This window comes from Roseospira marina, from assembly GCF_014197855.1.
GTDB lineage: Bacteria > Pseudomonadota > Alphaproteobacteria > Rhodospirillales > Rhodospirillaceae > Rhodospira > Rhodospira marina.
The window spans coordinates 115,344-173,014 of record NZ_JACIGJ010000005.1 but is presented as its reverse complement, the minus strand read 5'-3'; the positions used below and the strand labels follow the sequence as shown (position 1 = coordinate 173,014).

At 68.0% G+C, this 57,671-nt stretch carries 48 protein-coding genes and 1 tRNA gene (2 of these 49 cut by a window edge); 26 read left to right on the top strand and 23 right to left on the bottom strand.

Translation table 11 applies throughout. The features are described 5' to 3' along the window. A protein-coding gene (locus GGD82_RS08780; RefSeq protein WP_221240748.1) for a hypothetical protein crosses the window boundary here: on the bottom strand, positions 1–356 show its 5' portion. 40 nt of this gene lie to the left of the window's left edge; 356 of the gene's 396 nt are visible here — the first part of the coding sequence; the start codon lies at positions 354–356; its stop codon lies beyond the left edge, outside the window. A 624-nt stretch (positions 357–980) separates the two neighbouring features. Beyond that, positions 981–2,081 (bottom strand): hypothetical protein, encoded by a 1,101-nt coding sequence (locus tag GGD82_RS08775; RefSeq protein WP_150061296.1) that lies wholly within the window; start codon positions 2,079–2,081, stop codon positions 981–983. Between the two features lie 338 nt (positions 2,082–2,419). Between GGD82_RS08775 and GGD82_RS08770 the strand changes: the two genes are divergently transcribed. Together GGD82_RS08770 and GGD82_RS08765 are read left to right on the top strand one after the other, a co-directional pair. Next, positions 2,420–3,634, top strand: coding sequence for an MFS transporter (locus tag GGD82_RS08770; protein WP_150061297.1), 1,215 nt, complete (start codon positions 2,420–2,422; stop codon positions 3,632–3,634). Beyond that, positions 3,631–4,404 (top strand): sulfite exporter TauE/SafE family protein, encoded by a 774-nt coding sequence (locus GGD82_RS08765; protein ID WP_150061298.1) that lies wholly within the window; start codon positions 3,631–3,633, stop codon positions 4,402–4,404. Before GGD82_RS08770 ends, GGD82_RS08765 begins: the two co-directional genes overlap by 4 nt. On the opposite strand, the gene GGD82_RS08760 is transcribed toward GGD82_RS08765, so the two are convergent. Beyond that, complete coding sequence (locus GGD82_RS08760; RefSeq protein ID WP_150061299.1) at positions 4,405–6,936, bottom strand: glycogen/starch/alpha-glucan phosphorylase; 2,532 nt, start codon at positions 6,934–6,936, stop codon at positions 4,405–4,407. It lies immediately after the preceding gene. A gap of 176 nt (positions 6,937–7,112) precedes the next feature. Beyond that, entirely contained in the window at positions 7,113–7,604 is a 492-nt protein-coding gene (locus tag GGD82_RS08755; protein WP_170284172.1) for an acyl-CoA thioesterase, read from the bottom strand. 149 nt (positions 7,605–7,753) lie between these two features. On the opposite strand from GGD82_RS08755, the gene GGD82_RS08750 reads away from it, so the two are divergent. The 7 genes from GGD82_RS08750 (at position 7,754) to GGD82_RS08720 (ending at position 13,369) form a co-directional block, all read left to right on the top strand. Beyond that, positions 7,754–8,500: a creatininase family protein gene (locus GGD82_RS08750; RefSeq protein WP_150061301.1), complete on the top strand. Its 747-nt coding sequence runs from the start codon at positions 7,754–7,756 to the stop codon at positions 8,498–8,500. Then, positions 8,497–9,300, top strand: a complete 804-nt coding sequence (locus GGD82_RS08745) for an AzlC family ABC transporter permease (protein WP_150061302.1) — start codon at positions 8,497–8,499, stop codon at positions 9,298–9,300. The genes GGD82_RS08750 and GGD82_RS08745 overlap by 4 nt, the downstream gene beginning before the upstream one ends. After that, the gene (locus tag GGD82_RS08740) at positions 9,293–9,634 is read left to right on the top strand and encodes a branched-chain amino acid transport AzlD family protein (protein ID WP_150061303.1); all 342 of its coding nucleotides are present in this window, start codon (positions 9,293–9,295) and stop codon (positions 9,632–9,634) included. The genes GGD82_RS08745 and GGD82_RS08740 overlap by 8 nt, the downstream gene beginning before the upstream one ends. A gap of 57 nt (positions 9,635–9,691) precedes the next feature. Further along, positions 9,692–10,123, top strand: a complete 432-nt coding sequence (locus tag GGD82_RS08735; protein WP_170284173.1) for a thiol-disulfide oxidoreductase DCC family protein — start codon at positions 9,692–9,694, stop codon at positions 10,121–10,123. Between the two features lie 153 nt (positions 10,124–10,276). After that, entirely contained in the window at positions 10,277–11,563 is a 1,287-nt protein-coding gene (locus GGD82_RS08730) for an O-acetylhomoserine aminocarboxypropyltransferase/cysteine synthase family protein (RefSeq protein ID WP_375782121.1), read from the top strand. After that, entirely contained in the window at positions 11,560–12,576 is a 1,017-nt protein-coding gene (gene hemB / locus GGD82_RS08725; RefSeq protein WP_150061306.1) for a porphobilinogen synthase, read from the top strand. The genes GGD82_RS08730 and hemB overlap by 4 nt, the downstream gene beginning before the upstream one ends. Before the next feature lie 139 nt (positions 12,577–12,715). Continuing rightward, positions 12,716–13,369: a DsbA family oxidoreductase gene (locus GGD82_RS08720; protein ID WP_150061307.1), complete on the top strand. Its 654-nt coding sequence runs from the start codon at positions 12,716–12,718 to the stop codon at positions 13,367–13,369. Here GGD82_RS08720 and folK read toward each other — a convergent pair. Beyond that, positions 13,356–13,880, bottom strand: coding sequence for a 2-amino-4-hydroxy-6-hydroxymethyldihydropteridine diphosphokinase (gene folK, locus GGD82_RS08715; RefSeq protein ID WP_150061308.1), 525 nt, complete (start codon positions 13,878–13,880; stop codon positions 13,356–13,358). The genes GGD82_RS08720 and folK overlap by 14 nt on opposite strands. Positions 13,881–14,054: 174 nt before the next feature. Between folK and GGD82_RS08710 the strand changes: the two genes are divergently transcribed. Both GGD82_RS08710 and GGD82_RS08705 read left to right on the top strand, forming a co-directional pair. Continuing rightward, positions 14,055–14,726, top strand: a complete 672-nt coding sequence (locus tag GGD82_RS08710; protein ID WP_246163725.1) for a LabA-like NYN domain-containing protein — start codon at positions 14,055–14,057, stop codon at positions 14,724–14,726. 29 nt (positions 14,727–14,755) lie between these two features. Continuing rightward, positions 14,756–15,409, top strand: a complete 654-nt coding sequence (locus GGD82_RS08705) for a uracil-DNA glycosylase (protein WP_150061309.1) — start codon at positions 14,756–14,758, stop codon at positions 15,407–15,409. A gap of 43 nt (positions 15,410–15,452) precedes the next feature. Here the strand turns inward: GGD82_RS08705 and GGD82_RS08700 are convergent, their stop codons facing one another. The 3 genes from GGD82_RS08700 to dapA all read right to left on the bottom strand — a co-directional run bounded on the left by GGD82_RS08700 (position 15,453) and on the right by dapA (position 17,575). Further along, positions 15,453–16,040, bottom strand: a complete 588-nt coding sequence (locus GGD82_RS08700; RefSeq protein WP_150061310.1) for a glutathione peroxidase — start codon at positions 16,038–16,040, stop codon at positions 15,453–15,455. Between the two features lie 78 nt (positions 16,041–16,118). Beyond that, entirely contained in the window at positions 16,119–16,610 is a 492-nt protein-coding gene (gene smpB, locus GGD82_RS08695; protein ID WP_150061311.1) for an SsrA-binding protein SmpB, read from the bottom strand. An 86-nt stretch (positions 16,611–16,696) separates the two neighbouring features. Continuing rightward, entirely contained in the window at positions 16,697–17,575 is an 879-nt protein-coding gene (dapA, locus tag GGD82_RS08690) for a 4-hydroxy-tetrahydrodipicolinate synthase (RefSeq protein ID WP_150061411.1), read from the bottom strand. A 320-nt stretch (positions 17,576–17,895) separates the two neighbouring features. Between dapA and GGD82_RS08685 the strand changes: the two genes are divergently transcribed. The 3 genes from GGD82_RS08685 to GGD82_RS08675 are packed head-to-tail and all read left to right on the top strand — an operon-like array spanning position 17,896 to position 21,278. After that, positions 17,896–19,932: a lytic transglycosylase domain-containing protein gene (locus tag GGD82_RS08685; protein WP_150061312.1), complete on the top strand. Its 2,037-nt coding sequence runs from the start codon at positions 17,896–17,898 to the stop codon at positions 19,930–19,932. A gap of 39 nt (positions 19,933–19,971) precedes the next feature. Beyond that, complete coding sequence (locus tag GGD82_RS08680; RefSeq protein WP_150061313.1) at positions 19,972–20,688, top strand: haloacid dehalogenase type II; 717 nt, start codon at positions 19,972–19,974, stop codon at positions 20,686–20,688. Between the two features lie 29 nt (positions 20,689–20,717). Then, positions 20,718–21,278 (top strand): lipocalin family protein, encoded by a 561-nt coding sequence (locus tag GGD82_RS08675; protein WP_150061314.1) that lies wholly within the window; start codon positions 20,718–20,720, stop codon positions 21,276–21,278. A 25-nt stretch (positions 21,279–21,303) separates the two neighbouring features. On the opposite strand, the gene GGD82_RS08670 is transcribed toward GGD82_RS08675, so the two are convergent. Then, positions 21,304–22,542 carry a YeeE/YedE family protein gene (locus GGD82_RS08670; protein ID WP_150061315.1) on the bottom strand — a complete coding sequence of 413 codons (1,239 nt, stop codon included), beginning with the start codon at positions 22,540–22,542 and terminating at the stop codon, positions 21,304–21,306. Positions 22,543–22,749: 207 nt separating this feature from the next. Continuing rightward, the gene (locus GGD82_RS08665; RefSeq protein WP_150061316.1) at positions 22,750–25,101 is read right to left on the bottom strand and encodes a methyl-accepting chemotaxis protein; all 2,352 of its coding nucleotides are present in this window, start codon (positions 25,099–25,101) and stop codon (positions 22,750–22,752) included. A 446-nt stretch (positions 25,102–25,547) separates the two neighbouring features. Here GGD82_RS08665 and GGD82_RS08660 point away from each other — a divergent pair, with 446 nt between their 5' ends. From GGD82_RS08660 to GGD82_RS21400, 7 genes are all read left to right on the top strand, one after another. Then, positions 25,548–26,813, top strand: coding sequence for a glycosyltransferase (locus GGD82_RS08660; protein ID WP_211364707.1), 1,266 nt, complete (start codon positions 25,548–25,550; stop codon positions 26,811–26,813). Beyond that, positions 26,810–27,817: a lysylphosphatidylglycerol synthase transmembrane domain-containing protein gene (locus GGD82_RS08655; protein ID WP_150061318.1), complete on the top strand. Its 1,008-nt coding sequence runs from the start codon at positions 26,810–26,812 to the stop codon at positions 27,815–27,817. Before GGD82_RS08660 ends, GGD82_RS08655 begins: the two co-directional genes overlap by 4 nt. A 75-nt stretch (positions 27,818–27,892) precedes the next feature. After that, positions 27,893–30,223, top strand: coding sequence for a penicillin acylase family protein (locus GGD82_RS08650; protein ID WP_150061319.1), 2,331 nt, complete (start codon positions 27,893–27,895; stop codon positions 30,221–30,223). A gap of 13 nt (positions 30,224–30,236) precedes the next feature. Next, a complete protein-coding gene (locus GGD82_RS08645; protein ID WP_150061320.1) occupies positions 30,237–31,766 on the top strand; it encodes a GH3 family acyl-acid amido synthetase in 1,530 nt (509 codons plus the stop codon). A 179-nt stretch (positions 31,767–31,945) separates the two neighbouring features. After that, positions 31,946–32,542 (top strand): hypothetical protein, encoded by a 597-nt coding sequence (locus GGD82_RS08640; RefSeq protein WP_211364708.1) that lies wholly within the window; start codon positions 31,946–31,948, stop codon positions 32,540–32,542. A gap of 157 nt (positions 32,543–32,699) precedes the next feature. Continuing rightward, positions 32,700–35,831 carry a methyl-accepting chemotaxis protein gene (locus GGD82_RS08635; RefSeq protein ID WP_150061321.1) on the top strand — a complete coding sequence of 1,044 codons (3,132 nt, stop codon included), beginning with the start codon at positions 32,700–32,702 and terminating at the stop codon, positions 35,829–35,831. Positions 35,832–36,378: 547 nt separating this feature from the next. Next, on the top strand, positions 36,379–39,507 hold the full coding sequence (locus GGD82_RS21400) for a methyl-accepting chemotaxis protein (RefSeq protein WP_150061322.1): 3,129 nt from the start codon (positions 36,379–36,381) through the stop codon (positions 39,505–39,507). Between the two features lie 76 nt (positions 39,508–39,583). Here the strand turns inward: GGD82_RS21400 and GGD82_RS08625 are convergent, their stop codons facing one another. The 11 genes from GGD82_RS08625 to GGD82_RS08575 all read right to left on the bottom strand — a co-directional run bounded on the left by GGD82_RS08625 (position 39,584) and on the right by GGD82_RS08575 (position 49,767). Further along, positions 39,584–40,927 (bottom strand): HD domain-containing phosphohydrolase, encoded by a 1,344-nt coding sequence (locus tag GGD82_RS08625; RefSeq protein WP_150061323.1) that lies wholly within the window; start codon positions 40,925–40,927, stop codon positions 39,584–39,586. 556 nt (positions 40,928–41,483) lie between these two features. Further along, on the bottom strand, positions 41,484–41,705 hold the full coding sequence (locus GGD82_RS08620) for a DUF1289 domain-containing protein (RefSeq protein WP_150061324.1): 222 nt from the start codon (positions 41,703–41,705) through the stop codon (positions 41,484–41,486). Between the two features lie 5 nt (positions 41,706–41,710). After that, entirely contained in the window at positions 41,711–42,682 is a 972-nt protein-coding gene (locus GGD82_RS08615; RefSeq protein WP_150061325.1) for a cell envelope integrity EipB family protein, read from the bottom strand. 166 nt (positions 42,683–42,848) lie between these two features. Continuing rightward, complete coding sequence (locus GGD82_RS08610; RefSeq protein WP_150061326.1) at positions 42,849–43,502, bottom strand: O-methyltransferase; 654 nt, start codon at positions 43,500–43,502, stop codon at positions 42,849–42,851. Between the two features lie 356 nt (positions 43,503–43,858). Then, the gene (gene bfr / locus GGD82_RS08605; RefSeq protein WP_150061327.1) at positions 43,859–44,347 is read right to left on the bottom strand and encodes a bacterioferritin; all 489 of its coding nucleotides are present in this window, start codon (positions 44,345–44,347) and stop codon (positions 43,859–43,861) included. A gap of 289 nt (positions 44,348–44,636) precedes the next feature. Continuing rightward, positions 44,637–44,834 carry a (2Fe-2S)-binding protein gene (locus GGD82_RS21560; RefSeq protein WP_150061328.1) on the bottom strand — a complete coding sequence of 66 codons (198 nt, stop codon included), beginning with the start codon at positions 44,832–44,834 and terminating at the stop codon, positions 44,637–44,639. Positions 44,835–44,959: 125 nt separating this feature from the next. Further along, positions 44,960–45,577, bottom strand: a complete 618-nt coding sequence (locus GGD82_RS08595) for a class I SAM-dependent methyltransferase (RefSeq protein WP_246163726.1) — start codon at positions 45,575–45,577, stop codon at positions 44,960–44,962. A gap of 53 nt (positions 45,578–45,630) precedes the next feature. Further along, positions 45,631–47,277 carry a lysine--tRNA ligase gene (locus GGD82_RS08590; protein ID WP_150061330.1) on the bottom strand — a complete coding sequence of 549 codons (1,647 nt, stop codon included), beginning with the start codon at positions 47,275–47,277 and terminating at the stop codon, positions 45,631–45,633. 171 nt (positions 47,278–47,448) lie between these two features. Continuing rightward, a complete protein-coding gene (locus tag GGD82_RS08585; protein WP_150061331.1) occupies positions 47,449–47,946 on the bottom strand; it encodes a CarD family transcriptional regulator in 498 nt (165 codons plus the stop codon). A 920-nt stretch (positions 47,947–48,866) separates the two neighbouring features. Further along, positions 48,867–49,205 carry a ferredoxin FdxA gene (gene fdxA, locus GGD82_RS08580; protein WP_150061332.1) on the bottom strand — a complete coding sequence of 113 codons (339 nt, stop codon included), beginning with the start codon at positions 49,203–49,205 and terminating at the stop codon, positions 48,867–48,869. Between the two features lie 103 nt (positions 49,206–49,308). Beyond that, positions 49,309–49,767 carry a tellurite resistance TerB family protein gene (locus GGD82_RS08575; protein WP_150061333.1) on the bottom strand — a complete coding sequence of 153 codons (459 nt, stop codon included), beginning with the start codon at positions 49,765–49,767 and terminating at the stop codon, positions 49,309–49,311. A gap of 160 nt (positions 49,768–49,927) precedes the next feature. Between GGD82_RS08575 and GGD82_RS08570 the strand changes: the two genes are divergently transcribed. After that, positions 49,928–50,593: a DUF938 domain-containing protein gene (locus tag GGD82_RS08570; protein ID WP_150061334.1), complete on the top strand. Its 666-nt coding sequence runs from the start codon at positions 49,928–49,930 to the stop codon at positions 50,591–50,593. Between the two features lie 98 nt (positions 50,594–50,691). Then, positions 50,692–50,778: transfer RNA gene (locus tag GGD82_RS08565), tRNA-Leu, on the top strand. 105 nt (positions 50,779–50,883) lie between these two features. On the opposite strand, the gene GGD82_RS08560 is transcribed toward GGD82_RS08565, so the two are convergent. Continuing rightward, positions 50,884–52,107: a glycerophosphodiester phosphodiesterase family protein gene (locus GGD82_RS08560; RefSeq protein ID WP_150061335.1), complete on the bottom strand. Its 1,224-nt coding sequence runs from the start codon at positions 52,105–52,107 to the stop codon at positions 50,884–50,886. A gap of 306 nt (positions 52,108–52,413) precedes the next feature. After that, positions 52,414–55,269 carry a [protein-PII] uridylyltransferase gene (locus GGD82_RS08555; protein WP_150061336.1) on the bottom strand — a complete coding sequence of 952 codons (2,856 nt, stop codon included), beginning with the start codon at positions 55,267–55,269 and terminating at the stop codon, positions 52,414–52,416. A gap of 424 nt (positions 55,270–55,693) precedes the next feature. Here GGD82_RS08555 and GGD82_RS08550 point away from each other — a divergent pair, with 424 nt between their 5' ends. From GGD82_RS08550 to GGD82_RS08540, 3 genes are all read left to right on the top strand, one after another. Beyond that, positions 55,694–56,617, top strand: a complete 924-nt coding sequence (locus GGD82_RS08550) for a sulfite exporter TauE/SafE family protein (RefSeq protein WP_150061337.1) — start codon at positions 55,694–55,696, stop codon at positions 56,615–56,617. 1 nt (position 56,618) lies between these two features. Further along, entirely contained in the window at positions 56,619–57,434 is an 816-nt protein-coding gene (locus GGD82_RS08545; RefSeq protein ID WP_150061338.1) for a TIGR02186 family protein, read from the top strand. A 96-nt stretch (positions 57,435–57,530) separates the two neighbouring features. After that, a protein-coding gene (locus GGD82_RS08540; protein WP_246163728.1) for a universal stress protein crosses the window boundary here: on the top strand, positions 57,531–57,671 show its 5' portion. Its footprint extends 381 nt past the window's final position; 141 of the gene's 522 nt are visible here — the first part of the coding sequence; the start codon lies at positions 57,531–57,533; its stop codon lies off the right edge, out of view.

The following is a 57,671-nucleotide window of genomic DNA, read 5'->3' as shown; positions in this document are numbered from 1 at the left end:
ACGTCGAGATGGTCGAGCCATTGAGGTATGGACCGTGTGTTCACCTCACCAGACTCGGACACCGCGGCGCGCTCGTTGCGATCCTTCGCCGAGGCCCCGCGCGACGGTCGCACCCCTTCCCCGCCGGCCCCACCCGCCGTCGCATCCGGGTCCGGTGGCACCGGGCTGTAGTAGTTGGGGTCCACGAGCGTCGGTTCGGAGATGGTGCGCACATCGTTCCGACCGTCCGTATCCTCCAACATGAAATGCGTCGGGACACCGGGCGCGCGGATCACGCGCGTCACGACCCATACCGTGGATGACACGGAGTCGGCCTTTCGGAACCGGTCCCCGGGCTTGATGGATGTGGAATGCAAGAGTGACCTCGTAGCGGTTCGATCCAGATCGAGGCCGGGGCGTAACACGCAAGGACCAGCGCATCCGCGCGGCAGGAGCCGGACATCGGCTCTGTCCGCAGGCACGCCCCCCGGCCGCCCCGAACCCATTCCCCTGTCAGGATTTTTTGTCATTCAATGGTTGGGCAAGACGGTATCACCGCCCGCGGCAAGCCCACAAGAGGCACCATGGTAACATCCCGCGTTACCTTTCGGTCACAACTACGTCCGAACGTTGGATTCAATCGCCCCGCGCGCCCGCACGTGCGCATCGAATTCTGCGGTGGCCATGAGCGCCTGGCATCGTTCGAACCGCTCGACGGGGTCCCCCTCAGACGCCTTCCGCCGTCGGTATTGCCGATCCTTCGGCGTGCGACACCCGGGTGATGGACGCCCCACCGCCCCGATAGGTCACCGCACGTCTGAGCGCGGGGGATGCTCCGGTCGGGAGTGCCGCCGAGGGACGCGGCGCCCCCGCACCCATGGACGAAGACCGCCCCGCCGCACTGGAACGCCGACCTCTATAGGCCCGAATCAGACCGGGCCCGGTCTCGCGACCAGGCCCGTCCTTCAGGTGCCGGAGAATCCGCGCGCGCGCGGCGCGGGTCAGCTCATTGTGTTCAGGAACGTCCCGGACGCGGCACCACGCAGGATCGACTGATACCCGCTCAGGGCCTTTGACTGGTTGTTCAGGCTGGATTCGACCGCATTGTACTGAGCGCGGGTGGCATCCTCAATCTCGGCGATCTTCGTGAACTGATCCCGGGCCAGGGCGGAAATCTCGTCGGACAGGTTCTGTTTTTCCGTTTGCAACGAGCGGAGCTTGGGCTGAGCGCGCGCTTTCACGGTTGTTACCGAGAACTCGACCTTGCGCAGATTCGCCTCGGCATCCCGGATCGCCTCTTTCGCCGCCGCGATACCGTCGGTCGTGGACAGCTCCTCGTAGTACCACGCCGGCATCAGTTCGAGACCGCCCTTTTGCAAGGTGCCCGTGAACGTCGTACCGCCGGACCCGCTCGGACCGTCATCCACCTTGAAGGTGATCGTGTCATCGCTGCCCACGGTGACACCGGAGATACGCCCGCCGTCGTGCCCCACAACCGACAGACGCTTGTCGTCCTCGCTCAAGCTCTCGACCTTGTACATCACGTTCGCGGTCGGGTTGTTCTTGTAGTAGAACCCCTCGTCAGCGCCGGTCCCGACGATGTTGAACGACGTGCCGGCGTACAGCGCCTGAACCGTCAAGTTGGTGCCGTTGTCCGAGACCTGAATGCTCTTTTTCTCGGGCAGCAGAGTCGCCCCGTTCGGACGGCCAATCAGGTTGTAATCGCCGGAGTACCGGTTGGCCGTCTGATTGATCTCTTGAATCTTCTCGTTGAATTGCTTGGAGTACAGTTCCGACGCAGCCGGATTGTTTTCGGCCTTGGCGACGATCCGCTTCATGTCGCGCAGGAAACCCTTGATGTCGGTGACCTGCTCCTTGGCGTTTTCCGTCGCCTTCACGACCTTTTCCGCGTCGCGCAAGCGCCCGGAGACCGTGCCGCTGCGCGCGGATACACTATCGATCCGGGCCTGATACGACTCGTCGATCGCATCCGTCCGCTGACGCATGTCGGCATACAAGCGTTCTGCAATACGGGTCATCATCAGCGACGAATTGCTCGTCGACAGAAGCGATGACACATTCGCCGTCAGCGCATTCACCATGGGTCTTCTTCCCTGCTGGTTCCCTGCTGGCCGGGCGCCCGCTTCGTGGCGGTTCGCACCCCAACACTGCGTGACCTTCCGCCACGACACATTGACTAGGGCACCATACCACAGTCGTGCAACCGGAGAAACGGATTCCGACGGGCCAAAGGGCTAGGTTGACGCCGGCCCGCAGTGTCCCCTCGAAAGGCCGCTGGGAGAGGACGGCGGCCGGGAACGACAATGAACGGCGGAGGGGCGGCGGACGGATTGGCCCCGTCGCCAGACGAACCCATCTGTTTTATGACACATGATCCTCGCCCCTAGTTGGATGAGTTCCCGTGCCTGAGTCCTGTCCGATGCCCGCCGCTCCCGAGGCGGCGCGCAGCCTGTTCATCGTCGTCGGCGCCACCACCCTGATCCAGGCGCTGGTGACCCTGAACACCCTGACTGTGGCGACCCTCGGCCCCGAGATCACGGGCGCCCTGGGCGTGCCGCCGGAGACGGTGGGGTATCAGATGAGCCTCGTCTATTTCTGTGGTGCGTTCTCCGCGGTGCTCGCCGGGGGCATGGTCACCCGCCACGGCGCCGGCCGCACCAGCCAGATCGCCCTGGTGCTGGGGGGACTCGGCTGCGCCCTGGGGGCGACCGGCTCGCTATGGGCTTTGGTGCCCGCCTCGGCGTTGATCGGCACCGGCTACGGCATGACCAACCCGGCCTCATCGCACATTCTGTTCCGGTTCACGCCGGCCCGACGGCGCAACCTGATCTTTTCGCTCAAGCAGACCGGGGTTCCGCTGGGCGGCGTGCTGGCCGGCCTGATGCTGCCGGCGGTCGGCCTTACCTTTGGATGGCAGGCCGGGCTTGCGGTTTCGGCGGCGCTGGCGCTGACCATGACCGCGCTGCTCCAGACGGCGCGGCCAGCCTGGGACGACGACCGGCGGCCGGGAGCCCGGTCCGGCGCGAGCCCTCTGTCCGGACTGGCGCTGATCTGGCGTCATGACGGCTTGCGCGCCGTGGCCCTCATGACCTTCTGCTTCGCCGCCGTGCAACTCTGCCTGACCACCTTCATGGTCACCCTCCTGGTGGAAGGGCTCGACCGGTCATTGGTGCTGGCGGGGGCGGTCGCCTCAATGGCCCAGATCGCCGGAGCGCTGGGACGCGTGTTCTGGGGCTGGCTGGCGGACCGGCTCGGTGGCGGCCTGCTGACCCTGGCGATCATCGGCCTTATCTCGCTGGTCTGCGCCGTGGCGACCGGATTCATGACGCCGGCGTGGCCGACCTGGAGCATTGCCGCCCTGCTGACGGCCTTCGGCATCTCCGCGATCGGCTGGAACGGCGTGTTCCTGGCCGAGGTCGCCCGTCTGTGTCCGCCAGGCCAGGTAGGATTGGCGACCGGGGGCGCCCTGTTCTTCACGTTCGGCGGTGTCGCCGTCGGCCCGGCCCTGTTCTCCGCGCTGGTGCCCGTCCTGGGCGGGTACGCCGCGACCTTCCCCGCCATCGGCCTGTTCGCCCTGGCCGGAACCGTCCTGATCGGGCGCGCGCGCCACCATGAGCGGGCGACCGCGGCATGAGCCCGCTCGACCTCCTCCCCCTCCCCGACTACACGCTGGCGCAATGGAGCCTCGTGGTCGCGGCCTTCCTGCTGGCCGGCCTCATCAAGGGCGCCATTGGCTTCGGCGTTCCCATCGTCGTGATTTCGCTGCTGACGCTGGCACTGCCGGTCAAGGACGCCATTGCGCTGGTGGTCGTCCCCGCCTTCGCCGGCAATCTGCTGATGATGCGCGAGGGCGGCCGGGTGCGCGAGATCCTGGCCCGGTTCTGGCCCCTGATGACCGCCAAGGCCATATGCCTGGGCATCGGCGCGGCAATCCTGGCCACGGTCCCCACCCGGGCCATCCTGCTGGTCCTGGGGGTGGTGGTCATCACGTTCTCGCTGTTCGGGGAGCGCCTGCCGCGCCTGCACCTGCGGCCCCGTCAGGAAAAGGTCGCCGGGGCGCTGGTGGGTGCCGTCACCGGCCTGCTGGCCGGGACCACCACGATCTTCGGCCCCCCGGTCGTGATGTACATGACGGCCCTGCGGCTGGACCGCGCGACCTACGTCGCCGCCATCGGCACGCTGTGGTCGCTGACAAACGTGCTGACGCTGGTGGCGTTCGGCGCCACCGCCGTGCTGACCCTGCCGCTGTTCCTGGCCTCGCTGCCGCTGGCGCCGGTGCTGCTGGCGGGTTATCCCGTCGGGCGCTGGGTGCGGCAGAGGGTCGACGACCGGGTGTTCCGGCGCCTCGTCATGGCGGGCCTGCTGGTCTCCGGCGGCCGGCTTTTGGTGGTGGCCCTGATCTGATCAGCCCGTCCGGCCGGGCTCCGTCTGCACCGGCACATGCCAGATGTCTGCCGCGTAGTCGGCCACGGTGACGTCGCTGGAGAAGCGGCCGATGCGCGCCACGTTGAGGATGGCCATGCGGCTCCAGGTGTCGGCATCCTGGTAGGCTCGCCCGACGCGCTCCTGGCACGCCACGTAGTCCGCGTAATCGGCGAGCAGCAGGTAATAATCGCCGTGCCGCGTCAGGGAGTCCACGATCGGCCGGTAGCGGTCCGGCTCGTCCGGGCTGAACGCGCCCTGCCCGATCATGTCCAGCACCATGTGCAGGTCCGGGTCGCCCGTGTAGTACTGCCACGGGTCATGTCCGCCCCGCGTGCGCATCGCGTTGGCCCGTTCGGCCGACAGCCCGAAGAAAAAGATGTTCTCCTCGCCGACCTCGTCGCCGATCTCCACATTGGCGCCGTCGCGGGTGCCGATGGTCAGGGCCCCGTTCAGCGCCAGCTTCATGTTGCCGGTGCCCGAGGCCTCCGTCCCGGCGGTGGAGATCTGCTCCGACAGATCGGCGGCCGGCATGATGTGCTCGGCCACCGATACATTGTAGTCCGGCACGAACACCAACCGCAGCCGCCCCGCCACCAGCGGATCGGCGTTGATGACGCGGGCCACGTCGTGGATCAACCGGATGATGAGCTTCGCCATGTAATAGCCGGGCGCCGCCTTGCCGGCCAGCAGCACCGTGCGCGGCGGCTGGTCCTCAGCCCGGCCGGCCCGAATGCGGTTGTACAGCGTGATGACGTGCAGCACGTTCAGAAGCTGGCGCTTGTACTCGTGGATGCGTTTCACCTGCACGTCGAACAGGGTGTCTGGATCCAACTCCACCCCTAGGCGCGCATCGACGTAGCGGCCCAGCGCCTCTTTGTTCAGGCGCTTGACCGCCCGGAACTCTTCGCGGAAGGCGGCGTCCTCGGCCAGAGGCACCAGGCCGCGCAACTCGTCCAGGTTCGCCACCCAGCGATCGCCGATGTGGCGGGTGATCAGCGCCGACAGCGGCCGGTTCGCCCCCTGAAGCCAGCGGCGCGGCGTGATGCCGTTCGTCTTATTGACGATGCGGTCCGGGAACGTCCGGTGCAAATCCGCAAAGATGCCGCCGCGCATCAGGTCGGTGTGCAGCGCCGCCACTCCGTTGACCCTGTGGCTGCCCACGAAGGCGAGGTGCGCCATGCGGACACGCCGCTCCCCGCCCTCGTCGATCATCGACAGCCGCGCCACGCAGGCGTCGTCGGGTTTCGGCGCGCTCTTCCGCACGCCCTCCAGGAACTGGTGGTTGATCGCGTAGATGATCTCCATATGCCGGGGCAGCATGGAGCCGATCAGATCGACCGGCCACGTCTCCAGCGCCTCCGGCAGCAAGGTGTGGTTGGTGTAGCTGAAGGTGCCATGGCAGATCGACCAAGCCTCGTCCCAGGCCAGCCCGTGCTCATCCATCAGCAGGCGCATCAACTCCGGCACGGCCAGGGCGGGGTGGGTGTCGTTGAGCTGGATGGCGACCTTCTGCGGGAATTTGGTGAAGTCGTCGTGCGCGGTGCGGAAGCGGCGCACGATGTCGGCCAGCGACGCGGCAACGAAAAAGTACTCCTGCTTCAACCGCAGCGCCTTGCCCATCCCGGTTGAGTCATCCGGGTACAGGACGTGCGACAGGCTTTCGGATTGGCTTTGCTCCGCCACCGCGTTGATGTAGTCGCCCTGGTTGAATCGACGCAGGTCGAACGCACGGCTGGCCTGGGCCGACCACAGTCGGATCGCGTTCACGGTCCAGCAGCCGTGCCCCGGCACCAGCAGATCGTGCGCCTCGGCCAGCACCTCCTCGCCGTCCAGCCAGCGCCGCACCCTGCGGCCGCGCAGGTCGAGACCGTCCTCGGTCCGGCCGTAGAACCGCACCGGCGTCAGCACCTCCGGACGGTTGAACGCCCACACATTGCCGTAGCGCAGCCAGCGTTCCGGCATTTCAACCTGCTGGCCAGCATCGATGTACTGCGAGAACATGCCGTAGTCGTAGTAGATGCCGTACCCGCGGGCCGGGATCCCCAGGGTGGCCATGCTTTCCATCAGGCAGGCCGCCAACCGCCCGAGGCCGCCGTTGCCCAGCGCCGCCTCCGGTTCCTGGTCGCACACGGCGTCGAAATCCAGGCCCATCTCGGTCAGAGTCTGGCGGGCCAAGTCGAGCGACCCGGTCGCCAGCAGGCTGGCGGTCAGCGAGCGACCGACCAGAAACTCCATGGAAAGGTAGTACACGCGCTTGGCGTCATTGGCGTAGGCGCGGTGGGAGCTGTCCATCCAGGTCTCGACCATGAGATCCCGGGTCGACAGGGCCAGCGCCATGTACCAGTCGAGCGTCGTGCTGCCGACCGGCCCCTTGCCGAGGGAGTGTCGCAGGTGGCGGTGCAGCCGGCGCTTCAGGGCATCGACCTCGGAACCCTTTGCCTTGGGACCGCGACCATCCAGAACCGAACCCGACACGGCCGTCGCCGCGCCCACCGACCCAGAGTCCACCATGACCGCTCCTTGCCTGTCGGGGCCCCACACCGTGTCGGCATGCCAGACCCGCACGCCGTGTCCACCTCGGCCACAACCATACTCCGGTCATGCACGGGATTCAGCCCAAACTTGCGGCACTCGGCGCTCATGGAAGAGGCACACGTGATCATCATAGGCGCGGCGCGCCGGGGCCGTCACAGGCGCGGCGCATCGGGCACCAGATAGTCCGCGAGGGCGGCGCGAACCGGCTCGGGCATGGGCCTCGATCGGCCGGCGCCGGTGTCGGCCCAGACGCAGACGTTTTCGGCCGCACCGAAACAGCGGTCGCCGATGAACAGGCCCTGGCCGATGACGCAGGAGGTCCGCCCGATGTGCAGCACGCGCGAGCCGATATCGACGTCGGCCGGGTACCGGGCCTCGGCGACGAAATCCAGCACGAGGCGCGCGATGACCCAGCCGATGCCGCTGCCGGCGGTCGATCCCGGATTGAGGGTTTCCAGGAAATCCACCCGCCCCGACTCAAGATAGACCGCGAACGAGACATTGTTGACGTGGCCAAGGCGGTCCAGGTCCTGGAACCGCACGATGTCGCGGGTCCAGTAGCGGTAGGCGGCACGCTCCCGCGCGCCGGGCACGTCCGGCGCGGCGGGGGCGCCATCGGATCCGCGCCCCGGACCCTCCGGCATGCGGAACGGACCCTGGCGTAAGCTCGGCAATCGATGCATGGAAGGCCCTCGGCAGTGCGGGGTTGTTCGAAGCGACGGGTTCGCCCTAGATCAAGGCCTGATCCTTACCCTTTCAGAATCCTTACCCCCTCACTGGGAGTCATCGCAACGTGCGCCTGCACCTGAGCACCTGGCCCGAAGTCGAAACCTACCTCGCCGACCGGCAGTCGATCATCCTGCCCATCGGATCCACGGAACAGCATAGCCCCTGCGGCCTGATCGGCACCGACGCCATCACCGCCGAGACGATCGCCGGCGAGGTCGGCACCCGCACGGGGACCCTGGTCGGCCCCACCATCCCGGTCGGCATGGCCCACCACCACATGGCCTTCCCCGGGAGCATGACCCTTCGGCCGAGCACGCTGATTGCCCTGATCCGCGACTATGTGGTGTCGCTGTCGTCCCATGGCTTCCGCTCCGTGCTGTTCATCAACGGACACGGCGGCAACATTCCCTCGGTACAGTCCGCGTTCTACGAGGTCTATGAAACCCTGCGCGTGCAGCAGGGCGACGCGGCCCCGGCGCTTCGGCTGGCCCTGTGCAACTGGTTCACCCTGCCGTCGGTGGGCGCCCTTGCGAAAGAGCTGTACGGCGATCACGAGGGCTGGCACGCCACGCCGAGCGAGGTCGCCGTGACCTGGGCGGCCTATCCCGATCACATCAAGACGGCGCCGCTGGAGCCGCTCGACCCGGTCGACCCCCGGTTCTACGACAGCCGGGATTTCCGGGCCCGCTTCCCGGACGGCCGCATGGGGTCGGACCCGTCGCTGGCGAAGCCGGAGCACGGCCACCGGTTCATCGACGCCGTCAGCACCGAGATCGTCGCGCGCCACGGCGCGTTTCTGGACGGCGCATGACCGCGAGCCCGAGCGAGCCTACCGCCCCAACAGGCGGCCCGGCCGATGGCTACGGGTCGCGGGGGGCGGCGCTGCGGGCCGGCCTCCGGCTGGCCGTGGGCGCCCCCGCCGTGGTCCTGGCGGCCAGTTACATCGGCTTCGGCGCCCTGGTGCGCTCGGTGGACTGGAGCCTGCCGCTCGGGCTGATGTCCAGCGCCGTGGCCTTCGCGCTGCCGGGGCAGATCGTGGTCGTGGAAATGACGCACACGGGGGCGTCCCTGCTGCTGATCGCCGCCGCCGTGGCGCTGACCAACTTCCGACTCATGCCCATGACGCTGGTGCTGATGGGGCGCATCCGCGACCCGGAGGCGCCGCGCTGGTGGCCCTATGCGGTAGCGCATCTGATCGCGGTCACGAGTTGGCTGGTGGCGTTGCAGCGCATCCCGGACATGCCGGTGCGCGAGCGGACCCCGTTCGTGTTCGGGTTCGGGCTGGCGATCTGGAGCACGACCCTGACGGCCACGGGGGTCGGCTACGCGCTGCACGAGGCGGTGCCGCCGCTGGTCTCGCTCGGGCTTGTGTTCCTGACCCCGCTGTATTTCCTACTGATGATGGTGGCGGATCTGCGCCAGCGCGCGCGCCTGTACGCGGTGATCGCCGGCGCCCTCGTGGGGCCTCCGCTGCACCTGCTGACACCGGACTGGGGCTTGGTGCTCAGCGGCCTGACCGCGGGCACGGTCGCGTTCTCGCTCGACCGCCGCGCGGCCGCGCGCGACAGCGCGCGGGCGGCCTCATCCGGGGAGACTCTGGGCGATGTCTAACGCCGACACATCCTGGTTCCCCGTCGTGGCCATCCTTGTGGGGGCCGTCGTCACCTACGCATGGCGGGCGCTGGGCACGTCCCTGTCCGGGCGACTGCGCGCCGACAGCCCCATCATGGCCTGGTCCGGCTGCGTCGCCCACGCCCTGTTGGCGGCCCTGATCGCCCGCATGATCGTGCTGCCGGTCGGCCCCCTTGAAACCACCCCCATGGCGGCGCGGCTGGCCGGCGTGGCGGTGGGGGTCGCGGTGTTCTTCGGCCTGGGCCGCAACATCCTAATCGCCGTGATCGCCGGTGCGGCCACGATGGCGGGCGGCGTCTGGCTGGTCGCCTGACCGGAGGGACGGCGCCCGGCCCTACCGCCGTCGGGGCCGCGTTCCCATATGCAAGCCATGACGACATTCGGTTCCCCATCCCGTCGCAGCGGCGCCGCCGATACCGACACCGGCCACGGCCTGACGACCTATTACAACGGCGCCTGTCCGGTCTGCCGCACCGAGATCCAGCACTACCAGAAGGTGGATGCGCGCCACGACGTCGGGCTCGGCTGGCACGACGTCAGCCAGGGTAACGGCGGACTCGCCATCTTCGGCATCGCGGGCGACGCCGCCACCCGGCGCCTCTACGCCATCGACGATAAAGGACAGCTGCACGCGGGCGTCGATGCCTTCATCGCGGTCTGGCGCCACCTGCCCGGCTACCGCTGGATCGCCCGCCTCATCGCGCTGCCGGGCCTCCATGCCGTTGCGGTGGCGGTGTACGAAGGGATCCTCGCGCCCCTGCTGTTTCAGTGGAACCGGTGGCGGCGGCGACGCCATCGATAGCCGCCCTCAACAACACAGAACACCTCTGTTTTAATTGACATTTTTCTCGGATCTCGCTGTATTGCGAATTCTCAATGCTCCGGTGGGGACGACCGTCGCGGCGCGACCGTTGCCGGCCCCGCCCGTTCCCCGCTGAGGAGGCGCCCCGTGCCCATTTCGTCCAAGCACCCCGAAACCCTGGCCGTGCATGCCGGCTTCCGTGAAGCCGCCGGAACTCACAGTGTGGCGGTGCCAATCCATCAAACCACGTCCTATCAGTTCGAAAGCACGGAGCATGCCGCCAACCTGTTCGCACTGAAGGAACTGGGGAACATCTACAGCCGCATCATGAACCCGACGAACGATGCGTTCGAGCAGCGGGCCGCGGCACTGGAGGGCGGCGTGGCCGCCCTGGCGGTCGCCTCGGGGCAAGCGGCGAGCACCTATTGTGTGATGAACCTGTGCGAGGCCGGGGACAACTTCATCACCTCCACCGACCTGTACGGCGGCACCTGGAACCTGTTCGCGAACACCCTGCGCCAGATGGGCGTCGAGGCGCGCTTCGTGGACCCGAGCGATCCGGAAGCGTTCCGCAACGCCGTGGACGAGCGCACCCGCCTGATCTACGCCGAGACCCTGCCGAACCCGAAGCTGAACGTCTTTCCCATCGCGGAGGTGGCCGCGATCGGCCGCGAGCTGGGCATTCCCCTGATCGTGGACAACACCGCCGCCCCGGTGATCTGCAAACCGCTGGAGCTGGGCGCGGCCGTGGTGATGTACTCCGCGACCAAGTACATGGGCGGCCACGGCACCAGCATCGGCGGGCTCGTCGTGGACGGCGGCAACTTCGACTGGGAAGCCTGGGGCGACCGCTTCCCCACCTTGAACACCCCGGACCGGAGCTACCACGGCGCGGTCTGGACCGAGGCGGTCAAGCCCCTCGGCCCCATCGCCTATATTCTGCGCATGCGCGTCATCCTGCTGCGCGACCTGGGCGCGGCGCTGAGCCCGTTCAACGCCTTCCAGCTCATCCAGGGCGTGGAGACGCTGCCGCTGCGCATGCGCCAGCACTGCGAGAATGCCATCCTGGTGGCGCGCTTCCTGCGCGACCATCCCAAGGTCACCCGCGTCATCCACCCGAGTCTTCAGGACGGCGAAGCGCGCCGCCGCGCCGACTCGACCCTGCGCGGTGGGTACGGCGCGCTGGTCGGGTTCGAACTGGAGGACGGCGCCGAGGCCGGCCGGCGCTTCATTGAGGCGCTGGAGTTGTTCTACCACGTCGCCAACATCGGCGACGCGCGCAGTCTGGCCATCCATCCTGCGACCACGACGCACTCACAATTGTCGGTGGAGGACCAGCTTGCATCCGGGGTCTCGCCGGGCTATGTCCGACTGTCCATCGGGATCGAGCATCCCGATGACATTATTGCGGACTTGAGCCAGGCATTGGAGAAGGTATGAGCGGACTGACGGTCGTCAATGGCCTCGGACGGTACCCGAGGACCCGGCCCCGGCGCCTGCGGGTCGCCGCGTGGTCGCGCGATCTGGTGGCGGAAACCCATCTGAGCGTCAATGATCTGGTCTGGCCGGTTTTTGTCATCGAGGGCGAAGGGCAGCGCGAGCCGGTGGACTCCATGCCCGGGGTGGAGCGCCTGAGCATCGACCTGCTGGTCGAGGCCGTGGGCGAGGCCAAGGCCCTGGGCGTGAAGGCCATTGACCTGTTCCCGCGCGTGGAGCCGCACCTGAAGACTCCGGATGGCCGGGAGGCCACCAACCCGGACAACCTCGTGTCCCGGGCCACGCGCGCGCTGAAGGCGGCGCATCCGGATGTGGGCATCTTCTGCGATGTCGCTTTGGATCCGTACAACTCGGATGGGCATGACGGCATCGTCAAGGACGGCGTCATCCTCAATGACGAAACCATCAGCGTCCTGATCAAGCAGAGCCTCGTGTTTGCGGCGGCGGGCTGCGACGTCATCTCGCCGTCGGACATGATGGATGGCCGGGTCGGACAGATCCGCGACGCCCTCGACGCCGCCGGGTTCGGCCATGTGCAGATCATGGCCTACGCGGCCAAGTATGCCTCGGCCTTCTACGGCCCGTTCCGCGACGCCATCGGCACCGACGCCGCCCTGAAGGGCGACAAAAAGACCTATCAGATGAATCCGGCCAACACCGACGAGGCCCTGCGCGAAGTCGCCATGGACCTCGACGAGGGTGCCGATTCCGTGATGGTCAAGCCCGGCATGCCCTATCTGGACATCGTGCAGCGCGTGCGGGAGACCTTCGCCGTGCCCACGCTCGTCTATCAGGTCAGCGGCGAGTACGCGATGATCAAAGCGGCCGTCAATAATGGCTGGCTGGACAACGACCGGGCCGTTCTCGAAAGCCTCCTGGCCTTCAAACGGGCCGGGGCCAACGCCATCTTTACCTATGCGGCGGTAGAGGCGGCACGGCTTTTGCGGGACGGATGACGGCCGTGCATCCGTCGCCTCTAGTCACGGCGGGCCGGACCGCTTAGGGTGAATGACAATGGCGCCCGCCGCCTCAGAGTGGTGGACGCCGTTGGCTTCCGCCGGGCGTCCGCCCCGGCCGCGATACGGACGACGGATCATGCGCATCGACGTCATGTTCGACACCGTGTGTCCCTGGTGCTACGTCGGGAAGCGTCGGCTTGCGCTGGCGCTCGCCCAGCGGCCGGGCATCGTCATTGACGTCCGTTACCACCCCTTTCTGCTGAACCCCGATATGCCGGTCGGCGGCATCGACCGCGCGGTGTACCTGGAGCGCAAGTTCGGCGGCGCGCACCGCGCCCGCCGGGTGCTGGAGGCGGTCGCCATGGCCGCGCACGGCACCGCGATCACCTTCAATTTCAGCGCCATCCGCCGCATGCCCAACTCGGTGGACAGTCACCGGCTGCTCGCCGTCGCCGCCCGCTGCGGCCAGACGGAAGACACTCTGGACGCAGTGTTCCAAGCGTTTTTCGGAGAGGGGCGCGACATCGGGACACGCGCCGAGCTGGACGCCATCGCCGCCGAGGTGGGGCTGCCCGAGGATCAAGTCGCGGCGGAATTCGCCCGCCCCGACGGCGTCCACGACATCCTGACCGCCAACGGACGCGCGCACGCCCTGGGCATCAACGGCGTGCCCAGCTTCGTGTTCAATGAGGCCTATTCCATCGCCGGCGCCCAGGAGCCCGATGTGCTCCTGCGCTTGATCGATCTCGCGTTGGAAACCCAGGTGCGCGAGCCGGTCACCGCGACGTAGGTGTCGCCCGATCCTCTTCGGTCTCGTCGCGTTCAATCCCCGCGATCGGCCCGAGCGCGGCGACGAGATCCGCGACGGGCCGACCGTCCACGGGATGACGCCAGTCCGACGCCACATCCGCCAGCGGCAGCAGCACGAACGCCCGGTCCGTCAGGCGCGGGTGCGGCAGAATCGGTCCAGCGTCCGAGATGGCACCGTCGAAGTCGAGCAAATCCAGGTCCAGTGTGCGCGCCGCGTTGCGGGTGCCATCCCGCCGCCGCCCGAACGCGGCCTCCACGGTGTGCAGACGGGCCATAAGGTCCGCAGGCCCGCCCCCATCAAACGCAATACGCGCAACGCCGTTCACGAACCAGGGCTGGTCCGACGGCGGCACTGGCGCCGACCGATACCATGGCGAGCACGCGACGACCGACAGGTCGGCGCGCGACAGAGCCGCAAGCGCGGCCTCAACGGTCGCGCGCGGTGTTCCGCCCGGACCCGGTAAATTCGACCCCAACGCAATCAGAATCATTTCGTCGTCCTTGTTACCGGCCAGCCGTTTCAACCTTGCGCCCGCCGCACAAACTTCTTAAGTTAAAATTTGTGGGACAGGAACTTTGGTTTCCAGCCCGCATTTCATGATCTTATTGTACTTGCATTGTCGGCATTGCTATTGCCGGAGCAGCCTGCTTTAAGGACCTCACCGATGATTTTCTACCCTCAGGAGCGGATCGGCCTGTTCATCGACGGGTCGAACCTGTACGCCGCCGCCCGCGGCCTTGGTTTTGACATCGACTACAAGCGACTTCTGGAACTGTTTGCGGCCAAGGGCCGACTGATTCGGGCCTTTTACTACACCGCGCTGGTCGAGGACCAGGAGTATTCCCCGATTCGCCCCCTGGTCGACTGGCTCGACTACAACGGCTACACGATGGTCACCAAGCCGGCGAAGGAATTCACCGACGCCATGGGCCGGCTGAAGCGCAAGGGAAACATGGACATCGAACTGGCCATCGATGTCATGGAAATGGCCCCGCATCTGGATCATATCGTGCTGTTCTCCGGCGACGGTGACTTCCGCCGCCTGGTCGAGGCGGTGCAGCGCAAGGGTCTGCGGGTGACCGTGGTCAGCACCGTGAAATCACAACCGCCGATGGTCGCGGACGAACTGCGACGTCAGGCCGACAACTTCCAGGAACTGCTGGACCTGGAGGCGAGCATCTCCCGCAGCCCGGTGCAGCGCGAGCCGCGGGAACCGAGGGAGACGCGAGAGCCCCGGGGCGAGTATCGGGAGACGTCGCGGGATCGGGAGTCGCGCAGCAGCACCGACACCGGGTCGGTTCTGAGCAGTCAGGATGTGGACACCACCCCGCGCTGAGCCGCCCCCGATAAAGTGCTATTGAGATCATGAGCCTCCCTGATCTGGTCCCCCCGCGCCAGCCCGCGCCGGACTGCGCGCTCTGCCCCAGGCTGGCCGCGTATCGGGCCAGCAACGCGGCCGCGCATCCGGACTGGTTCAACGCGCCCGTGCCGCCCTTTGGCCCGACGGATGCGCGCCTGCTGGTGGTCGGGCTGGCCCCGGGTGTGCGCGGCGCCAACCGGACCGGTCGGCCGTTCACCGGCGACTTCGCCGGCGACCTCCTGTACGAGACGTTGTCGGCGGAGGGCTTGGCGGCCGGCACCTACGCGGCCCGGCCGGACGATGGTTTCACGCTGCGCGGGGCACGGATCGTCAACGCGGTCCGCTGCGTACCACCGGAGAACAAGCCCACCCCGGCCGAGATCAACACCTGCCGCCCGTTCCTGATCGATGAACTGGACGGCCTGTCAAACGTCCGGGTGATCCTGGCCCTCGGCAAGATCGCGCATGATTCGGTGGTGCGGGCGTTCGGTCAGCGGCTGGCCGCGATGCCCTTCGCGCATGGCGCTGTCCATGCGCTCCCCGAGGGCCGGCACCTGTTCGACACCTACCATTGCTCCCGCTACAACCAGAACACTCGACGCCTGACACCCGAGATGTTCCGCACGGTGGTCGCGGCCTGCGCCGAGGCGGCGCGCTAAGCCCGCGCACGCCCCTTTCGGAGCATCTTCTTTCCGGGCGGGTTCACTGCGTCGCGTCGGGCAAGACTTTTTCCACGGCCGCCACCAGCCGGTCGGACTGTGGCTTGGTCACGGACGAAAACCAGTCCACCAGCGTGCCGTCAGGCGCGATCAGGTACTTGTGGAAGTTCCACTTGGGTGATCCGACAAATCCAACCTGCTCACGGGCCCAGGCATAGAACGGATGCGCCCCGTCCCCGGACACGACTTCCTTTTCCGTCATCGGGAAGTTGATGTTGAAGTTCACGGTGCAGAACGACTTGATCTCCTCCTCGGAGCCCGGTTCCTGGCCACCGAAGTCATTGGAGGGCACGCCCAACACCACCAGCCCCCGATCGCGGTAGGCCTCCCACAGCGCCTGGAGCCCCTCGTATTGCGGTGTGAAGCCGCACTTGGACGCCGTGTTCACGATCAGCACCGCCTTGCCCGCGAACTGGTCGAGCGGCACCGGCGCCCCGTCGATGGATGTGAACTGAAAGGCGTGGGCGGTCTGTCCGTTCCCGGTCGCGGCCGGAGCCGCAGACGACAGACCGGTGGCGGTCAGGGCGGCGGCGGCCGCGCCGCCCAGGGTTTTGCGAAGCGAACGTGCCATGCGTCGGGTCCCTCCTGCTCGAAAGCTTTGGATCTGCGACGTATACGGGCCGGCGCGTCCCCCGGATCGCCCGCCCGGCTATCCCTTGTCGCGCAGCAGGCGTTGTTTCTGGCGGTTCCAGTCGCGCTGCTTGGCGGTCTCGCGCTTGTCGACCGTCCGCTTGCCCTGCCCCAGGCCGATCTGCACCTTGGCCAGCCCGCGCGCGTTGAAATACAGGGTCAGCGGCACCAAGGTCATGCCCTTGCGGCTGACCGCGCCCATGAGCTTCTGGATTTCGCGCTTACGCATCAGCAGTTTGCGCGGCCGACGGGGTTCGTGGGTGAAGTGCTTGGCGTTGCCGTATTCGGGAATGTGCAGGTTGAACAGGTAGAGTTCATCCTCCTTGCCGCCGGCATAGGAGTCCGACAGGTTCGCCCGCCCCTGGCGCAGCGATTTGACCTCGGTGCCATACAGCACGATCCCAGCCTCGAACGTCTCGTCGATGGCGTAGTCGTGCCGCGCCCGCCGGTTCTCCGCCACGCGGCCCGTCGAGATCAGCGTCCCGCCTCGTCTGTCCTTCGGTTTGGCCATGATCGCGTCCATATGGGCCGGAGCCCCCACTCGCCGCAAGGGAGCAGGGGCACCGGGTCCTCATTCATCTCGCCGTGTGCGCGGGGTCAGGCCAGCAGGCCCGCCGTGCGCATCGCCGCTTCGACCAGCACGCGGGACGATTCCGCGATCGGCACCATCGGCAGGCGCATGGCGGCCGAGCCCCGACCCAGCAACGACACGGCGTATTTCACCGGTCCCGGGCTCGTTTCGACAAACATCGCGGCGTGCAGCGGCATCAGCCGGTCGCGCACCGCGGCGAACGTCGCGAGGTCCCCGTCACGCCACGCCTTGTGCAACTGCGCACACAGCGCGGGCGCCACGTTGGCCGTGACCGAAATGCAGCCGTGTCCACCCTGCCCCAGGAACGCGGCAATGGTCGCGTCCTCGCCCGACAGCAGGCAGAAGTCCGGCCCGATGGCCAACCGGGTCGCCAGCGGACGGGCCAGATCGTTGGTGGCATCCTTCACGCCGACGATGTTCGGCAGCGCCGCCAGCCGGGTCATCGTGTCGATCGACATGTCCACGACGCTGCGGCCGGGGATGTTGTAGATCACGATCGGCAGGTCGGCGGCGTCGTGAATCGCCTTGAAGTGCTGGTACAGACCCTCTTGCGTGGGCTTGTTGTAGTACGGCGTGACCACCAGCGCGGCATCGGCACCGCTGGCTTTGGCGTGACGGGTGAAGTCGATGGCCTCATGCGTCGAATTCGAACCGGTCCCGGCGATCACGGGCGCACGACCGGCGGCGGCTTCCACGCACAGTTCGACGACCCGTTTGTGTTCGTCATGCGTCAGGGTCGGGGATTCCCCGGTGGTCCCGACGGGAATGACACCCTCGGTGCCTTGGGTGATCTGCCAGTCCACGAAATCCTGAAACGCACGCTCGTCGACGGCCCCGGAGGCCGCAAACGGCGTAACGAGGGCTGTCAGGGAGCCCTGAAACATGACCATGACACGCTGTCTCTCGCCAAAAGTATCATGTCGCCGGACGCGGATGCGCCCGGCGGCGGATGGGGTAGTCCCGCCGCGGGACGAGGCGGTGCGCGGCCGAACGGTCCGAACACCCCCGCAGCGAGACCCTTCCTTGTAGCATAGACATTTGCATGAACAAGGGGATCCCAGCCCCGGAGAGCTCTTGCCCTCGCGCAACGACGGCCTCAGGATGGCGAACCGGAGCCGCGTGGCTCCCGTTTCCGAACGAAGCGGGGCCCACGCGCTGAAAGGGTGCACCACCGTCCGACTCGATTCCCTGGAGGAGCCGCGCCATGGCCTCGCGCTGGACCATCGCCGCCACTCGCCCCGCGCGGCGGCGCGGGACGCCTGCGATCCTGTTCGCCGCCTGCGTTGCCGTCTCGCTGGCTGCCGTCGGCCCGCTCCGGCCGGGGCCGGCACTCGCCCAGATCCCGCCGTACTCCGGGCCGTTCGGGGCCGCGCTGGAGGCGTTGCAGGACCGGGACTATGACACCGCCCTGGCCCTGGCCGGGCGCCTGGGCGATCCGGTCGCCCGCAAGGTGGTGGAATGGGCGCGCCTGAAAGATGGGCTCGGTAGCTTCGCGGCGATTTCCGGCTTCCTGGAGGCCAACCCCGGCTGGCCGCACAGCTATGCCCTGCGGCGGTCGGCGGAACGGGCGCTGACCGGGCTGGAGGATCCGCGCCGCGTTATCGCCTGGTTCAAGCGCTACCCACCGCTGACGACCGACGGTCGGGTGGCCCACGCCCGCGCGCTGAGCGCCGCCGGCCAGCATGACGCCGCCCGCGATGCCGCCCGCGACGCCTGGATCCACGGTCATTTCACCCATACCGAGGCGGTCGCGTTCCTGGACGTGTTTCGCGGATCGCTGCGCCCCCGCGACCACAACGAGCGCCTGTCGGAACTGCTGTGGGACCAGTCGGTCGACGAGGCCCGGCGCCTGATGCCGCTGGTCGACGACGGACACCAGCGCCTGGCCGAGGCCCGCATCCGTCTGATGACAAACGCCGCCGGTGTCGATGCCGCCATCGACCGGGTGCCGCGCAGCCTGCGCGACGATCCGGGTCTTGTGTACGACCGGCTGGTCTGGCGGCGGAAGCGGGACCTGTACGACCGTGCCGTGGAACTGCTGTCGCACCCGTCGGCGAACCTGGGCCGGCCGGACGCCTGGGCCTATGAGCGGGCGTATCTGGGACGGGAGGCTTTGCAGCGCGGCCACGTGACGCGCGCCTATGAGATCTTCGCCAACCATGGCCAGGACCGGGGCGTCGGCTTCGCCACCGGGGAGTGGATGGCCGGCTGGATCCTGCTGCGGTTCCTGCGCGAGCCGGCCAAGGCCCTGCCCCACTTCGAGACCATGCACGCCGGGGTCTCCTACCCCCAGAGCCTGTCCCGCGCCGCCTACTGGGCCGGACGCGCCGCCAGCGCGTTGGGTCAGCGCGACCGCGCGCGCGACTGGTACCGCAAGGCCGCGCAGCACGCCGAGACCTTCTATGGCCAACTCGCCGTCGAGGCGCTAGGGGAACGGCTGGGGGACCATCTGGACGCCCGCCCGCCGGTCACGGACGCCGACCGCGCCCGCTTCGCCGCCGACGAGCGTGTTCATGTGATCGAACTGATGGATCAGGCCGGGTTCATCGACGCGGCGCTGCCGTTCATTCTGGCGCTGAACGATGACGACGCGACGCCCGGCTTCCGCCTTCTGGCCGCCGACGCCGTCGCCCGCACCGACCGGCCGGACATGGCGGTGTTTTTCGCCCGACGCGCCGCCCTGGCCGGCACGATGCTGCCCCAGGCCGGCTATCCGCTGCCCCCCGATGTCCTGACCGGCGTGAAGCAGGCGCCGGTGGCCGGCGACCGGCCGGAGCCGGCGCTGCTGTTGGGGTTGATCCGCCAGGAGAGCAACTTCAACGCCGAGGCCGTGAGCCGTGCCGGCGCGCGCGGCCTCATGCAACTCATGCCCTCTACCGCGCAGCGCATGGCGCAGCGCCTGGGCGAGTCCTCGTCTCCGCTGCGGCTGGTTACCGACCCGGGGCATAACGCGCGGCTGGGCACGGCCTACTTCGCCTCGCTGCTGGATGACTTTCGCGGGTCCTATGTGCTGGCGATCGCCGGCTACAACGCCGGCCCGCAACGGTCCGTGCAATGGATGCGCGAGAACGGAGACCCGCGCCGGATGGACGTGGAGCAGGTGATCGACTGGATCGAGATGATTCCCTTCTCGGAAACCCGCAACTACGTGCAGCGCGTCCTGGAAGGGGCGCAGGTGTACCGCCACCGCCTGGGCGAGGCGAGCGCCGACGCCACGCTGGCCCGCGACCTGCAACGCTGAGCCTGACTCTGGCCCGCCGTGCTCGAAAGGAGAGGTCTCGTGTCCACGCCCCCCTGGCCCGCCGCGCCGCCCGGCCCGATCGTCGCCTGCCTGTTCGACGCCTATGGCACGCTGTTCGACATAACCTCGGCGGCCCGTCGCCTGAAAGACGAGATCGGCCCCGCCTGGGAAAGCGTGGCCGAGATCTGGCGCACGCGGCAACTGGAATACACCTGGCTCCGCAGCCTGATGGACCGCTACACGGACTTTCGCGTGATTACGGCGGAAGCGCTGGACTACGCCTTCGCCGCTGTTGGGCAGGTCCCAGCCCCCGGGCTGACCGACCGGCTGATGGACGTGTACATGACCCTGGACGCCTATCCCGAGGTGCCGGGCATGCTCGCGACCCTGCGGGACAAGGGCGTCGGCACGGCTATTCTGTCCAACGGCGCCCCGGACATGCTGCAAGCGGCCACTGACAGCGCGGGTTTGGCGGGAGTGCTCGACGACCTGTTATCGGTGGACACGGTCGGGGTGTTCAAGCCCGCCCCGGCCGCCTACGAACTGGGATGCGTCCGCTTCGGCTGCGAGGCCGGCCGGCTGATGTTCGTGTCGTCCAATGGCTGGGATGTGGCCGGCGCGGCGACGTTCGGATTCCGCACCGTCTGGGTAAACCGGCGCAACGCCCCGGCCGAACGCCTGCCCGGTGTCCCCATGGCGGAGCTGGACTCTCTTGACGGGTTGCCCGACCTGGTGTCCGATCCGGCCTTTCGGTAATCCTGTCGCCTCCTGTGGAGCCCCGTACGATGCGCGAATGGACCTGGACCGGCTGGAGAAACGCGGTGTTGGCCGCTGCGGCCCTGGCGGTCTCCGGCTGCACCGGGGTGCCCGAAGGTGTGGCGCCGGTCACCGGCTTCGACCCGACGCGGTTTTCCGGCACATGGTACGAAATCATGCGCCTGGACCACACGTTTGAAAGCGGCCTGACCAATGTGCGGGCGACCTACCAGCCGCGTCCGGACGGCACGGTGGCGGTGTTCAACCGCGCCTGGAACCCGACCGCCTGCGCCTGGGAAACCGTGGAAGGCTCGGCCCGCCTGCGCGCTGGCCCGGACGTGGGCAGCTTCGCCGTAACTCTGACGTCGCCCTTCCCGGGCGGTCTGCATGTCCTGGCCCTGGACCATGCCGACTATCAGTGGGCCCTGGCCGGCGGGCCGACGCGGGACTTCCTGTGGATTTTGTCGCGCACGCCTACCCTGGATCCGGAGATCCGCAAGGCCCTCATGCGGCAGGCCCGAGACATGGGCTATCCGGTCGCGGACTTGGTGCGGGTCGACCAGTCCGGACCGGTTTGCGAAAGCCGCTAACCCGCGCCACTGGCGGCGGCACGCATCAGGAGACGAGGACCTTGCGACCGGTCTCCGTCGCGTCCACCGCATCCACGGAAGCGCTGACGGGGATGGGCTCCGCCGCCGTGTCGACCGTCCGCCTGCGCCGCCACTCCGGCAGGAACACCCAGCCGCCGCGCGCGATGGCGTTGGCCTGGGCGTTCTCTCCCGCTGCGGCATCGTCCTGCAACAGCAGCCCTGCGCGGTCCACGATCCAATCGGCCAGCGCCGCTCCGACCCACATGCAGAACAGCGCGGTCCAGGCGGTCAGCGCGAACACCGAGCCGCCGGTGAGACCGGCCCCGACCGCGCAGCCGCCCGCCAGCATGCCGCCGAACCCCATGAACGCGGCGCCGACGATGTACCGCCGCATCCCGTAGCCGCCCGTGAACCCCTGAAGCCGAAGGTCGCCACTCACCCAGGCGGCGAGAAACGCCCCCAGGAACACGCCAGGCACCAGCCCGTTGTCGAAGTCGAGCACGCCACTCAGCGGGCTGAGCACCAGCATCAGAGCATCGGCCGACGGCCCGGTAAAGCTGAGGCTTTTCACCGCCACCGGATCCCAGGCCTGATAGGACAGGCTGTAGGTGAACAGCCAGCCCACGGCGATCGTCGCGCCGACGCCCAGGCCCCCGACCCAGGCCCAGGCCGACAGCCGGTTGCGGGCGGCGAAATACAGCGCGAGGCCGAACAGGACGATGCCGATCACCACGCCGGCCTGCGCATCGAGCCCAAGCAGCGTGAGCCCGTTCAATACGGACGGTGCGTCCACCACCCACAGCCCGGCCAGCGTCTCGCGCACCGGCGCGAGCACCCCGCGCAGGGAGGCCTGCGCGGTCACCGCGAAGATCAATCCAGAGAGCAACGCCCGCAGATTCCCGGTCGCCGACAGCACCAGCAGGCGGCTTGAGCAACCCCGGGTCAGGATCATCCCGACACCGAACATCAAACCGCCGATGATCGCGCCGGACAGGCTGCCGGCCGCCCCGAGCTGGCGCGCCGCCCCGACATCCAGCAGGCCAGCCTGAATAAGCGCCTGCGTGCTGAGAACGGCGGTCGCGAAGGCCACCAGCCACAACGCCATCTTGGGGCCGACCGAGCCGCGCGCGAATTCAATCACGGCCGCGCGCAGGCAGAACCGGCTGCGCTGCGCAAAGCCACCGAACAGCAGGCCGATCAACAGACCGCCGACCACAATGGTGCTCGAGTCTCCGAACGCCTCGAGCACACCCGTCAGATCCATCCGTCTCGTCTCCCTTCGGCACCACAGCGGACGCGGATCCCCGCGCCACCACGCCCCGACCAAAACGCGAACTCAGGAGACTCTACGCCGTTCGTTTGTCCAGACGCAATGCCGGCCGGACCCGAAACGGACCCGGCCGGTGCAAGGCTGCCATGCCATTCGTTCCGAACACGGATCGGTGGCGCGACGTCGGTCTCGGGCGCGGCGCTACGGCTGGATGCGCTCGTCGATGAAGGCGTTCAGCCGCCGGGACGCATCGTCGCCCGCATCCAGGCGGACGTGGGTGCCGCTGCCGGTGTGCGCAACCACACTGCCGTGCAGATCGCCCAGGCCCGGGATGCTCATCACGAACTCCTGTCCACGATCACTGTCCAACACCCGGTCAAGCGTGCCGACACCACTGCGCGCGACATCCTGCAACAGGCAGGTCACGGTGTTTTGGCCGCCCAGATTCAGGGTCGCGGACACGTTCACGGTGTACAGGGTGTTGGCCTGACGCTCCTCTTCGGAACCGCTCTTCACGATCCTTTCGAGGGCCTCTTCCATCTGACGGATGCGGTTGCGCACATCCTCCGCCGCCTGCTCGACGGTCCGGGCCTGCTCGCCCGTGACACCCGTGCTGGCGCGCACATGCTCGATGTTGTCCGAGGAGTCCTGCGTGTTGCGCGCGGCGAGTTGGGCGTTGTGGCTGATCTCGTTGGTGGCCGCACTCTGCTCCTCCACGGCGGCGGAGACGGCGGTCGAGATGTCGTTGATTTCCCGGATGATGTTGGAGATGTCCTCAATCGCCGCGACGGCCTCCTGGGTGGCCCCCTGGACCGCCGCGATCTGCACACCGATATCTTCGGTCGCCTTCGCGGTCTGATTGGCCAGCGTCTTCACCTCGTTGGCGACCACGGCAAAGCCCTTGCCGGCCTCTCCGGCACGCGCGGCCTCGATCGTCGCGTTGAGCGCGAGCAGATTGGTCTGCTTCGCGATGTCGTTGATGAGGTCGACAACCTCGCCGATCTGATTGGCGGCCCGGTTCAGGCCCTGAATGCGGTCGGTGGTGGCTTCGGCCGAGGTCATTGCGCGGTTCGCCGTGGCCGCCGACGCTGTCACCTGTCGGCTGATTTCCTGGATCGAACTGGCCATTTCCTCGGCGGCCGCAGCCACCGCGTCGACGCTGCCCGCGGCCTCCCGGGAGGCGGACGACGCGGCATCGGACTGCGATTCGGTGGTCGAGACGGACCGCGCCATTTCCAGCGCCGCCGACAGCATCGCCTCGCTCTGCGAGCGCACCAGCACGATCGCGCTGTTCACTTCCTCGTACAGAGCGTTGGTCAGCGCGAACATTTCCGCCTGCACCCGGCGCGCGTTGCGGCGGTGCTGGGCCGCCTGTTCGGCCGCCATTTTCTTCAGCTTGAATCCGTTGTCCTTGAAGACCTGTACCGCTGCGGCCATCTCGCCGATCTCGTCACGGCGATCCTGGCTCGGCACCTCGACCGACAGGTCGTCATCGGCGAGTCGTTCCATGGTGGCCGTCATGGACCGCAGAGGACGGCTGAGCATTCGGCTCAACATGAACACGATGAGCGCCAGCACACCAAGGGCGGCCAGCGGGTTGACGACGAACTGCACCGCGCTGGACCGCGCCTGCGTGTCGTTCATCTGGACGATCCGTTCGCCGATGTCGCGCGTGTACGCCGCGGAGGCATCCAGCAACTCCGCGTGCTGGGTCCTGGCCTCGGCGGTCAGGGTTTCGCGCTCTCGGTCCTGCTGCTCACGCAGGGCCGCCATGCGCTCCGCCGCCTGCTCCTCGACATTGACCAGGGCGGCCCGGGAGACACCAACCTCCAGAACACCGCGCGGCTTGTCCGTTTCGCGGTGGCATCCCTGACACTCTGGATCATTGTGCAGCACGACATAGGAATACAGGACCGGTTCCAGGTTGCCCTCGTCGTTCTCCACCTCACCCGGCTGGGACGCCGTGCCCTCGGCGGACGACAGGGCTGCCGTCAGGCCCGGCCGCCGCCCGTCCGGAATGGCGGATTCCCGCACAGTGTCGTGGGGCTCGAAATACGTGGTACCGAGGGCGCTGTTGACCTGCTCAATGGTGCTGTTGTCCGAGAACGCCTCGACACCGTCCGTACGCCACAAATGAATGTCGAGAACGTCCGGGTTGTCGGACAGATTGAACATGATGTCTTCGGCGGTGCTGGCTTGGCCGCTCATCATCGCGGCGCGGATCATCGTGGTCGCCGACGCGGAAATGCCGGCGTGCTTGCCCGCGAGGAACCGGCGCTCCGCTTCGGCCTGCGCTTCCGCCTGGATGCTCGCGGCCCTCTGATCCGCCTCGAGATGCTCAACCTTCGCCGTCACCGCCTGGTTCACAATGTCGTTCGTAAACTCATCCTTCTCGGTGATGATCTGGTCAATACTTCCGGAAAGCTGAGCCGTTTCCTTTGCCACCAAATTTGAATAATAAAACACCAAACCAATGTTAATAATCGCGATAACAGCGACCAACGCCACAACCGCTGCGGTTATTTTGGCATTCAGGGATTTCATGAACATCATCGGAAGCGATCCTATCCCTCAGCATTTTTGCTTGACGCGGGGAGGCAACACAGAAACGGTCCAACGGACCACGCCACCATAACATGCCAACTGGACCAAAGCTCCGTATTTGGTTCATGTTGTCGCGATTGGAGTCCTTGATTAAAATTGTATGTTCTGCGGAGCCCCCCTCCTTAGCTGCATACTATACCAATAGAGCTTTCATGGCAATTTAATGAATCTACAAGTTCAGCGCATAGCTGATCTTTGAAAATGGAAGCAAGCACTAAGGGTGACCTCGACAATCGTCCATGCGGCGGGGAGCGGTTGCGTCCTTCCGGGTCCACGGCCATGATCCTGTCCGCAACGTCGACGTCGTTTCTTGATCCGCCGCCTGTTCCGGAACCCGAACCTTGATCCTTTCTCGAACCGCCTCCCACCCCACCCCCCGGCCTGTCCCACAACCGTTGACCATTGCCGTTCTGGTGACACTCGCCCGAGGTCCAGGCGCCGGCGGCCACGTCAAATGTTGGGAACGCTTCGCCGAGGCCGCCGCAAGCCTGCCAGCCGGCACACTCGATCTGACCGTCTACACCATGGAAGACGTGGAGACCGTCACACCCCTCACGGAACACGTGCGCTTTCACGGTCTGCCCCCGGCGTTCGGGACCGCCCGGGTTCCGTTTCTGGAGCAGGGGGCGGGACACACGGACCTGGCCTCCCATCACCGGCGCCTCGCCCGCGCCCTGTGTAACGCCGACGTGCTGCACACCACCGACACCTTCACCTTCGCCAAGACGGCCCGTCGGGTGGCGCGGCGTCGGGGCGCGGCCCTCACCGCCTCCATCCACACCGATCTGCCCGCCTTCACGGCGGTGTACTCCCGCGAGATCCTGGCCCGGCTGACCGGGACCGGATGGCTGGGGCGCCGGGTTCTGGACGATCTCGACGTGCCCGGCCGCCTGGGACGCGACGCCGGGCGCAAGGTCGCTCGCTTCTTGGCCGCCTGCGACCGGGTGCTGGTGTCCAAGGCGGCCGACCGCACCCTGGCAAACGGCATCCTGGGACCGGAGCGGGTCAGTTGGCTGCGGCGCGGGATCGACCTGGAGCGCTTCCACCCACGCCACCGCGACCGGGCCCGCCTGCGCATTGACCTCGGCGTGCCGGCGGACCGGCCGCTGCTGCTGTTCGTCGGGCGGGCCGATGACAGCAAGCGCCTGATGACCCTGGGGCAGGCCGCGCGCCGCCTGATCGACGCCGGCCACCCCGTCCATGTGCTGGCGGTCGGCGAAGGCAACCGACGGCGCGACCTCCTGGACCTGCTCGGGCCGGAGAACGCGACCGCCCCCGGCGCGCTGCCCCAGGACGCCCTGCCCCACCTCTACGCCAGCGCCGACCTGTTCGTGTTCCCCTCGGAAAGCGAGGTCTCGCCCAACGTCGTGCTGGAGGCGCGCGCCTGTGGCCTGCCGGTCGTGCTGTCGGCGCGGGACGGTGGCGCGCGCTTCGTCGAGAAGCCGGGGACCGACGGCATCCTGGTCGAGACCCAAGACCCGGCCGCATGGGCGGCGGCGATCGCCCCCCTTCTGAACGATCCGTCTGCGCGTGACGCCTTGGGCGCGCGGGCGCGCGCCGTGGTCGAGCGGACCGTACCCACCTGGCGCGACGTGCTGGAGGCGGACCTGCTGCCGGTCTGGCAGGCGGCCGCGCAGGCCCATGGGCGCCCCCGCTCATGAAGCCCCGCACCCTCCTGCTGGGCGGCCTGAAGGCGGCCGTTTCGCTCGGCTTGTTGGCCGTCATCCTGTCCGGCGTCGATCTCGGCGCCGTGTGGGCACGGCTCGACGGTGACGTGGCACTCGCCGGTCTCGCCGCGCTGGTCCTGCTTCAGGTCCAGGCCCTGGGCGCGGCGGCGCGCTGGCGGATCGTGCTCGCGGTCCACGACCGCCCGCTGCCGCTGGGCACCGCGTGGCGCAACACGCTGCTCGGCCTGTTCGGCAATCAGGCCATGCCCTCGACGATCGGGGGCGACGCGCTACGGCTGTGGAACGGCTGGCGCCTGGGCCTACCGCTGGGGCTGGCGACCCGCACCCTGGTCGTGGACCGGGTGTTCAGCTTCCTCGGCCTGATCCTGCTGTGCGTGGCGGGGCTGCCGGTGCTCGCCGTCCGCGCCGAGGATCCGCTGGTCGCGCGCGGCCTGCTCACCCTGGTGCTCGGCGGGCTGGGCTGTCTGGTGATCCTGCTGGGGCTGCGCCACCTGCCGGCTGGGCTGGCCAAACGCAAAGCCCTGGCACCGCTGGTGGCCCTGTCCACATCCGCGTGGTGCGTGCTGGGCAGCCGCCGCGCCCTGCCCCCGGTGCTGTCGCTGATGCTGCTGCCCCACCTGATCGACATCACGGTGGTCTGGCTGTACGCCCTGGCGTTGGGCACGACGGTGCCGTGGTGGACCATCGCCCTCGTCTTTCCGCCGGCCATCCTGACCGCCGCCGTCCCGGTTTCCATCGCCGGGTGGGGCCTGCGCGAGGGCGCGCTGGTCCTGGGCTTCGGCATCGTGGGCCTGCCCGGAGAGACCGCGTTGGCGTGCTCCCTGCTGTACGGCATCTCCGCCGTGGTCACCGGCCTGATCGGAGGCGCGGTGTGGAGCCTCGGCGATCCGGACGGGCTCGGCGCGTTGCGGCGCGCGCGGCGCGAGGCTGGGCGGCTGGCGAAGGACCCGCACGCCGGCGCTGTCGACGCCCCCTGACCCGGACGCCACCCTTGCGGTTCGGCGGGACGCCCCCATACTTGGAGGCATCCCGCCACCCGCCTGGATGAGGTCATGCCCCGCCGCCGCACCGTCACCCCCCGGGGCCCACGCTGGCTGTCCTGGCTCCGCGCGCCTCTCGTCGGACTGTCCGCCCTTGCCACCGCCGCCTGCGGCCTGCTGACCCCGCTGCCCGAACCCACCGCGCTCGAGGATCGCCTGAGCGCCTTTCCCACCGCGAACCTGCCGCTGGACGGGCCGGTGACGGTGCATTGGGCCCCCCACCAGATCCCGTTCATCGAGGCCACGAGCGACGCCGACGCGGCGTTCACCCTGGGGCTGGTCCACGCCCATCTGCGCCTCGGCCAGATGGAAACCGCGCGCCGGCTCAGCCAGGGCCGCGTGGCGGAGATGGCCGGTCCGATCCCCTTCGTGTTGGACCTGGACCACGCGCTGCGGGTGCTCGGCTTCGACCGCGCGGCCCCGGACATCCTGGCGGCCATGCCGGAGGCCAGCCGCACCTGGCTGACGCGGTTCACCGACGGCATCAACCACTACCTCATGACCGTCGAGGACCTGCCGCACGACTTCGCGGTTCTGGGGCTGGAGCGCGAACCCTGGCGGCCCGAGGAGATCCTCACCATCGGCCGGCTCGCGGGCACCGACATCAACTGGCTGAAGTGGGTGGGCCTGCTGAAACAGCGCGACCGGCCCGACTTCGCCACCCTGCTGGACCGCGAACTGCGCTACGGCGGGCTCGCGCCGTCCAGCGCGGCGGCGGTCTCGGAGGCGGCGGATCTCCGGTCCGGTCACGATCGGGCCCTGACCATGCTGACCGCGATCCTGTCCGGCTGGGGACGCGGCTCCAACAGCCTCGCGCTGGCGGGGTCGCGCACGGCGTCCGGCGCGCCGATGATCGCCAGCGACCCACACCTCGGGGTCTCGCAGCCGAACCTGTGGCTGATAGCCGGCGTGAAAAGCCCGAGCCTGCATGTCGTGGGCCTGATGCCGGTGGCGCTGCCGCTGTTCGCGCTCGGCCGAACGCCGGACATCGCCTGGGGCGGCACCAACATGCGCGCCGCCTCCAGCGATCTGGTGGACGTCTCAGACCTGCCGCCGGATGCCTTCACCCGGGAAACCCATGCCCTGGGCGTGCGGTACTGGTTCGATACGGAGCGCGAAAGCCGCGTCTCGCCCTACGGCCCGGTGCTGTCCGATGCGCCCCTGCTGCCGTTCGGGGAGGGCGAAACGGTGGCTCTGCGCTGGATCGGTCACACGGTCACCGACGAGATCACCGCGCTGCTGCAGGCCGCGCGCACCGACAGCCTAGAGGACTTCCGCGCCGCCCTGGCCCCGTTCGGCGTGTCGGCGCAGAACTTTGTCTATGCCGACCGATCGGGCACCATCGGCCTTGTGGCCGCGACCCAGATCCCACGCCGCAGCGCCGACGCACCGACGCGCCTGATCCAACCGCCCGACGCCATTGCGGCGTGGTGGGAGGACATCGCCAGCACGGCGGACATGCCGATGATCGCCAATCCCGACGCGGGCTTCGTCGCCTCCGCCAACAATCCGCCGGGCGCGAGCCCGTTCCCGATCGGCTGGTTCTTCTCCAGCCCCGACCGGATCGAGCGTCTGACCGAGGTGGTGCATGGCCGAGAGACCCCGTGGACCGTGGACGCCCTTGCCGACCTGCAAACGGATACCCTTAGCCGCAGCGCGCTGGCCCTGCGCGATGCGCTGGCGGAACGGATGGACACGACGCAGACCGCGCATCCGGTCTGGCGGCAGATCGCCGCGTGGGATGGTCGCTATGATGGGAACAGCCGGGGCGCCCTTGCCTTTCAGGCCTTCCTGGCGCCGTTCGCCGCCACGCTGTGGGAGGCGTTGGACCGCCCGCAGGACTGGGACGGCGGCGACGGCAAATGGCGCATCCTGGAGGTCGTGGGCGTCACCGACGATGCGGCCCTCGGCGCGGCGGTTCAAGACGCCCTGGCGGCGGCGGAAGCCCCCCTTGCCGAGTATGAAACCTGGGGCGACGTGCACCGCCTGAGCATCGCCACCGTCCTCGGCACCGCACCCATCATCGGCGGCCGCTACCGGTTCGGGACCGTGCCCGTCGGCGGCGGCCAGGAAACCCTGATGAAGGCCGCCCACCCGGAAACGGTGGAGCCGCACACCGTCCGCTATGGCGCGCAGACCCGGCATATCTCCGACATGGCCGATCCGGACGCGAACTACTTCGTGTTGCTCGGCGGCCAGGACGGCTGGTTCAATAGCACGACGCAGTTCGACCAGATCGACCTGTGGCGGCAGGGCACGCTGGTTCAGGTACCCCTGCGGCCGGAGACGGTGGCCGCTGGTGCCGCCGTGACCCATCACCTGCGCCCGACCGCCACGCGGTAAACGGGGCATTGCCATGATCCCGGACCTGACCCCAGCCCTGCGTCTCTGGTGCGCCGCGCGCCGGCACCGGCTTGAACGGCGGGACGCCGTCGCCGCGCAGGCCCGCACCCTGCTGGGGCTGGTGCGGCGCGCCCGCGCCACCCGCTTCGGCCGCGACCACGGGTTCGACCGCATCCGCTCAGTCGCGGACTTTCAGGCGCGGGTACCGCTGCGCCGCTGGGAAGACATGTGGGACGGCTACTGGCAAGACCCGTTCCCGGTGCTGGAGAACGTCTCTTGGCCTGGGCGCGTGCCGTTCTTCGCCGTGACCAGCGGCACCACCGGCGGTCGCACCAAGCACATCCCGGTCACCCGGCCCATGCTGGCCCAGAACCGCGCCGCTGCGCTCGACCTGCTGGCCTTCCATCTGCGGCGCCGGCCCGACAGCCGCGTCTGGGGCGGCCTGAACGTGATGCTGGGCGGCACCACCGACCTGTCGTCGCCCGCCCCCGGGGTGCAGGTCGGGGACATGTCGGGGATCGCGGCCGCCGCCGTGCCGTGGTTCGCGCGCCGCCTGTCCTACCCGCCGCCCGACATCGCCCTGCTGCCGGACTGGCCGACCAAGCTGGACCGCCTGACCGCCGACCTGCCCGGCCGGGATATCCGGCTGCTGTCGGGAACGCCGTCCTGGGTGCTGGTGCTCGCCGATCGCCTGATGGCTGCGACCGGGGCGGAGACCCTCGGCGCCCTGTTTCCAGACCTGGAGGTGTTCGTCCATGGCGGCGTGGCGTTCGGCCCCTACCGCGCCCGGTTCGAGGCGCTGCTGGCGGGCAGCCGGGCAGAATGCGCCGAGGTTTATCCCGCCTCCGAGGGCTTCATCGCCGTGCAGGACCGGGGCCCGGACGAGGGCCTGCGGCTGATGGCCGACACCGGCCTGTTCTTCGAGTTCGTGCCGACGGACGAACTGGACGCCCCCACCCCCACCCGGCACTGGCTCGCGACCGCCGAGACCGGGCGGGACTACGCCCTGATCCTGAGCACCTGCGCCGGGCAATGGGCCTACATCCTCGGCGACACGGTGCGGCTGGTCGAGACGGATCCGCCGCGCCTGCTCGTGACCGGCCGCACCGGCTGGAGCCTCTCCGTCTTCGGCGAGCATCTCATCGCCGCCGAGGTCGAGGCCGCCGTCGCCCGCGCCGGGGCCGACGCCGGGCTGGACGCCACCGACTGGACCATGGGTGCGGTGGTCCCGGCCCGGCGGGGCGAGACCGCGCACCATCACCTTCTGATCGAGTTCGCCGCACCGCCGTCCGAGCCGGCGCAAGCCACCTTCCGCACCGCGTTCGACCGGGCGCTGGCGGCCGAAAACGAGGACTACGAAGCGCACCGAGCCGAGGGCCTGGACGCGCCGCGCATCACCCCCGTCGCCCCGGGCGGGTTCGCCGCCTGGATGGCGGATCAGGGCAAGGCCGGCGGCCAGCATAAGGTGCCACGCCTGATCGCCGACTCGGAGCGGTTCGCCGCCATGGCCACCGCCCTCGTTCCCGACGCCGCCGGCCCCTGAGGCCCGGCTTTTCTGGATGAGCCGCCGCAACATTCCATGATACGGTGAAGCGGGTAGGCTCAACGCATTTCTACCTTTTTACGTAAAGTGTTAGCAACGTCGCAGCGACTTCGGGCAATGCGCGACGGGGTGGTTGTGCGTCCCCGAGCATCAGAACAATCCATAAGGAGTGCGTGCCCATGGTTCCTCGCGTCAAACTCCTGGCCGCCACCCTCGCGGTGACAGGTGCAGTCTCCGTGTTAACCCCTGGGCTGGCGAGCGCGAACGAGTTCCAGCCTCAGATCGAGCAGCTGTTGGCGAACAAGATCAAACCCTGGCTGTCCGATCCGGTCATCATCTCCGCCGTGAAGGCCCAAAACGCCGAGCATGACGGACTCGAACAGGGCCGCATCGACGACCTCGACCAGCAGTGGCGCGACGAGGCGGAAACCGGGTCCGGTCCGTTGATCGACGCCGTCACGGGCAACGACCTCTCGGCCTTTCTGAGCACCAAAAAGACCGAGTTGGATGGAGTCGTCTCCGAGATGTTCGTCATGGACAATATCGGACTCAACGTTGGGCAGTCCGATATCACATCCGACTACTGGCAGGGCGACGAGGCCAAATGGCAACAGACCTATCCCGTCGGCCCGGACGCCGTTTTCATTGACGAGGTTGAATTTGACGACAGCGCGGAGGCGTTCCTATCGCAGGCCAGCCTGACCCTCGTTGATCCCGAAACAGGCGTAGCCATCGGGGCCATCACCATCGGCATCAACGTGGAAAAGCTGTTCTGAATCATTCATGAACGGAAGGGGTGCGGCGTCAGCGAGCATCGGGGTCCCTAGTTCCACCCTCCACTCCGTGTTCTTCGTTGCCTCCACGCTCCAGCGAGAGTAGGGACCGTCACGAAAAGGTCACCGTCGTGTCCGGATCCCGGGTGGAGAGTAACCGATGAGCATTTCGTTCCGCATCCTCGCCGGCTTTCTGGTCGTCCTGGCGCTAACCGTCGCGGTCGGGACCATCGGCTGGTGGTCCTTGCATCAGACCGCAACGGGGTTCTCGGCGGAACGGCTCGGCCATCAGGCGGTCGGCGACCTGGGCGCTGTCGTCGAAGCCGAGCTGGCCAGCCGGACAAGCGATGACGAGGCCGCTGCGGCGGCGGCCAAGGCCGGCCTGGATCGGATTCTGACGCGGCTCGACCAGCTCGATCAGCGGGAGGACATGCGCACCCCCGTCGCGGCAGCGCGCAGCGCCGTGGAGGACTACCGCGCCAATTTTGACATCTACACCGAAAACGCACGCGAGATGGCGGCGGCGGCCCAGGCCGTGCTCCGCATCAACACGGGGCTGAGCGACATCATCGCCGATGTCATTCAGGGCCGAATCAGCCGTCTGGGACGGGCGCGGATGAGCCTGCGCCAGGAAACCGCTCACCGGGAAGAGGCCGCCAGCCTTCTGGATCGGTCCGCCACCCTGATGCGCGATCTGGCCACCATGGGGCCCCGGCTGACGGAATTCGGACGCTCCGGCTCCGTTCCGGCGCTGTACGCTCTGAAACGGACGCACGACACCATCGAGTCGGGAACCGATGCCCTGCGGCGCGAAGCCGCCGGGATCGAGGGCGTGGACGGGCAGTCCCTTCTCAGGTCGCAGAACGATCTCACGATGGGCATCCGCCGGCTGGTCCGGGCCGTCCAGCGCGAACGGGCCGTGGACGGTCGTCGGCGCCGCACCGAGGCGCTTCTGACGGAGGCGTCCAGCGCCCTGGAGAACAGCGCCGATAGGCTACAGACCTTCGTGACCGCGCGCCTCCAGGCCGCCGAGGCCAACGGGGCGCCCGAGGCCATGCAGGACGCCATGCGGGACGCCACGCTCCGGCTGTCCGACGTGACCATGCTGGTGAACAGCACCCGGGCCATCGAGCAGCGTTTTTTGCGGACTCTGGCCCCTGAGGACCGGGCGGCGCTGGAAACCGCGACCCGTGAGCTGTTCGTCGGCGTCCTCGCGATCCGCCGGATCCTGGGCAGCGGGGTCACCACCGCCCTGGTGACCCGCGTGTCCGAGGCGACGCAGGCCTACCGGCGCGCCCTGGAGCACGAGTTCGACCTGACCGATGAACTCGCGCAGGTCCAGGATGACAAGTTCGTCGCAGGGAAGGTCGCCGAGGCCGCCCTGGACGTCCTGACGTTCCTGGGCGAGGAGACCGCCGCCGTCGCCGAATCGAACGCATGGCAGGCCAGCCACCGCGCGGCGGACGCCTTCGCCACGCTGAATTCCGCGCAGGACACCATCCTCACCGCAAGCCGGCTTCAGGAGCAAGCCGGCACCATCAAGGATGGTATCCTCACCTTCATCTCCGATCCGGACGACGCGACGTCGAAAGCGGTGCGCCGCGGCCTGGGCGCCCTGGCGAACACCAAGGGCGCGCTGATCGCCAACGTCAACGTCAAGGACCCGGAGGCCTCGGCCGCGCTGAATCAGGCGTTCGGCTCCCAGATCGAGGATCTGGCCGATGTCTTCGACACGCTCGTCGTCGATTCAGCCGCGATCCAGCAGGCGGAAATGGCGATGGGAACGGCGCGAGACGACCTTGAAAGCGCGCTGGTCGCGGCCAGTTCGGCGGCCCAGGACCGGGCGCGCGATGACGGCCGCTTCGCGGAAACCCTGCTGTTGGTCGGCACCGGGCTCGCCCTGGCGCTCGGCGTGGTCGGCGCCATCCTCATCGGACGCTCCATCGCCCGCCCGGTGGAAGCCATTACAGGCGTGATGAAGCGGCTCGCGAGCAACGACCTGGACGTGGAGGTTCCCGGTCGAACCCGGCGCGACGAAATCGGCGCCATGGCCGCCGCCGTGGAGGTGTTCAAGGACAACAGCCGCCGGGTCGAGGCCCTTCAGGCGGAACAGGCGCTGGCCGCTCGCCAAAACGAACGGCGCGTGATGGCGGAAATGATGGCGCTCACCAACGCGCTGGACGAGGAGGTGCGCGCCGCCGTCGCCACCGTGCAGGATCAGGCGCACGCGATGCACGACGCCGCCGTCGACATGGCCGAGGCGGTGCAACAGACCGAACACCGGTCCGGCGCGGCCGCCGATGCGTCGCGCAACGCGGCCGGCAATGTCGAGTCGGTCGCCGCCGCCGCCGAGGAAATGGCGGCTTCGATCAAGGAGATCAGCCGGCAGGTCAGCGGCGCCTCGGACATCGCCCAGCGCGCCGCCGCGCAGGCGGAGACCACCAACACCCGGATCCAGGGGCTGGCCCAGGCCGCTGTTCAGATCGGTGAAGTCGTCGATCTCATCAGCGACATCGCCAAGCAGACCAACCTTCTGGCGCTCAACGCGACCATCGAGGCCGCGCGCGCCGGCGAAGCCGGACGAGGGTTCGGCGTGGTCGCCAACGAGGTCAAATCGCTCGCCAACCAGACGGCGCGCGCCACCGAGGACATCGGCACCCAGATCGGCCAAATCCAGACCGCCACCCAGGATGCGGTCGACGCCATCGCCGCCATCGTGGGCGTCATCGGTGAAATCAACGAGGTCACCACGGCCGTCTCGGCCGCCGTCGAACAGCAGACCGCGTCCACAAGCGAGATCAGCCACGGCGCCATGGAAGCCTCCCGCAGCACGCAGGACGCCTCCGACAACATTACCGAGGTCTCCCGATCCACGGAGCAGACCGGCACGCGCGCCCGCGATGTGCAGGACGCGGCCGGGGACGTGCGGACCCGCGTTCAGGCCATGCTGGAGGCGCTGGAACGCATCATCCGGGCAGGCAGCGCGGACGACCGGGATCTGCACCACCTCCACCCCATTGCGCAGGCGGTCACCATCCACGTGGAGGACGGCGCCCCACGCGCCGCGCAGCTTCTCACCCTGGCGCGCAGTGGGGTGGCCACGCTAGACGCCTCGGTAACGGGTCCCCGGGGGCAGGCGCTCACCGTCGAGATCGGCGAACTGGGCCGTTTTTCGGCCAGTCTGGTCGCCCACACGGATCAAGCCACGCACATCCGGCTCGATGTTCCGGAAGAGCAGCAGCCAGCCCTGGACAGGTTCCTGACCCGCAACGCCAACGCCCGGGCCGCGTAACGCCGTGGCTCCCGCTCGGGCGGCCGCAGGGCGGGGTCCGGCCGAACGGGAGCACCTATCCGCGTCCGATCATCAGCCCACGCATCCACCGGCGCCGCGACGCAACGATCAGTATACGGGGCCAGGGGGCCCTCGGGGGACTCGACGTGCGCCCGTGATGCCGGACGACACCGCGGACCTCTGGAAAAATCCAAACCAGAAAATGATTTGCATACATTTTTCATAAAACACGGATGCATATCCGCATTAAGAGAAATGGAATCCTTCCATATGAAACGCTCCCTGCGCATATCATGACAGTATGATGAAGTAATAGGACGGTCTCTGTACAGGCTCCAGCCAATATGGTTCGTCGTTTGCGTAATCCGATACACGCCACGCACCAAGATGAACCGCATCCGGAACAGACCAGACGCGCGCGGACCTTAGCCCAGCACAGACACCGGGCCTGCGCGACCACGGCGGACCGGACTCTGTCCGAACCTCCGGGGACCGGCCCCGGCTTTCGCGGGCATCGCGGCTTGGCGCGCATCCCGGAGGGCCCACCGTGAAAGTCTCGACGCGCGTTCTCGCGGGTTTCCTGACCGTCCTGTTTCTGACCGTGCTGGTCGCCGCCATCGGCTGGCAGGCCCTGGAGCACAGCACGATCGGGGTGCAGACCGAACGGACCGGGCTGCGCGCCCTGGTCCGCTTCGGCGAAACCGTCGAGACAGAAATGCAGGCCCGGCTGGACGGCACATTCAGCGGCGCGGGCGCGGTGCGGGACGGTTTGGACGCCATGGAGGAAACGGTCGCCGGTCTGGCCGACCGGGAAGACCTGAGGGCCGCGGCGGCGGCGGCCCGCGAGGCCATCGCCACATATCGCGCGCACTTTGAAGCGGTGCGCACCGGCACCCAGGCGGTCCGCGCCACGGAAACGCGCGTCGTCGCCCTGAACGCGGAACTGGGGGCCGTCATCGCCGACATCGTGGACGACCGCACCCAGCGCCTCGACGCCGCCCGCACCAGTGCGCGCGCGGCGATTACCGGGCGCGATCAGGCGGACACCCTTGCCAAGGCGCTCCAGGCGGTCTCCACCGGCCTGACTGCGACGACGGCCGCCCTGAATCGATTCCTGAGCGCCAATACGGAGGATCAGGGCCATCTCGCCCACGCGGAGGCCTCGGCCCTCGACACTATGGTGGGCCGCCTCATCGATGCGGACCCGACCGGAACGCTGGTCGATGGCGACGGTCTGCGACGTACCTTAGGGGCCTTCCAGGACGGTCTGGCCGAGGTCAGCACGGTGTCCGAGGAGCACCGAGTGACGCTGGCGGAGCAAAGCGCAGCGCTGGCCGCACTGGAGGTGGCGGTCGACCAGTTCACCAACCGCGTGAACGCCCAGCGGCAGGCGGCTCAGGATCGGCTCGCGGCAGCCCAAGCGGCAGGAGCCGCACCGGAACGGCGGCTGGCGCTGGCCGAAGCGGCCCTGCGTTGGGCCGACATCCAGACCCAGCTGGGCGAGACACGCTTGCGGGAGCAGCACTTCCGCCAAGCCCCGACGGCAGAAACGGCCGACGCGCTCCGCTCCGGGGCCGGCGACCTTCAGACGGCGCTCGCCCGAATCGGCGACCATCACCCGGCGGTGGACGACGCGCTGACCACCCTCACCGACGCGCTCGCCAACGCCGTCGCGGTCTCCACGCGCCTAAGCGCGCTCGACATCGCCCGGGCGGAGCGCATCGACGCGGCGGTGCGCGCGCTGTCGGGCCTGCGCGGCAAGCTGATGACGACCGAATTCGGCTCCGCCGACCTGTCGCAGAAGGCCCTGCGCGCCACCACGGACTCGTTCGACGCGCTCGACACCGCGCAGGACACGATTCGGCTGGCCGAGCATCTGACCGCAGCGGCAACGCGCGCGGAGCACATCATCGTCCGCTACATCGAACACCCGGAGCATGTCCCGGCGGACGATGTCCGCGCCGTCCTGGACCAGGTCGAGGCGCGCCACGCCGCCCTGATCACCAAGGTCCAGGCGACGCGACCCTGGCAGGTCGAATCCCTTACCGAGGCATTCGGCGACCGGGTGCCGACGCTGCGCCGCCTGTTCGAGGATCTGGCGCGGGATTCCGCCGCGATCGTTGAGGCATCCGCCGGAATGGAACAGGCGCGGCACGCACTGGACGCCGCCCTTGAGGACGCCAACCGCGCGACCCAGGCCGCCGCCACCCAGGATCGGACGTTCGCGAAAAGCCTGCTGCTGATCGGGGCCGCCGCCGCGCTCATCCTCGGGCTGATCGTTGCGATGCTGATCGGCCGGTCGATCACCCGCCCGATCAACGCCATCACAGGCGTCATGCAACGCTTGGCGCGAAACGACCTGTCCGTGGAGGTGCCGGGCCGCGCCCGGCGCGACGAAATCGGCGCCATGGCGGCGGCCGTGGAGGTGTTCAAGGACAACAGCCGCACCATCGCCACACTGCAGGCGACCCAAGCGGCGGACGCGGCGCGCGCCAACCGCCGCATCAAAACGGAAATGGTGGCGCTGACCAACGCGCTCGACGAGGAGGTGCGGGCCGCCCTCGACCTTGTGCACGGCAAGGCGCAGGCCATGCACGACGCGGCGGTGGACATGACCGGCGCGGTGGACCAGACCGAGACCCGATCCGACGGCGCGGCCTCGGCCGCGCGCGATGCGGCCGCCGGCGTGGACGCGGTGGCCGCCGCCGCCGACGAGATGGCCGCATCGATCCAGGAGATCAGCCAGCAGGTCTCGGGAGCAACCCGCGTCGCGACCCGCGCGGTGGCCGAGGCCCAAGCCACCGATACGCGGATTCAGACCCTGGCGACGGCGGCCGCTCAGATCGGCGCGGTGGTCGACCTGATCAGCGACATCGCGAAGCAGACCAATCTGTTGGCCTTGAACGCCACCATCGAGGCCGCGCGCGCCGGCGCGGCCGGCAAGGGCTTCGCCGTCGTCGCCCATGAGGTCAAGACGCTGGCCAGCCAGACCGCCAAAGCCACCGATCAGATCGGCGCCGAAATCGGCACGATGCAGGACGCAACCCAAACGGCGGTGGACGCCATCGCCCGCATCGTCCGCGTGATCGGCGAGATCGACACCATCACCACCGGCGTCTCGGCCGCCGTGGAGCAACAGGCCTCGTCCACCGCCGCCATCCGGGACAGTGCCGCGCACGCGGCGACCAGCACCCAAACGGCCTCCGACCACATCGGAGCCGTCGCGGAGGCGGCCGATCGAACCGGCACGCGCGCCCGGCAGGTTCGCGGCGCGGCTGAAGAGGTTCGGGGCCGCGTGCGGCGCATGCTGGAGGATCTGGACGCCCTCATGCAGTCCGGCGACGCGGCCGAACAGGCGGAGCATCACCTTCAGCCGGTGCATCATCCCGTCACGGCGTGGGTCGAGGGCGGCGCCCCGCAGAGCAGCCGCCTGCTGGGGCTGGCCCACAGCGGCGTCTGCACCTTCGGCCCGGACCTCCAGGGCACGCGGGGACAGGCCGTCACGGTGGAGCTTCCCGGCCTGGGCAGGGTGGCCGGCCGCCTGATCGCCCGGACCGAGCAGGCGGTTCACGCCCGCCTGGAGGTCGAGGACGGTCAGGGCGCGGCGGTACTCCAGGCCCTCCGCGAGGACGTCCCGGCCGCGGACACGCCCCCCGCCCAAAGGCTGGCGGCCTGATTGACGGCGGCACCCAGAGCCATCCTGAGCCCGTTCGGCGGTGGAACGGACCCGCCCGTTCAGGCCTCGGCCGGTATTACGCGGAGGCGGCCGCGCCGGATTCGGGCCGGTCCTCGACCCGGGCGCGCCATCGGTCCGCGCCGCCCCGGTTCTCCAGATAGTTCATCAAGGCGGCCACGGGCCGGCGGTCGTACCGCGCACCGACGCCCTCCATCAGTTCCTCCATCGCGGACTCCACGGACATCGGTCCCCGGAACGCGCGCGGGCTGACCATGCCGACAAAGGCATTGGCGACCATGACGATCCGCGCCGCGACGAGGATATCCTCGCCCTTCCGGCCGTCGGGATAGCCCTTGCCATCCCAGCGCTCCTGGATCTGCCGCAGACACTCGGCCACCGGGAGATCGAACGCGACCCCGCCCAGCAGATCGGCGCTTTGCACCACGGCGGCCCGCACCGTGTTGATCTCCTCCACCGTGATGGGACCGCTGCGGGTCAGGATCTCCTCCGGCACCAGGATCTTGCCCAGATTCATCAGAGTTCCGACGATATCGACGGTGCGGCATACCGCGTCGGGTTCCCCCATCTCGCGCGCGATGGCGAACGCCAGCTCCGCCACCCGTGCCGAGTGGTCGGAGGAATATGGGTCCCGCCGATCCACCAGCCCGACCAGTGTCGCGACAAGATCGCGCAGGGTGGTCTCGCGTCGTTCCCGTTCCGCCATCAGGTCCGAGACATCCTCCAGCACCATCAACACGGACCGGGGCTGGCCCGTCGTCGTCGGGAGCGGAATATGGTCGGTCTTCACCATGCGTTGGGCGCCATCCCGCTCGAGGGGCGCGACGTCGCGAACCGGCGCGCCCCCCAACAGCGCGTTGGCGTTCGCCGCCTGAAGACGCCGGGCCACGCGCGGCCCCATGACCTCCGTTACGGTCCGGCCGATCATCTGGTCCGGGGTCAGCCCGGTACCCCAGGCGGCCCCGGCGTTGGCGAAGGAATACCGGCCGTCCTCGTCGACGGCGGCAATGGCGGTCGGCTGTCCGTCCGTGACGATGCGCACGAAGGCGGCGGTCTCGCGCAGCCGGTCGGCGGCGCTCTGCTGACGGGCCGCCATCTCTGTCAGGCGCACCGACACGCCATAACGCCACAGGACCGCCGCCGCGCCCAGAAGCCCCAGCACGGCGACCGACAGCCCGATCAGCAGCACACGTCGCGGCGTGCCCGTCAGGTCCAACGCCTCGGCCTCGTTGAGGGTGTACACCAGCGCGCCGCCGATGATCGCCGCCAGCACCAGGACCGCCACCACGGCCACCATCGCCCGACGCACACCGGCGACCGCCGCCTCATCGCCGCCGACATCCAATGCCCCGCCTGCGGAGTCACTGCGGCGTGATCCAGCCCCTGTCTCAACCGACGTCACGACCGCCTCCCCAACACAACGACCCGGATCCGATGGTGCGATGGGGCGGGGACGGACGCAAGCCTGAGATGGATCACACCGCCATCTTACATCCATTGCGGTCGGTTGGCGCAGTCTTGGCGGATCGCCGCGCGCGCCACCCCGGTTCAGCCGGCCGGCCCTGCCGGGACAGACGATGGCGCCACCACCCGGTTTCATGGATCGAGTACACGGGTCGATAGTGGACGATCCTGGTATCCGGCACCGGGATCTGGTTGTCGAGTCTGTAGGAGGTCCCGTCTCGCCGCGCCCGTCCCCAATACCCCCGCCCGGACGGCCGGCCCATACGCCTATGTCCGCAGCCTTAGCGCAGACCGCACCAGAACGGCGTTACCGTCGGATCCCGTTCGGGCGGGTGACTCGGCTCCAACGACGAGTCGCGCGTCCTTAACACACGCCTGCCACGGGTTCCGTACCGCGCCGCGGGCGTGCGGGTCATTGGCGGGACCAAGCAGAGGAAGCCCCGCGGGCGTGTCACCCGGCGGAAACCAGACCGCGCCGGTTGGCGGCCCAAAGACTACCAGCCGGCGGCCTGAAGGCGCCGCCAGACCGCACGCTTGGCATCGTCCGTCATGCGTGACCAGTCCCGGATTTCATCGATATGCCGACCGCAGCCCGTGCACAGCCGTGTGTCGGCATCAAGCCGACAGACGGACACACAAGGCGACGGCACGCTCTCCCAATCCGCCGACAGCGCATCGGCCGGGTCGATCCGGCGTGGGGCGCGCGATCCCGCCATCCGGCTTAGCACCCGCCGTCCTTCAGGGCGGTCAGCTCCCGCAGGGTGCCGCGCAAGGCCATCGACCCGAAATCCTGGATCACCTCTTCCGCGACACCGTTGTCATGGTAGCGCAGACGCACCTCGTAATCCGGCAGGCTGCTCTGGCTATCGGCCGCGAAGAAGCTGAGAACCATGCGCCAGGACGGCCCGTTCAGGAGCGCGTTGTCCGGCAATTCGGACAGCTCGCCCGCCGGCACCGCCTCGGCGATGACGGCCGTGGCCTGCATCGGACCGGTCGTTTCCGATCCATCGAACAGCGGCGCCGTGAACATGCGCTCGCCTTCACTGGCGGCCTCAAGAACACGCCGGGTGTGCTCCGCCGGCAGCAGAACCGCCGGACTGAGTTCCATCTGGGTCTGCTCCGGCTTGTCGAAGTCCGCCACGCCGCCCGCGTCGTCACCGCCATCCGGTGCCATACGCGCGCGACCGTCGATGAGTTGATCAACGGTGCCGTTGCGCTCCGAGCGAATGCGGAAGCGATAGCGGGTCGAATCCTTGCTTTCCCAGGAAATGAACGACCAGTCGGTGCGAATCGGCTCGCCCCGATTGTAATAGAGATCCAGCTTGGTGCGGGTCTCCATGGCCCAGCCGTCGCAGGTGTCCTCGATCCGATAGGTCATGGTGCCGTTGGCCGTGGCGATGGGGCTGCCCGGCGCCCGACTGATGAGCCGCAGGTCGTATACCGCCTCATGCGAGACAAGCGCGGACCCGGCGGCCGCGTCCGTGCCCGTCGACCCGCCATCGCCCGTCGCCACGGTCTGCGCGCGGGCGACCCCCGACAGCCCAACCATCAGGGCGGACAGCAGCAGCAGCAGCGTGGCCCCCCGTCCCCACCAGCGCGCCTCGGACTCCCGCGGCACCGCGCAGGCCTCCGCGACACGGGACGGACCGATAGGGGACGGGGCGGTTCGGGACGGGAAAACGGCGCGCGTCATACGAAGGCTCTCCTGATCATCTCGGTCCGCCGGGCGTGTCGGCACGACTCATGCCGTCACGCCCCATGGTCAGACGTGGGGCTGGGGCTCACAATTCCAAGTCGACGCCGGGAAAGCGGCAACACCGGGGCAGGTTCGGGCGCCGCGCCCTGCGCCCCGCACGGACTCAACGGCGCCGCACGAGCAGCAACCCATCCCGGATGGGCAGCAGACAGGCATCCACCCGCGCGTCGTCCTGGATTTTGCGGGTCAGCGCGCGAAGGGCGACGGTGTTTTCGCCGGTGCTGGCCGGATCGGCCACGGTGCCGCGCCACAGGACATTGTCGAGCGCGATCAGCCCCCCGGGCCGCACAAGCTGGAGGGTCTGCTCGTAGTACCCATCGTATGCCGGCTTGTCCGCGTCGATGAAGGCCATGTCGAAATCGCCGGCCCGCCCCTCGGCGATCAGCACGTCGACCCCGTCCGACGCCGGCCCGACGTGCAGGTGGATGCGCTCGCTCATGCCGGCCGCGTTCCAGTGACGGCGGGCGATCTCGGCGAACGCCGGCGAGTCGTCGAAAGCTCGGACCTCGCCGTCCTCCGGCGGCAGCGCGTAGGCCACGGCCAGCGCGCTGTAGCCCGTGAAGGTCCCGATATCCAGAGTCCGCCGGGCGCCGATCAGCCGCGCGAGAAAGCCGAGCAAGGCCGCCTGCTCCGCACTGCTGGCCCAATGCGCGTTCTCCATCCTTTCGGTTTCCTCGCGCAGCGCGGCCAGAGGCCGGGGCTCCACGATGCCGACCTCGCGCACATACGCGGCCAGGGCGTCGGAGAGTTCCAGCATGCATCAATCTCCCGTGACGGTTGGTTGGTCGGTTGGTTGCGGTGGGGGCGCCCTCCGGGTCTGGGATCAGCGGCGTCGGGGCCAAACAGCCGCACTTTGGAACAGCCGCACGCTGTCAGCCGCGCTTAAAACGCCGCAGCCCGCCCCGGTCATGCCGAGACGGGCCACCAATCCGCGGATCATGGCGCCGCAGCTTAACCCCAGTCGGTCAAAACCGGATCCACAGAAAGGGCCCGTTTTGACACGATCGGGCCTCGAGCATGGTGCGTGACATCGGACTCACACGAATGGCTCTATTATATTGATATTCATGCAATTCGTCGTCGCGATCTGTTCCAGATCGCTCGGGTTTTGCTCTAGTCGCCGCCGTCACCATCCCCATACATCTGCTCCTGCAGATACCCGGCAACGCCGACCTGATCCATGAGATGGTGCTGAGTTTCCAGCCAGTCGATATGCTCCTCGGTGTCATCGAGAATCTCGCGCAGCAGGGCACGGCTGACGTAATCCTGCTTTTCCTCACACAGAGTTACAGCCTTCACGAGGGTGTCGCGCGCTCCGTATTCCAGGGCCAGGTCGCCCTTCATGCACTCGGGCACGGTTTCCCCAATGCTCAGTGTGTGCAGGTCCTGAAGATTGGGAAGACCGTCCAGCAACAGAATACGCTCGATCACCTTGTCGGCGTGCTGCATTTCCTCAATGGATTCGTGATAAACTGTGTCGGCGAGCCGGAGGAACCCCCAGTTCTTCAGCATACGCGCGTGCAGAAAATACTGATTAACGGCCGTCAACTCATTGGTTAGCACGGCGTTGAGCGTTTCGAGTACAGTTTTGTCACCCTTCATGCCCTGTCTCCCCGAGGCGCTGTTGTCCTGGCAGGCGACACGGCGGGTCCCGCCGCACGGGTCATGACCGTGACGCCACCTAAGACAATGGGCACCCCGACTGGGATTGCCATGGGCGGAAGGCAAAAAGCACTCGTTGCGGCGGACGGCCCTCACCGTCCGCGCGCTCTCAAGGCTGCCAAGACCGGGGCGTGTGACCCCGGGTTTTAGCCGGTTCCCGCCAGACGACGCGATATCCGTCAACGAGACCGGCGAGCCGCGATCCCCTCCAGATCGCTTTGAATCGGCTCTACGCGCTCAACTCGGTCCGATCACGACGCTCCTGCGGCTGCTCGGCCCGGATCAGGGCCGCCATCCGGCGGACACAGCGTGCGCATTGCGGTTTTTCGCCGCAGGCATGGAACACATGCGACACGCGCCGCGCGCCCAATTGGACCGCATCCCGCACCTGCGACTCCCGCAGACCTTTGCAATTGCACACGTACATCGGCTTTCCTCGTTCCGCCAGTTCCGCATGTCGTGATGCTACCGAGATGATTTTAAGAATGCAAATGAAAACCGATCTCAACAATAAGCCCCGAGAACGCCCGACGCTCACGCGCCGTTCGTGCGTCAGAGGTGATACACCACGGTGTCCATACGGGTCCGGTCCTCCAACGCCAGGGAGGTCGGGACGCTCAGGTGGGCCGCCACCCGCATGCCCTGGCGCGGCAGGAACGACCGGCCCGGATCCGCCATCAGAACCGTCGCGCCGGCCGCCGCCCGCGCGCGCAGAAAGGCCAAGACACGATCGGCCATCGGCTGTTCGTAGCAGACGTCGCCGGCCAGGACGACCGACCAAGGGGCGGGACGGGACAGGTCCGTCGTCAGGTCGTCGCAACGGGCCTCGATCCGATCCGCAAGACCGTTCAGCGCCGCATTGGCCGCGATGGCGGAGACGGCCAGGGGGTCGACCTCCACGCAGGTCACATGGCGTGCCCCCGCCCGCGCCGCCGCCAAGCCGACGAGACCGCCGCCGGCCGCAAAATCCAGAACGTCGCGGTCCCGCACGAGGGCCGGCGTGTCTAGGATATGGCGCGCCAGGGCCTGCCCGCCGGCCCAGGCAAAAGCCCAGAACGGCGGCGCCAGCCCGGTTGCGTTCATACAGGTCTCGGTCGCCTGCCACAGGGCCGTCACCTCGGTCGCCAAATGCAACCGTAGCTCCGGCACCAGCGGCGGGGCCTCGACCACCGTATGGTCTGCAATGAAGGCCCGCCGCCCGGCCTCCGCCGTTAGGTCTCGCGTCAGGGCGCCAGATCCTCGCCCGCGATGGCGCGGTCGAGCAACGCCAGGGTCTCCGCGCGCCCGAACAGCGCGATGAACGATCCCATGCGCGGCCCCTGGTCCTGGCCCAGAAGGATCTGGTACAGCGCCTTGAACCAGCCCTTGAGGTCGCCGAACGTCTCCGTGTGGGCCTTGCCGACCTCATAGACCACGGTCTGCAGGGCTTCGGCGTCCGCGTCCGCCGGCACCTCGGCGAGAGACGCCCGCAGCTCCTCCAGCGCCTTCGCCTCGGCGGCTTCGGCCGACCGATACTGCCTGTTCGGCAGCACGAAGTCCCGATAATACGCGATGGCGTGATGCACTAGGCCGTTCAGGATCGGCGCCGTCTCCGGCGATGCGCCCGGCGCATACCGGCCGATGTAGTGCCACAGCACGGCCGGATCCTCGGAGTGGCAGACGCTGGCCAAATTCAGCAGGATCCCGAACGACAGGTGGGCAACCTCGCGCGGCGGGGCGCCGTCGTGAATGTGCCAGACCGGGTTGTTGAGGCGGTCCTTGGGTGCCTGCGCCGGGAACTTCTCCAGGTACGTCAGATAGTCGTCCACGTTGCGCGGGATGACATCGAAGTACAGCTTCTTGGCCGCGCGCGGCTTCTGGTACATGAACAGCGCGAGGCTTTCCGCGTTGGCGTACTTCAGCCAATCCTCCACGGCGAGGCCGTTGCCCTTCGACTTGGAGATCTTCTGCCCCTTGTCGTCCAGAAACAGCTCGTAGGTCAGGGTGACCGGCGGCTCCCCCCCCAGGATCCGGCAGATGCGGCTGGACAGGCGGACGCTGTCGATCAGGTCCTTGCCCGACATCTCGTAATCGACCCCCAGGGCATACCAGCGCGTGCCCCAGTCGGCCTTCCATTGCAGCTTGCACCGGCCGCCGGTGACCGGCGTTTCCACCCGGCGGCCGTCGACGTCCTCATAGACGATCGTGCCGGCGTCGGGGTTGGTCTCCAGAACCGGCACCTGCAACACCTGACCGGTCTTCGGGCAGACCGGCAGGAAGGGCGAATAGGTCGCCCGCCGCTCATCGCCCAGGGTCGGCAGGACAACATCCCGTACCGCGTCGTAGTGGCGCAGGACGGTCAGAAGCGCCGCGTCCAGCCGGCCCGACGTGTAGCATTCCGTCGCCGACTGGAACTCGTACTCGAAGCCGAAGGAGTCGAGGAACGCCCGCAGGCGCGCGTTGTTGTGGTGGCCGAAGCTTTCGTGGGTGCCGAAGGGATCGGGAATGCGAGTCAGCGGCTTTCCCAGATGCTCCGCCACCATCGCCTTGTTGGGGATGTTGTCGGGCACCTTGCGCAGCCCGTCCATATCGTCCGAGAAGGCGAACAGGCGGGTCGGAATGTGCGGCGCCAGCAGTTGGAAGGCGCGCCGCACCATGGTGGTACGCACCACCTCACCGAATGTGCCGATGTGCGGCAGGCCAGAGGGTCCGTACCCGGTTTCGAACAGCACATAGCCTTTATCCGGAACCTGCCCTTTCAGCCGTTCGTTCAGGAGCGTGCGGGCTTCCTGGAACGGCCAGGCGTTGCTCTCGCGCGCGGCGGCCCGAAGGTCGTCGACGGACGCGGGGTCAGACACGGAGGGCGAGGCGGTAACGGACGATGCGGACATGGCGCACTCTTTCGGGTGGAACCGGGAGGATCAGAACACGGTGGAGACCGCCCCGCGCCGACGCAAGACGCGGAACGCGACGCACTCTACCACAGACACGCGCGCCGCGCCGTTGGGGAACGGCGCGGCGGCACGGGTACGGCGACGTGGTCCGGGGCGCGAGGGCCCGGATCAGGCCGCGGACAGGAGTTTTTCGACCTTCAGGGTCGCGGCGTCGGCATCAATGGACTCGATCGCCGCCAGTTCCCCGACCAGACGCTCCAGCGCCTGCTCATAGATCTGCCGCTCGGAATATGACTGCTCCGGCTGGGTCGCGCCACGGAACAGGTCGCGGACCACCTCGGCAATCGAGACCGGGTCACCGGAATTGATTTTCTGCTCGTATTCCTGCGCCCGGCGGCTCCACATCGTGCGCTTCACCCGGGCACGCCCCTTCAGGGTGGTCAGCGCGGTCTGCATTTCCTGTTTTGTGGACAGCTTGCGCAGGCCGGATTTGTTGGCCTTCGCCACGGGCACACGCAACGTCATGCGATCCCGCTCAAAGGAGATCACGTACAGCTCCAGGTCCATGCCGCCGATGGTCTGGGTTTCGGTCGCTTCGATCAGCCCCACGCCATGCGTCGGGTACACAACATGATCACCAACGGAAAACGCCGCCTTTTTTGTCATGGTCTCACTCTTCGAAGTACAATCCGGTCGGATGACGGGCCGCCGCCCGTCGAAAGCGCATGCGCGTTGGCCCCCTCCACTATCCACGAGGGGACGGCAGAGTGCGGACTCCCCGCCAACGCCCGACACCCACACGGTCCCTCCAACGGCACCGCCCCCCGCGTCCGGGCGCAAAACGGATCGGGCCACGCGACCGCCGGCCGCGTACGCCGCACTCGCCGGGCCGAGCGCCCCTTCGGGCGCCACTACCGCGCCCCGGAGCCCGCCCGGATCAAGACGTCCGCGGTTCAAGGCGTTACGCGCCGCAACCCCGCCATCACCGCCGAGCCGCCGTATTCCCGTTGCGACCGCGACGAGACCCGCCCTGCGTCAAGACCTAAAAATCTGCGTCTGCCCGTGCTCGTTCCCGTGGCCGCATCACCGCAGTCCGTTATACTCCCGGGAGCGCATCCCCTGGAGCCGACATGCCGAAATCAGACACGACATAGGAAAAGGCGTGCCATTTCCGGCCCACCCTGTTGCCGGAACGCCCTCATCCCGGAAAGATGAGGTCAACCAACAACACGTCACCGTGGGCCATCGAATACCCGGTCTCCCGTGTGTCCTATGGCCGACGTCCGGTCCACCGATGATCAGTCAAGCGGCGTCACCGCCCTTCCCGCGTCTTGCGTGGAAACGTAGATACCACAAAAGTTCAACAAAAGACAGCCGCACGTATCTGCCCATAAAACAGGCAGGCTATCCGCGTCCAAATGCTAGCAAATCACTATTGTTTCGACCATAAGGAGGCAGGCCCACGAGACCGCCCCGGCTGCTACGGCCGATCCGCCCGCTCCATCTCGCCCATCGGGCACATCGAATCGGCGGAAGCCCCCGGTGCGCGAGCCCTCGAATGGACCCACGCCCGGGAAACGCCCGTGTCAGGTATTGCCGGCACCCGGCTTTTCGCTCAACAGAGCTTTCTTGTCGGGTTTGTCCTTCCATTCGTCCGAATCCGGCAAGGGATCACCCTTGCGCGTGATATTCGGCCACTTTTCGGCGAACTCGCGGTTGAGCTCCAGCCACGCCTCGGCCCGGTCGTCCGAGTCCGGCAGAATGGCCTCTGCGGGACATTCCGGCTCGCACACACCACAGTCGATACACTCATCGGGATTGATGACGAGGAAATTCTCGCCTTCGTAGAAGCAGTCCACCGGACACACTTCGACGCAGTCCTGATACTTACACTTGATGCAATTCTCGGTAACAACGTACGTCATCGAACTTCCGCTCCACTCAAGTCCGGGCGGCCCGCGCATCCGATCGCCGGGTCCGTCCCGCCGGTCGCCCCGTCATCCGGAGCTTCCCGCGCGCCGCGTGGCCTCAGGCCAGCCCGCGCCGTTCCAAGACACGTTTACGCGCCGCGCCGCTGTCCTGATCATCGACATACAACAATCCGGTCAGACGGCGCATCAGGTTGGCCTCGTACTCGTGCACGAGGCCGTCGGCGTACACGACGTCCCACAGCATTTCCAGAAGTTCGATGCGTTGATCGTACTCAAACGCATCCTTCAGCACGCGGGAGGGGCCATACAGATCGACGCGCTCGGTATTGGTCTCGCGCGCCTCCTTGTACAGCGCCTCGGCATCCACGCGGGCGAGGCCGAAGCGCTTTTGCAACAGGTCCCGAATACGGGCATGCTCGTCCTCGTCCACGGCGCCGTCCATCATGGCCGCTTCCGTCAGCAGCAGAGCGGCCGCGAATTGCACCTCGTCGCGCTTCGGCTTCGTCTCGTCGCCCTGCTCGTCACCGAACAGGATATTTCGAAGGGCATGAAGCATCGTTCGCCGCGCCACCTGTCGCCAGGGTTGTCAGGAGCCGTTTGGTGGGTCACTTAAGCACTCATGCGCAGGCCCTGCAAGACCCGTTCGGGGCCCCCAACCGCCGCGCGCGTCCAGTGTCACGGCCCTGTCATCGCCCCCGATTCCCGAGCGTACACCAATGCCGTCCCCCCAACCTTCCGAGCCGATCAACGCCCCGGTCGTGCCCCCTGCGACCGGCACCCCTTATCCGCATGCGCCGGCCGCCGTGCGCAACCGGGGTCCGATCGGAGAGGTGCTGACCCGTGTCCTGCCGCCCGAGGGCACCCTGCTGGAGATCGCCTGCGGCACGGGGGAGCACGCCGCCTTCCTGGCCGCCACCCTGCCCGGCTGGCACTGGCGCCCGACCGAGGCGGACCCGGCCATGGCCGCCGGGGCCGCCGCACGGCTTGCCGCCGAAGCGCCCGGGAGGGTCGCGCCGGTGCGCCGGTTCGATGTCCGGGACCGGCCCTGGCCCGCCGTCCTGACCGAAGGCGTGACGGCCATCCTCGCCATCAACCTGATCCATATCGCGCCCTGGTCGGTCACCGAAGCCTTGATGGCCGGCGCGCGCGATGCCCTCCCACCCGAGGGAACGCTCATCCTGTATGGCCCGTTCAAACAGGACGGACGGCACACGGCTCCGAGCAACGCAGCCTTCGACCAATCCTTGCGGGCGCGCAATCCGGCCTGGGGCGTGCGGGATCTGGAGGCCGTGACGGCGGAGGCCGCGTGCCACGGCTTGGCTTGGGCCGAAACCGTCGCCATGCCGGCCAACAACCGGATCGTCGTGTTCCGGAAGACCTGACCCGACGCATCAAGGCGCGCGCGGCCCATTGACGCCCGCGCCGGCCCCTGCAATAACCGTCCGGCGATGCTGCCGTAGTGGCCTCGCCCGCATCCCCGGCCCGGGTGGCGGAATTGGTAGACGCACCGGACTCAAAATCCGGCGGTGGCAACACCATGCGAGTTCGAGTCTCGCCCCGGGCACCAAGACGATCCTCTTGCCGCACCCGCCTTCGACAACGAAGGGCGGATCCATTCGGACCCGCCATCCACTCGTTTGGCCGTCTGCAGAGACGCCCCTACTTCGGGCCCCTACTTCAAACCCATGCAGTTGGCGTAGTAGGTGACCGTCGCCGGCCAGTCGGAGAACATGCCGACCACGCCGACGTCCTGGGCCAGCACGTCGACCAACTCGTACATGACACCGTCACTGTCGGTCACATCGCGGATGGACTGGTAGTACCAGCCGCCGCCGGTAACCAGCGGACCGGACCGTTCCAGGGTCCAGGTGATGATCTTCAGGCCGGCCGCCTTCGCTTCCTTGGCATAGGTCGACGGGACGATCTTGCCGTCCTCCACCGTCACCAGCATGAACAGCGCCGGGGCGATGTAGTTGACGCCTTTTTCTTTCAGCTCGGCCATGGAGTGCGCCCACGTGGACGGATCCATGTTGCTCCAGCTCTCCTCGCCCGTACCCTCGTCCAGGAACACGGCCTGCTTGCCGAACTCGGGCTCATTCTCGATCCAATACAGCACATCGTCGAGGTTGAAGGACTGTGGCCAGACATCGGAGGCCGGAATGCCCGCCGCCTTGTATTCGTCGATCATCTTCTGGGCGTAGGCGTCCTGGGTGAAGCCATCGAAAGGCATCTCCACGGCCGGGGTCTTCAGCTCCGGCGTGAACTTGCCGCCCAAGCTTTTAATCAGGTCGATGGATTCGGCGTGGGTCATGACCGTGCCGCCCTCGACGGCGTACAGGTCCGTGCGCCAGTTGGCGGTCGCGTCCATGTAGTCCTCGACCGTGGTTGCGGACGTATCGGCCGCGTCCATCTTGCCCACCAGCGTCTTGAACTCGGCCAGCGTCACGTCGGAGGTGCGGCATTCCGCCTGCGCCTTGGCGTCACCGCTGGCCGGCACGAACGGCTGGGTGCACTTCTCCGCCAGATCGGTGGCCAGGATGTTGGTGGTGGTGTGCAGGTCGTTCTGCGCGTGGCGGCAGACCAGTTCCTTGTCCTTGGTGAAGGCCACGTCACACTCGATGATGCCCGCCCCCATGCGCGCCGCGGCGGTGTAGGACTGCTTGGTGTGCTCCGGAAACTGCAGCGCCGCGCCACGGTGGCCGATCGAGAACAGGGTGCGCTTGACGGGCGCACCCATGCAGGCGGTCAACTTGTCCTTCAGCGGGCCGTCCTTCATGCGATCAATCAGGTAGTAGGGGCGCGGCCCCACCTCGACGACATCGGCGGCCAAAGCCGACGCACCGACCACGAACGCGGTACCAGCCGCCAGCGAGGCGAGCGAAAACGTCTTCTTCATGTCTGCGAGACCTCTGCATGATTGCGGGTGAAGCCAATGCGGCGGACCGCGCACGACCGGTCCCCGGGACGGGATCCCGCAGGCTCGACCCAGGCGCGACGCGACCAGGGGACCTGCTCTAGCGCAAGACCATTTCCCTGCGATGACGAGTCGGTGAAGGTTCCGTGATGTCACCCGCAACGCGGAATGCTCTGGGGCGGGTGACGGCCGCCCTTGAGGGCGCGGCGACCGCTCGCGCGGACACGGACGGCGAGGACCCGGAGAACGGGGCCCTGGTCTGAGACCCCACCCACTCGGGTCAGGACCTCACTCTGCCGCACGCTCCGCGTCGTCGGCCTTTTCCGCCCGGCGGCGGGCCGCCCTTCCGTGCTGGCGCGCGACGGCGGCACCCTTTTCGCTTTCCAGGGCCTGCACACCGGCGGCCAGGGTCAGCGTCCGTTTCAGCTCGCGCAGCTTGCCGTGATGGGTGACCTTCATCCCGAACACGTCCTTCAGATAGAACACGTCCACCACCCGTTCGCCGTAGGTGTTGACGCGCGCGCTGGCGATCTGAAGGTTCAGGCCGGTCAAGGCGTCGGTGACCGCGAACAGGAAGCCCGGCCGGTCCCGCCCGTTGACCTCGACCACCGTGTGCGTCTTCGAGGCCACCTCGTGGATGATGACGCGCGGCGGCACCGGGAAGGCCCGGGCGCGCGCCGGCAGTGTCCGGGATTTCCGCGCCAGCTCGGCTCGCAAATCGATGCCCCCCCGCACGGCCTCGGTCACGACCGCCTTCACTCGATCAAGCCGAGACGGGCTGTCCAGCACCCCGCCCTCGGCGGTCTGCACCGTAAAGGTGTCCAGCGCCATGCTGTTGGCCAGGGTGAAGATGCGCGCGTTCAGAATCGATCCACCGGCCAGCGCGATGCCGCCGGCAATCTTGCTGAACAGGCCGGGATGGTCGGGCGCATAGACCAGGATCTCGGTCACGCCCCGGGCAGGGTCCACCTGCGCGTCGACCATGACGATGGCATCGGGCGTTTCGCCGCTGTCCTCCGCCGCGAAGATCAGGCGCGCGTGGCGGGCCTGGGTTTCCGTGTCGAAACTCAGCCAATACCCCGGATACCCGCGTCCAAGGTAGTCCTCCACCCGGTCGGCGGGACAGTCGGACAGAGCGCCCCGCAGTTGATCCTTGCGCGCGCCCACCCGACAATCCTGCGGCTCCGGCACCATGTCGCCGACCAGGAACTCCTCGGTGCGGCGATACAGATCGCGCAGAAGGCCGCCCTTCCAGTTGTTCCAGATGCCCGGACCGACGGCCATGATGTCCGCGCTGGTGAGCACGGCCAGCAGCAGCAGGCGTTCCGGCGACTGCACAAGCTCCGCGAAGTCCTCGATCGTCTTGCGGTCGTCCACATCCCGCTTGAAGGCGATCCGGCTCATGGCGAGGTGGTGCAACACCAGCCACGCCACCGTCTCCGTCTCCTCGTCGGTCAGACCGAGTCGCGGACACAGCTCCTGCGCCACCTCGGCACCCAGCTCCGAATGGTCCCCGCCCCGCCCCTTGGCGATGTCGTGCAGCAGCACCGCGACATAGAGCGCCCGGCGCGACGAGACCTTGTGAATGACCTCGGTAGCGACCGGAAGCTGATCGGACAGCGCGCCGGTTTCGATGCGGTGCAGAATGCCGATGGCCCGGATGGTATGCTCGTCCGTCGTGTACACGTGGTACATGTCGTACTGCATCTGGGCCGTGACGCGCTCGAACTCCGGAATGAAGCGCCCGACCACACCGGCCTCGCTCATCAGACGCAAGATGGTGTCCGGCTCCTTCCGGTGGGTCAGCAGCGCCATGAACAGCGCGTTGGCCTCGGGATCGGAACGCAGCCCCTTCACCCGCGCCAGATTGTCCGTGATCAAGCGTAGGGTATCCGGGTGGATGTCCAGCGACTGCTCGTGGGCCACCAAGAAAATCCGCAGCATGGCGAGGGGATCGTTGGCGAAGGTGTCCGGCTGGGGCACGGCCAGCCGCTGACCGTCCAGGACGAAGCCCTCGAGGTCGCGCCGGCGCAAGATGAAGCTCGGCACCGATAGCATGGGCCGGCGCTTCTGCTGCGCCTCAAGCACGGACAACAGAATCCGGGTCAGGTTGCCAACGTCGCGCGCGACCAGGAAGTAGTGCCGCATGAACCGCTCGACGCCGCGCGCCCCCGGCCGGTCGGTGTAGTTCATGCGCTCCGCGATGCGCGGCTGAACGTCGAAGGTCAGGCGTTCCTCCGCCCGGCCGCTCAGATAGTGCAGATGCGCCCGCACCGACCACAGAAACGCCCGCGCCTTGGCGAATTTCCGGGCGGACCGGGGCGTGAGGACCCCCAGCCCGATCAGCTCGTTCATGTCGGAGACGGAGTACAGGTAGCGCGCGATCCAGAACAGGGTGTGCAGGTCGCGCAGACCGCCCTTGCCTTCCTTGATGTTGGGCTCCAGCACATAGCGCGAGTCGCCCATCCGCGTGTGCCGCTGGTCGCGCTCCGCCATCTTCGAGTCCAGAAACTCCGGCCCCGACCCCGCGATGACGCGGACATACAGGCGGTGGGTCATCTCCTGGAACAGCGCGCGCTCGCCCAGTAGGTAGCGAGCCTCCAGCAGCGAGGTGCGGATGGTCATATCGGCCCGCGCCTGCTTGATGCATTCATCGACGGAGCGCGTGGAATGGCCGACCTTCAGCCCCATGTCCCACAGCACGTACAGGATCGTCTCGACGACCTGCTCGGTGTAGGGCGTGGCCTTGAACGGCAGCAGGAACATCAGATCGACGTCCGAGAACGGTAGCATCTCGCCCCGGCCATAGCCGCCCAGGGCCAGCACACAGAGCCGCTCGCCCTTGGTGCGGTTCTGCCGCGGAAACAGGTGCGTCACAGTGTAGTCGTGCAGCACCCGGATGATCTGGTCCATCAGGTAGGTGTTGGCCGCGCAGACCTCCGCGCCACGACAGCCCTCGTCCAGGAAGCGGCGGCGGATTTCCTCCCGCCCCTCGGCCAGCGCGGTGCGAAGCTCCCCGAGCAGCGCCGCGCGCGCCTGGGGCCCCGCCGGTCGCCCACCGTCGCGGTTCGTCACGGTCAGGTCATCGAGCCGAGCAATCAGGGCCTTTCGGTTGATGATCGTGCGCGGCTTGGGAAGGGGCATGGCCTGCGTCCAGCTTGACGGTCCGAGGAAAGAGCACCGGCCCAGGACCCCGTGCCGCCCGTACCGGAATCGGCCCGATACCACGGTCCCGTGCATTCCGCGCCCCGGGGCACGCCCGGGACGGTTCCGTACACCTTGGGCGCCGTCACCCCGCGCGTCAACCGGCCTGCCGACGCCGAGCGCGACGGCCCCCATATCGCTGTGGCCGGGTCGAACCGGCCACAGGAACGGGCCGCGGCACCCCAGGGCGCGCGCCGACATGGGGTTTTCCCTTGATCCCAATCGCGGCAGGGCCCAAAAAAATGGATGGAGCCGTTGCCCGGCCTGCGATCGCAGGCCGGCAATGCGCGTCTGTCTCCGGCCCCGGCCGCCCACCCCGCCATGGTGCCGTAGCCCGCCGACCGCCGCCACCACGGGATCCGACATGCAGATCTATCTGCCCATCGCCGAGATGTCGGTCAATGTGTTCGTGATCCTCGGCATGGGGTGGGGCATCGGGTTCTTGTCGGGAGCGTTCGGCGTCGGTGGCGGCTTCCTCATGACCCCGCTGCTGATGTTCCTGGGCGTCGCCCCGCCCGTCGCCGTCGGCACCGGCGCGAACCAGATCGTCGCCTCGTCGGTGACCGGCGTCATCGCCCACACCCGGCGCGGCAACGTCGACTTCAAGATGGGGGGCGTACTGCTGGTCGGCGGCCTGATCGGCTCCTCGGCCGGCGTCTTCCTGTTCGGCCTGCTGCAAAGCCTGGGTCAGATCGACCTCGCGATTTCTCTCGCCTACGTCCTGTTCCTGGGCGCGGTGGGCGGCCTGATGGCGGTGGAAAGCCTGCAAGCCATGTGGCGGGTCCGGCGCAAGGGCGGACGGTCGGACGCCACCGGCGCCGGACGGCACGGCTGGATTCACGGCCTGCCATTCAAGATGCGGTTCCGCAAGTCGAAGCTCTACATCAGCGCGCTTCTGCCGCTTGCGGTCGGGTTCGGCGTCGGCGTGCTGACGGCGATCATGGGTGTCGGCGGCGGGTTCATCATGGTTCCGGTCATGATCTATTTGCTGGGCATGCCGACGCAGGTCGTGGTGGGAACCTCGCTGTTTCAGATCATTTTCGTGACCGCCAACACCACGTTCCTGCAGGCGGCCATGAACCAGACGGTCGACGTCGTCCTGGCCCTGCTGCTCATCGTCGGCGGCGTCGTGGGGGCCCAGTCCGGCGCGCGCATCGGCGCCAAGCTGCGCAGCGAGCAACTCCGCATCCTGCTGGCGCTGCTGGTGCTCGCGGTCTGTGGCAAGCTGGCCTACGACCTCGTGGCGACGCCCAGCGATGTCTTCACCCTGGTCGTGGAGGCGAACTAGCATGGCGGCGCTGACCCGGCGCGTCCGATGGCCCGCCTGGCCTTCGGTGGTCACCGTTCTGGCGGCCCTGGTGATGCCGCTCGCGGCCGCACTCGGCGTCTGGGGTCTCGGGGGCGGGGCGCGCGCGCAGGAGCCTGTGCAGCCCCTCGTAGTGGACCTGTCGGATCATCTGGTGGCGATCACCACGGCGTTTTCCGGCACCGACGTGCTGCTGTTCGGCGCCACGGATGGCCCCGGGGATGTAGTTCTGGTCGTACGCGGCCCGGCAACCCGCAAAGTCGTGCGCAAGAAAGCACAGCTCGGCATCATCTGGGCCAACCGGGACAGCGTGACCTACGAGAACGTGCCGGCCTTTTATCAGGTGTTTTCCAGTCGGCCGCTGAACGACCTCGCGCCGCGCAGCGTACTGTCGCGACTCCAAATCGGCACCGAGAACCTGGCGTTCAAGAAAGTCGACCAGAGCGTCACGGAATCCTTCGTCCCGGGGTTCCGCGCGGCGCTGGTCCGGCTGAAGCAAAAGGAAGCCCTGTACGGCCTGGGCACGCAACCGGTCACCCTGCTGGCCAATCGCCTGTTCAAGGCCGACCTGCATTTCCCGGCCAACGTGCCCACGGGCGCCTATTCGGTCGAGGTCTACCTGATCCGGGACGGCGACGTGGTCAGCGGCAAGATCACCCCCCTGGTGGTCAGCAAGATCGGTCTGGGCGCCGAGATCTACGACATGGCGCAACAACAGGGCTATCTGTACGGACTGGCGGCCATCGTGGTGGCCGTCGTCAGCGGCTGGCTGGCCGCCGTGGTGCTGCGTAAGAACTGACGCCCCAGCCTCAGCCCCAGCCCCAGCCCTGGCCCCAACCCGGGCCCCCTCCTCTCCGTCGTTTTGTCTCCTCTCCCCGGTTTTGCGGAGCCCCCCATGAGTGACGACCCGAACGCACCGGGCGCAGCGCCCGAGAGATCACCGGATCCCACGATGCCCCGGACCTTCCTGGTGCTCGTGGACGATACGGAAGAACTGCGCATGGCCCTGCGCTATGCCTGCCTGCGGACCCGTACC

Bases quoted from the DNA above. Each gene is read 5' to 3' on its own strand.
- GGD82_RS08775 (WP_150061296.1), bottom strand. From the start codon at position 2,081: ATGGTGAATGCGCTGACGGCGAATGTGTCATCGCTTCTGTCGACGAGC.
- GGD82_RS08770 (WP_150061297.1), top strand. From the start codon at position 2,420: ATGCCCGCCGCTCCCGAGGCGGCGCGCAGCCTGTTCATCGTCGTCGGC.
- GGD82_RS08765 (WP_150061298.1), top strand. From the start codon at position 3,631: ATGAGCCCGCTCGACCTCCTCCCCCTCCCCGACTACACGCTGGCGCAA.
- GGD82_RS08760 (WP_150061299.1), bottom strand. From the start codon at position 6,936: ATGGTGGACTCTGGGTCGGTGGGCGCGGCGACGGCCGTGTCGGGTTCG.
- GGD82_RS08755 (WP_170284172.1), bottom strand. From the start codon at position 7,604: ATGCCGGAGGGTCCGGGGCGCGGATCCGATGGCGCCCCCGCCGCGCCG.
- GGD82_RS08745 (WP_150061302.1), top strand. From the start codon at position 8,497: ATGACCGCGAGCCCGAGCGAGCCTACCGCCCCAACAGGCGGCCCGGCC.
- GGD82_RS08740 (WP_150061303.1), top strand. From the start codon at position 9,293: ATGTCTAACGCCGACACATCCTGGTTCCCCGTCGTGGCCATCCTTGTG.
- GGD82_RS08735 (WP_170284173.1), top strand. From the start codon at position 9,692: ATGACGACATTCGGTTCCCCATCCCGTCGCAGCGGCGCCGCCGATACC.
- hemB (WP_150061306.1), top strand. From the start codon at position 11,560: ATGAGCGGACTGACGGTCGTCAATGGCCTCGGACGGTACCCGAGGACC.
- GGD82_RS08720 (WP_150061307.1), top strand. From the start codon at position 12,716: ATGCGCATCGACGTCATGTTCGACACCGTGTGTCCCTGGTGCTACGTC.
- folK (WP_150061308.1), bottom strand. From the start codon at position 13,880: ATGATTCTGATTGCGTTGGGGTCGAATTTACCGGGTCCGGGCGGAACA.
- GGD82_RS08710 (WP_246163725.1), top strand. From the start codon at position 14,055: ATGATTTTCTACCCTCAGGAGCGGATCGGCCTGTTCATCGACGGGTCG.
- GGD82_RS08705 (WP_150061309.1), top strand. From the start codon at position 14,756: ATGAGCCTCCCTGATCTGGTCCCCCCGCGCCAGCCCGCGCCGGACTGC.
- GGD82_RS08700 (WP_150061310.1), bottom strand. From the start codon at position 16,040: ATGGCACGTTCGCTTCGCAAAACCCTGGGCGGCGCGGCCGCCGCCGCC.
- smpB (WP_150061311.1), bottom strand. From the start codon at position 16,610: ATGGCCAAACCGAAGGACAGACGAGGCGGGACGCTGATCTCGACGGGC.
- dapA (WP_150061411.1), bottom strand. From the start codon at position 17,575: ATGTTTCAGGGCTCCCTGACAGCCCTCGTTACGCCGTTTGCGGCCTCC.
- GGD82_RS08685 (WP_150061312.1), top strand. From the start codon at position 17,896: ATGGCCTCGCGCTGGACCATCGCCGCCACTCGCCCCGCGCGGCGGCGC.
- GGD82_RS08675 (WP_150061314.1), top strand. From the start codon at position 20,718: ATGCGCGAATGGACCTGGACCGGCTGGAGAAACGCGGTGTTGGCCGCT.
- GGD82_RS08670 (WP_150061315.1), bottom strand. From the start codon at position 22,542: ATGGATCTGACGGGTGTGCTCGAGGCGTTCGGAGACTCGAGCACCATT.
- GGD82_RS08665 (WP_150061316.1), bottom strand. From the start codon at position 25,101: ATGATGTTCATGAAATCCCTGAATGCCAAAATAACCGCAGCGGTTGTG.
- GGD82_RS08655 (WP_150061318.1), top strand. From the start codon at position 26,810: ATGAAGCCCCGCACCCTCCTGCTGGGCGGCCTGAAGGCGGCCGTTTCG.
- GGD82_RS08650 (WP_150061319.1), top strand. From the start codon at position 27,893: ATGCCCCGCCGCCGCACCGTCACCCCCCGGGGCCCACGCTGGCTGTCC.
- GGD82_RS08645 (WP_150061320.1), top strand. From the start codon at position 30,237: ATGATCCCGGACCTGACCCCAGCCCTGCGTCTCTGGTGCGCCGCGCGC.
- GGD82_RS08640 (WP_211364708.1), top strand. From the start codon at position 31,946: ATGGTTCCTCGCGTCAAACTCCTGGCCGCCACCCTCGCGGTGACAGGT.
- GGD82_RS08635 (WP_150061321.1), top strand. From the start codon at position 32,700: ATGAGCATTTCGTTCCGCATCCTCGCCGGCTTTCTGGTCGTCCTGGCG.
- GGD82_RS08620 (WP_150061324.1), bottom strand. From the start codon at position 41,705: ATGGCGGGATCGCGCGCCCCACGCCGGATCGACCCGGCCGATGCGCTG.
- GGD82_RS08615 (WP_150061325.1), bottom strand. From the start codon at position 42,682: ATGACGCGCGCCGTTTTCCCGTCCCGAACCGCCCCGTCCCCTATCGGT.
- GGD82_RS08610 (WP_150061326.1), bottom strand. From the start codon at position 43,502: ATGCTGGAACTCTCCGACGCCCTGGCCGCGTATGTGCGCGAGGTCGGC.
- bfr (WP_150061327.1), bottom strand. From the start codon at position 44,347: ATGAAGGGTGACAAAACTGTACTCGAAACGCTCAACGCCGTGCTAACC.
- GGD82_RS21560 (WP_150061328.1), bottom strand. From the start codon at position 44,834: ATGTACGTGTGCAATTGCAAAGGTCTGCGGGAGTCGCAGGTGCGGGAT.
- GGD82_RS08590 (WP_150061330.1), bottom strand. From the start codon at position 47,277: ATGTCCGCATCGTCCGTTACCGCCTCGCCCTCCGTGTCTGACCCCGCG.
- GGD82_RS08585 (WP_150061331.1), bottom strand. From the start codon at position 47,946: ATGACAAAAAAGGCGGCGTTTTCCGTTGGTGATCATGTTGTGTACCCG.
- fdxA (WP_150061332.1), bottom strand. From the start codon at position 49,205: ATGACGTACGTTGTTACCGAGAATTGCATCAAGTGTAAGTATCAGGAC.
- GGD82_RS08575 (WP_150061333.1), bottom strand. From the start codon at position 49,767: ATGCTTCATGCCCTTCGAAATATCCTGTTCGGTGACGAGCAGGGCGAC.
- GGD82_RS08570 (WP_150061334.1), top strand. From the start codon at position 49,928: ATGCCGTCCCCCCAACCTTCCGAGCCGATCAACGCCCCGGTCGTGCCC.
- GGD82_RS08560 (WP_150061335.1), bottom strand. From the start codon at position 52,107: ATGAAGAAGACGTTTTCGCTCGCCTCGCTGGCGGCTGGTACCGCGTTC.
- GGD82_RS08555 (WP_150061336.1), bottom strand. From the start codon at position 55,269: ATGCCCCTTCCCAAGCCGCGCACGATCATCAACCGAAAGGCCCTGATT.
- GGD82_RS08550 (WP_150061337.1), top strand. From the start codon at position 55,694: ATGCAGATCTATCTGCCCATCGCCGAGATGTCGGTCAATGTGTTCGTG.
- GGD82_RS08545 (WP_150061338.1), top strand. From the start codon at position 56,619: ATGGCGGCGCTGACCCGGCGCGTCCGATGGCCCGCCTGGCCTTCGGTG.